49 protein-coding genes (1 of these 49 only partly in view) are annotated in these 51,047 nt (G+C 58.0%); 26 read left to right on the top strand and 23 right to left on the bottom strand.

Going from position 1 to position 51,047, the window contains the following annotated elements:
• On the top strand, positions 1-736 hold the 3' end of the coding sequence (gene recJ, locus C0039_RS14075) for a single-stranded-DNA-specific exonuclease RecJ (protein ID WP_084179906.1). The gene continues 995 nt to the left of window position 1, outside the view; only the last 736 of its 1,731 coding nucleotides appear in the window; its start codon lies off the left edge, out of view; it ends in the stop codon at positions 734-736.
• A 44-nt stretch (positions 737-780) separates the two neighbouring features.
• Here recJ and C0039_RS14080 read toward each other — a convergent pair whose 3' ends face one another.
• Positions 781-2,100 carry an aminotransferase gene (locus tag C0039_RS14080; RefSeq protein ID WP_101518413.1) on the bottom strand — a complete coding sequence of 440 codons (1,320 nt, stop codon included), beginning with the start codon at positions 2,098-2,100 and terminating at the stop codon, positions 781-783.
• A 187-nt stretch (positions 2,101-2,287) separates the two neighbouring features.
• On the opposite strand from C0039_RS14080, the gene C0039_RS14085 reads away from it, so the two are divergent.
• The 3 genes from C0039_RS14085 (at position 2,288) to C0039_RS14095 (ending at position 4,873) form a co-directional block, all read left to right on the top strand.
• On the top strand, positions 2,288-3,178 hold the full coding sequence (locus tag C0039_RS14085; protein ID WP_165787140.1) for a LysR substrate-binding domain-containing protein: 891 nt from the start codon (positions 2,288-2,290) through the stop codon (positions 3,176-3,178).
• Between the two features lie 106 nt (positions 3,179-3,284).
• Positions 3,285-3,689, top strand: coding sequence for a Cu(I)-responsive transcriptional regulator (cueR, locus tag C0039_RS14090; RefSeq protein WP_101518415.1), 405 nt, complete (start codon positions 3,285-3,287; stop codon positions 3,687-3,689).
• Positions 3,686-4,873, top strand: coding sequence for a permease (locus C0039_RS14095; protein ID WP_243391624.1), 1,188 nt, complete (start codon positions 3,686-3,688; stop codon positions 4,871-4,873). Before cueR ends, C0039_RS14095 begins: the two co-directional genes overlap by 4 nt.
• 109 nt (positions 4,874-4,982) lie before the next feature.
• On the opposite strand, the gene C0039_RS14100 is transcribed toward C0039_RS14095, so the two are convergent.
• Complete coding sequence (locus C0039_RS14100; RefSeq protein WP_243391625.1) at positions 4,983-5,699, bottom strand: pseudouridine synthase; 717 nt, start codon at positions 5,697-5,699, stop codon at positions 4,983-4,985.
• Here C0039_RS14100 and C0039_RS14105 point away from each other — a divergent pair.
• The 16 genes from C0039_RS14105 (at position 5,698) to C0039_RS14180 (ending at position 21,353) form a co-directional block, all read left to right on the top strand.
• Positions 5,698-6,369, top strand: coding sequence for a class I SAM-dependent methyltransferase (locus tag C0039_RS14105; RefSeq protein ID WP_076001598.1), 672 nt, complete (start codon positions 5,698-5,700; stop codon positions 6,367-6,369). The two genes, C0039_RS14100 and C0039_RS14105, sit on opposite strands and share 2 nt — an antisense overlap.
• A gap of 91 nt (positions 6,370-6,460) precedes the next feature.
• Positions 6,461-7,408 (top strand): acetyl-CoA carboxylase carboxyl transferase subunit alpha, encoded by a 948-nt coding sequence (gene accA / locus C0039_RS14110; protein ID WP_076001597.1) that lies wholly within the window; start codon positions 6,461-6,463, stop codon positions 7,406-7,408.
• 18 nt (positions 7,409-7,426) lie between these two features.
• Positions 7,427-8,782 carry a tRNA lysidine(34) synthetase TilS gene (gene tilS, locus C0039_RS14115; RefSeq protein WP_101518416.1) on the top strand — a complete coding sequence of 452 codons (1,356 nt, stop codon included), beginning with the start codon at positions 7,427-7,429 and terminating at the stop codon, positions 8,780-8,782.
• A 119-nt stretch (positions 8,783-8,901) separates the two neighbouring features.
• Positions 8,902-10,539 carry a CTP synthase gene (locus C0039_RS14120; RefSeq protein ID WP_076001594.1) on the top strand — a complete coding sequence of 546 codons (1,638 nt, stop codon included), beginning with the start codon at positions 8,902-8,904 and terminating at the stop codon, positions 10,537-10,539.
• A gap of 31 nt (positions 10,540-10,570) precedes the next feature.
• Positions 10,571-11,422, top strand: a complete 852-nt coding sequence (gene kdsA / locus C0039_RS14125) for a 3-deoxy-8-phosphooctulonate synthase (RefSeq protein ID WP_101518417.1) — start codon at positions 10,571-10,573, stop codon at positions 11,420-11,422.
• 19 nt (positions 11,423-11,441) lie between these two features.
• Positions 11,442-12,728, top strand: coding sequence for a phosphopyruvate hydratase (gene eno, locus C0039_RS14130; RefSeq protein ID WP_076001592.1), 1,287 nt, complete (start codon positions 11,442-11,444; stop codon positions 12,726-12,728).
• A gap of 11 nt (positions 12,729-12,739) precedes the next feature.
• A complete protein-coding gene (locus C0039_RS14135) occupies positions 12,740-13,060 on the top strand; it encodes a septum formation initiator family protein (protein ID WP_076001591.1) in 321 nt (106 codons plus the stop codon).
• Positions 13,057-13,755 (top strand): 2-C-methyl-D-erythritol 4-phosphate cytidylyltransferase, encoded by a 699-nt coding sequence (gene ispD / locus C0039_RS14140; protein WP_076001590.1) that lies wholly within the window; start codon positions 13,057-13,059, stop codon positions 13,753-13,755. Before C0039_RS14135 ends, ispD begins: the two co-directional genes overlap by 4 nt.
• A gap of 2 nt (positions 13,756-13,757) precedes the next feature.
• Positions 13,758-14,237 carry a 2-C-methyl-D-erythritol 2,4-cyclodiphosphate synthase gene (gene ispF / locus C0039_RS14145; RefSeq protein ID WP_076002445.1) on the top strand — a complete coding sequence of 160 codons (480 nt, stop codon included), beginning with the start codon at positions 13,758-13,760 and terminating at the stop codon, positions 14,235-14,237.
• Positions 14,237-15,259 (top strand): tRNA pseudouridine(13) synthase TruD, encoded by a 1,023-nt coding sequence (truD, locus tag C0039_RS14150; protein WP_076001589.1) that lies wholly within the window; start codon positions 14,237-14,239, stop codon positions 15,257-15,259. The genes ispF and truD overlap by 1 nt, the downstream gene beginning before the upstream one ends.
• Before the next feature lie 50 nt (positions 15,260-15,309).
• A complete protein-coding gene (locus tag C0039_RS14155; protein WP_076001588.1) occupies positions 15,310-15,972 on the top strand; it encodes a protein-L-isoaspartate(D-aspartate) O-methyltransferase in 663 nt (220 codons plus the stop codon).
• Between the two features lie 4 nt (positions 15,973-15,976).
• On the top strand, positions 15,977-16,912 hold the full coding sequence (locus tag C0039_RS14160) for a DUF368 domain-containing protein (RefSeq protein WP_101518418.1): 936 nt from the start codon (positions 15,977-15,979) through the stop codon (positions 16,910-16,912).
• 89 nt (positions 16,913-17,001) lie between these two features.
• On the top strand, positions 17,002-17,763 hold the full coding sequence (locus tag C0039_RS14165; RefSeq protein WP_076002444.1) for a peptidoglycan DD-metalloendopeptidase family protein: 762 nt from the start codon (positions 17,002-17,004) through the stop codon (positions 17,761-17,763).
• Between the two features lie 237 nt (positions 17,764-18,000).
• Positions 18,001-18,972, top strand: coding sequence for an RNA polymerase sigma factor RpoS (gene rpoS, locus C0039_RS14170; protein WP_076002443.1), 972 nt, complete (start codon positions 18,001-18,003; stop codon positions 18,970-18,972).
• Positions 18,973-19,259: 287 nt separating this feature from the next.
• Positions 19,260-20,462, top strand: coding sequence for a CaiB/BaiF CoA transferase family protein (locus tag C0039_RS14175; protein ID WP_101518419.1), 1,203 nt, complete (start codon positions 19,260-19,262; stop codon positions 20,460-20,462).
• Between the two features lie 132 nt (positions 20,463-20,594).
• Positions 20,595-21,353, top strand: coding sequence for a substrate-binding periplasmic protein (locus tag C0039_RS14180; RefSeq protein ID WP_101518420.1), 759 nt, complete (start codon positions 20,595-20,597; stop codon positions 21,351-21,353).
• A 365-nt stretch (positions 21,354-21,718) separates the two neighbouring features.
• On the opposite strand, the gene C0039_RS14185 is transcribed toward C0039_RS14180, so the two are convergent.
• From C0039_RS14185 to C0039_RS14195, 3 genes are read right to left on the bottom strand one after another with little or no spacing between them, the layout of a single operon-like run.
• Positions 21,719-22,492 (bottom strand): hypothetical protein, encoded by a 774-nt coding sequence (locus C0039_RS14185; RefSeq protein WP_101518421.1) that lies wholly within the window; start codon positions 22,490-22,492, stop codon positions 21,719-21,721.
• Between the two features lie 40 nt (positions 22,493-22,532).
• Positions 22,533-22,694, bottom strand: a complete 162-nt coding sequence (locus C0039_RS14190) for a YqaE/Pmp3 family membrane protein (protein ID WP_076001583.1) — start codon at positions 22,692-22,694, stop codon at positions 22,533-22,535.
• Between the two features lie 45 nt (positions 22,695-22,739).
• On the bottom strand, positions 22,740-23,771 hold the full coding sequence (locus tag C0039_RS14195) for an AraC family transcriptional regulator (RefSeq protein ID WP_076001582.1): 1,032 nt from the start codon (positions 23,769-23,771) through the stop codon (positions 22,740-22,742).
• A 124-nt stretch (positions 23,772-23,895) separates the two neighbouring features.
• Between C0039_RS14195 and C0039_RS14200 the strand changes: the two genes are divergently transcribed.
• Positions 23,896-24,216: a 2Fe-2S iron-sulfur cluster-binding protein gene (locus C0039_RS14200; protein WP_076001581.1), complete on the top strand. Its 321-nt coding sequence runs from the start codon at positions 23,896-23,898 to the stop codon at positions 24,214-24,216.
• Between the two features lie 25 nt (positions 24,217-24,241).
• Positions 24,242-25,483, top strand: coding sequence for a cytochrome P450 (locus C0039_RS14205; protein ID WP_101518422.1), 1,242 nt, complete (start codon positions 24,242-24,244; stop codon positions 25,481-25,483).
• Between the two features lie 13 nt (positions 25,484-25,496).
• On the opposite strand, the gene C0039_RS14210 is transcribed toward C0039_RS14205, so the two are convergent.
• From C0039_RS14210 to C0039_RS14295, 18 genes are all read right to left on the bottom strand, one after another.
• Positions 25,497-26,057 carry a nucleotidyltransferase family protein gene (locus C0039_RS14210; protein ID WP_165787141.1) on the bottom strand — a complete coding sequence of 187 codons (561 nt, stop codon included), beginning with the start codon at positions 26,055-26,057 and terminating at the stop codon, positions 25,497-25,499.
• Positions 26,058-26,202: 145 nt separating this feature from the next.
• A complete protein-coding gene (gene fdxA / locus C0039_RS14215; protein ID WP_076001580.1) occupies positions 26,203-26,526 on the bottom strand; it encodes a ferredoxin FdxA in 324 nt (107 codons plus the stop codon).
• 127 nt (positions 26,527-26,653) lie between these two features.
• Positions 26,654-27,400, bottom strand: coding sequence for a sulfite exporter TauE/SafE family protein (locus tag C0039_RS14220; RefSeq protein WP_232334814.1), 747 nt, complete (start codon positions 27,398-27,400; stop codon positions 26,654-26,656).
• Positions 27,397-27,588: a cbb3-type cytochrome oxidase assembly protein CcoS gene (gene ccoS, locus C0039_RS14225; protein ID WP_076001578.1), complete on the bottom strand. Its 192-nt coding sequence runs from the start codon at positions 27,586-27,588 to the stop codon at positions 27,397-27,399. Before ccoS ends, C0039_RS14220 begins: the two co-directional genes overlap by 4 nt.
• Before the next feature lie 16 nt (positions 27,589-27,604).
• Positions 27,605-30,037 carry a heavy metal translocating P-type ATPase gene (locus C0039_RS14230; protein WP_076002441.1) on the bottom strand — a complete coding sequence of 811 codons (2,433 nt, stop codon included), beginning with the start codon at positions 30,035-30,037 and terminating at the stop codon, positions 27,605-27,607.
• On the bottom strand, positions 30,030-30,527 hold the full coding sequence (locus tag C0039_RS14235; protein ID WP_101518424.1) for a FixH family protein: 498 nt from the start codon (positions 30,525-30,527) through the stop codon (positions 30,030-30,032). Before C0039_RS14235 ends, C0039_RS14230 begins: the two co-directional genes overlap by 8 nt.
• A gap of 8 nt (positions 30,528-30,535) precedes the next feature.
• Positions 30,536-31,951, bottom strand: a complete 1,416-nt coding sequence (gene ccoG / locus C0039_RS14240; protein ID WP_076001576.1) for a cytochrome c oxidase accessory protein CcoG — start codon at positions 31,949-31,951, stop codon at positions 30,536-30,538.
• Positions 31,952-32,031: 80 nt separating this feature from the next.
• Positions 32,032-32,910 carry a cytochrome-c oxidase, cbb3-type subunit III gene (ccoP, locus tag C0039_RS14245; protein WP_076001575.1) on the bottom strand — a complete coding sequence of 293 codons (879 nt, stop codon included), beginning with the start codon at positions 32,908-32,910 and terminating at the stop codon, positions 32,032-32,034.
• The gene (locus C0039_RS14250) at positions 32,903-33,082 is read right to left on the bottom strand and encodes a cbb3-type cytochrome oxidase subunit 3 (RefSeq protein ID WP_076001574.1); all 180 of its coding nucleotides are present in this window, start codon (positions 33,080-33,082) and stop codon (positions 32,903-32,905) included. The genes ccoP and C0039_RS14250 overlap by 8 nt, the downstream gene beginning before the upstream one ends.
• Before the next feature lie 6 nt (positions 33,083-33,088).
• On the bottom strand, positions 33,089-33,697 hold the full coding sequence (ccoO, locus tag C0039_RS14255; RefSeq protein ID WP_076001573.1) for a cytochrome-c oxidase, cbb3-type subunit II: 609 nt from the start codon (positions 33,695-33,697) through the stop codon (positions 33,089-33,091).
• 14 nt (positions 33,698-33,711) lie between these two features.
• Positions 33,712-35,151, bottom strand: a complete 1,440-nt coding sequence (ccoN, locus tag C0039_RS14260) for a cytochrome-c oxidase, cbb3-type subunit I (RefSeq protein WP_076001572.1) — start codon at positions 35,149-35,151, stop codon at positions 33,712-33,714.
• Positions 35,152-35,214: 63 nt separating this feature from the next.
• The gene (locus C0039_RS14265; RefSeq protein WP_076001571.1) at positions 35,215-35,814 is read right to left on the bottom strand and encodes a Yip1 family protein; all 600 of its coding nucleotides are present in this window, start codon (positions 35,812-35,814) and stop codon (positions 35,215-35,217) included.
• A gap of 113 nt (positions 35,815-35,927) precedes the next feature.
• On the bottom strand, positions 35,928-36,683 hold the full coding sequence (gene fnr, locus C0039_RS14270) for a fumarate/nitrate reduction transcriptional regulator Fnr (protein ID WP_076001570.1): 756 nt from the start codon (positions 36,681-36,683) through the stop codon (positions 35,928-35,930).
• Between the two features lie 81 nt (positions 36,684-36,764).
• Positions 36,765-38,201 (bottom strand): oxygen-independent coproporphyrinogen III oxidase, encoded by a 1,437-nt coding sequence (gene hemN, locus C0039_RS14275; protein WP_207796457.1) that lies wholly within the window; start codon positions 38,199-38,201, stop codon positions 36,765-36,767.
• 81 nt (positions 38,202-38,282) lie between these two features.
• Complete coding sequence (locus tag C0039_RS14280) at positions 38,283-39,449, bottom strand: helix-turn-helix transcriptional regulator (RefSeq protein ID WP_101518425.1); 1,167 nt, start codon at positions 39,447-39,449, stop codon at positions 38,283-38,285.
• A 7-nt stretch (positions 39,450-39,456) separates the two neighbouring features.
• Positions 39,457-43,416: a DUF1631 family protein gene (locus C0039_RS14285; protein ID WP_165787142.1), complete on the bottom strand. Its 3,960-nt coding sequence runs from the start codon at positions 43,414-43,416 to the stop codon at positions 39,457-39,459.
• A 104-nt stretch (positions 43,417-43,520) separates the two neighbouring features.
• Positions 43,521-45,758 (bottom strand): lipopolysaccharide kinase InaA family protein, encoded by a 2,238-nt coding sequence (locus C0039_RS14290; RefSeq protein ID WP_101518427.1) that lies wholly within the window; start codon positions 45,756-45,758, stop codon positions 43,521-43,523.
• Between the two features lie 68 nt (positions 45,759-45,826).
• A complete protein-coding gene (locus C0039_RS14295) occupies positions 45,827-46,627 on the bottom strand; it encodes an SDR family oxidoreductase (RefSeq protein WP_232334813.1) in 801 nt (266 codons plus the stop codon).
• Between the two features lie 208 nt (positions 46,628-46,835).
• Between C0039_RS14295 and npdG the strand changes: the two genes are divergently transcribed.
• The 4 genes from npdG to cofG all read left to right on the top strand — a co-directional run.
• A complete protein-coding gene (gene npdG, locus C0039_RS14300) occupies positions 46,836-47,516 on the top strand; it encodes an NADPH-dependent F420 reductase (protein WP_076001565.1) in 681 nt (226 codons plus the stop codon).
• 22 nt (positions 47,517-47,538) lie between these two features.
• Positions 47,539-48,306 (top strand): coenzyme F420-0:L-glutamate ligase, encoded by a 768-nt coding sequence (cofE, locus tag C0039_RS14305; protein ID WP_101518428.1) that lies wholly within the window; start codon positions 47,539-47,541, stop codon positions 48,304-48,306.
• Entirely contained in the window at positions 48,303-49,265 is a 963-nt protein-coding gene (gene cofD, locus C0039_RS14310) for a 2-phospho-L-lactate transferase (protein WP_232334812.1), read from the top strand. Before cofE ends, cofD begins: the two co-directional genes overlap by 4 nt.
• On the top strand, positions 49,265-51,047 hold a 1,783-nt coding region (gene cofG, locus C0039_RS14315; RefSeq protein WP_243391626.1), incomplete at its 3' end, for a 7,8-didemethyl-8-hydroxy-5-deazariboflavin synthase CofG. The genes cofD and cofG, both read left to right, overlap by 1 nt.

Raw genomic sequence — 51,047 nt, forward strand, 5'->3', positions numbered from 1 at the left:
GGACATGCAGCAACAGGCATTACAGCTGCTTGATCAGATCACTGTGGAGACCGAGAGTGCACCGGTTGCCATGACCCTGTACCAGCCCGACTGGCACCAGGGTGTGATCGGTATTCTGGCGTCACGTATAAAGGACAGGTTACATCGGCCGACCATTGCCTTCGCAGATGGCGACGCGGGTGAAATAAAGGGTTCAGCGCGATCCATTCCCGGAATACACATCCGCGATATCCTGGACGCCGTGGCAACGCGACATCCGGGAATGATCCTCAAGTTTGGTGGTCACGCTATGGCCGCTGGTTTGTCTATTCCACGCGACGCCTACGCAGCCTTCCATGATGCGTTTGTCGCTGAAGTTGAGTTGCATGCCGAGGAGGTGATGCTGCAGGCGGTCATTGAATCAGACGGTGAGTTGGCGCCCGACGACTTCAATCTGGAACTGGCCAGCGCATTACGTTTCGCAGGGCCATGGGGACAGCACTTTCCTGAGCCGGTTTTTGACGGCGTCTTCGATATCATCAATCAGCGCCTGGTGGGAGAGAAGCATCTCAAGCTGGTACTGTCCCACCCGGACAGCGCACAGCTACTGGATGTTATCGCGTTCAATATAGACCCACAGGAATGGCCGAACCAGACGCTTTCCCGGGTGCACCTTGCCTATCGCCTGGACGTCAACGAGTTTCGCGGCAGACGCAGTGTGCAATTGGTCGCAGAGCACCTCAGCGCCGCTGAATAACTGCGCCCCCTGGCGGCGACAGAATTCGACGCCCGCAGCAGGTGTTATGGCGACAAGGCTTGCTCCAGCGAACGGCGCAGTTTGTCCACCATCTCGTCTACCTGCTCTCGGGTAATGATCAGCGGTGGGCAGACGGCGAGTGCGTTGCCGGCCACGTTACGTACAATCAGTCCGTTTTCCTGGCAGGCCAACGTTGCTCGTTTCGCCAGGTCTACGTCCGGGGTCCTGTCATCACGGTTGCTTACCAACTCTACCGCAGCAAGCAGGCCTGCCCCGCGCACCTCACCGACAGACTCCATGTCGGCGAACTCTTGCAGGCGGCTCTGCAGGTACTCCCCCACGCTCGCTGCATTGGCGTAGAGCCCGTCGCGTTCGTATATCTCCAGGGTCTTTAATGCAGCGGCACATGCTACCGGGTGTCCTGAATAGGTAAAGCCGTGGCCGAACACGCCGACTTCGTTGCTGGCGGAGATCATGGGTTCGTAGAGGTCGCCGCGGATCACTGAAGCACTGATAGGGTAGTAAGCGGAGGATAATTGCTTCGCGAAAGTCATCATCGCCGGCTTTTGGATATTCACGGTTTCACAGCCGAACAGCTTGCCGGTGCGTCCGAACCCGGTGATAACCTCATCCGCCCAGAAAAGGATATCGTGCTTCTCCAGAATGGCCTGCACGGCCTCATAGTATCCGGCTGGCGGTACGATCACGCCGCTTGCACCGGTGATGGGCTCGGCGATAAACGCGGCAATCGTATCTGGCCCCTCGCTCAGAATGAGCTGTTCAAGGTTGGCGGTGATACGCGCCACAAAGTCTGCCTCGCTCTCCCCGGGTTTTGCACCGCGGTAGTAGTGCGGGTGGTCCGTGCGCAGAATGCCCAGGGCATCCAGGGGGGCGTCGAAGTGGGCGAGGTTGGCGGGCAGACTGGTCAGGGAACCTGCCGCCACGGTAACGCCGTGATAGGCGCGTTCGCGGGTAATGATCTTGCGTTTTTCCGGTTTGCCAATGGCGTTAAAGTAATAACGCAGCAATTTGATGTGCGTGTCATTAGCGTCGGACCCTGAGTTGCCGAAAAACACCATGGCCTTGTCGACCGGGACCATGCCGGCAAGCTTGTCAGCGAGGTCAATCACCGGTTGGTGGCTTTTGCCGCCAAATGTATGTGAAAAGGACAGGGTTGCCAGCTGTGAACTGATGGTATCGATTAGTTCGCGGTTGCCATAGCCAAGCCCGGTGCACCAGAGCCCTGCAAGACCTTCAAGGTATTGCTTGCCGCTCTGGTCATAAACGTAAATGCCTTCACCGCGCTCAAACAGCAATTGTTCGGTGGCCGAGAGGTTGGTAGTGGGATAAATAACTGCAGACATAATCTTTTCCTGTGCGATCGCGGCTCTGGTTCAGTACCCATGGCACAGGCCACGATAAAGGGGCAGCGCTGTGTCCGAAGACGAACGGCAAACTATTCGGGCGGTGAATCGCAAGTTTATGGTTTGTTTCGCTCACGACAAGCGATATATTTCTACCATAATGGTGAGAAAAGCTAACCAGAAGACAATGCAGATATCACGTCGCAATTTACCCCTGAACGCACTGCGCAGCTTCGAAGCCGCTGCACGCCACTGCCACCTGCGTCGCGCCGCAGCCGAGCTCGGGGTGACGCACGGTGCCGTCTCCCGCCAGATTCGGCAGTTGGAAGAGCAGTTGGGCGTCCGCTTATTTGATCGCAGCGGTCGCAGTCTGGTGTTGAGCGAACCCGGACGCAGGCTGTTGCAGGTGGTCACCGACGCACTGGACCGGCTCACCGAGGGTACGCTGTCGATTGACCCGGGCTCTCTCCGGGGTGCGTTGGTAATTGGCGCGCCGCCGTCCATTTCTGCTTGTTGGTTACTGGCCATGGTGGGTAAGTTCCAGCGCAGCTATCCTGAAATCGAGGTGCGCGTGGAAGATGTGCAGCCCATGCAACGCGAACTTCCCCCGGAGATCGAGGTTGCCGTGTGCTTTGGGGAGCCGGACGCGCCGCGCAGGGTGGTGCGGGAGTTATTCCGGGAGCGTTATGCGCCGGTGGCCAGTCCGGGACTGATACCGGCGGGTGGCTTCAGCGGCCGTGCTGCGGACCTTTTGCAGTTGCCATTGATTCATGATCGTCATGATCGTTGGCAGCGCTGGCTGGCCAATGAGGGGCTGGACCCACAACAGGCTGAGGTGCATCTTCATGTACGCGATTCCTACCTCGGGATCTGTGCAGCGCGGGACGGCTGCGGCGTCTTTCTCGCCGATCGCATAGAGGTCGGTGCTGATCTGCGCACCGGCAACCTGGTTGCGCTGGGGGAGCCTGGGGTGGAGGCCCGGTTCTCACATTACCTGGTTACCGAGCAGCCTGATGTTATCGGCGTACGAGCCCGCCTGTTCGCCGAATACCTGGTTCGAGAGCTGGCCGTCGGCTGATCTTTCTGGAGTAGCACGGGGAGATTTTCAGCATGTTTTCCGCAATACTTGACCTTCCAGTGACAGGAAGGTTTAGATTGTTGCATATCAACCAGTGGAGGTGCCTATGAATATATCGGAAGCGGCGCGCCGCAGCGGACTCAGCAGCAAGACCATTCGCTACTATGAAGAGATTGGACTGATCGAGACCGCGCGCCGCAGCGACAACGGTTATCGCCAGTATGAGGCGAAGGAGGTCGCGCAACTGCAGTTTCTCGCCCGCGCCCGGGAGGTGGGTTTTGACATAGAAGAGTGTCGACAACTGCTGCACCTGCAGCATGACAGCGGACGCCAGAGTCGACATGCCCGCACCCTGGTACTGGAAAAAAGCGCGCAACTGCAGGCGCGCATCGAATCCCTGCAGGCCATGCAGGAAGTGCTGCAGGACATGGCCAGCCGCTGTCACGGTGACGAGGGACCCGAGTGCGCGATTCTGGATGATCTCGCGGGCGGCAAGGAAGCCCGGGAATGAGTGAGGTTACCGGCAAGTTTTCTGACTGTTGCCACCACCCTGCTGGAGACGCTGCTGAGGAGCATCGTGGTTCTGTGCAGGATGCGATGGAGGGTGGACACGATGCGACCGGTGGTGGCAAGCAGTCTGCGGACAGCTGTCACAGTGAGCCCGGCAATGGCGACAGCTGCTGCGAAACACCAGCCAGAAAAGATTATTTTTTCTGGACCTGTCTGATCCTCGTGAGCATCGCCTATCCTATGGGCGCTTTCCTGCCTCATCAGCACGACAGTGCGTTGAGTGTATTTACCGGTGGCGTATTCGAGCTCTTCAATCTCATGTGGTGGGGTATCGCCCTGGGTATCATTTTTGTGGGCCTGCTAAGTCGCATTCCCCGCGAGCTGGTAATGGGTGTGCTCGGTCGTGACGGCGGTATTCACGGCCTTTTTCGCGCCACGCTTGCGGGCGTGTTTCTGGACTTGTGTAGCCATGGCATTCTCGCTGTCGGCATGAAACTGTATGAACGCGGTGCCAGCGTTGGCCAGGTCATGGCCCTTCTGCTGGCAAGTCCATGGAATTCGTTTTCCCTGACGCTCATTCTGTTCGGCCTGATCGGTGTCAGCTGGACCCTGCTGTTCATCCTGCTGTCGCTGGTAATCGGTATTGTCAGTGGCCTGATTTTTGACGCGCTGACCGCGCGAGGTACTTTGCCGCGCAACCCGTGGCAGGATGAGTTGGGTGAGGAGCGTCCGCTGGGGGAAATGTGGCGGGAGATGCGTCAGTCAATGCGCTTTTCCCTGTCCGGCACAGGGGGCATACTCCGCGAGGGTTTCGTCGGCTCACGGGTAGTGATTCGCTGGTCCCTTTTCGGATTGATCCTCGCTGGCCTGATCCGCGCGCTGGTGCCGGAAGAGGCCTTTGCAACGTGGTTCGGCGCTACCTTTGCGGGCCTTTGGCTGACACTGCTGGCCACTACCATCATTGAAGTCTGCTCAGAGGGCTCCACACCCATAGCAGCGGACCTGATGAACCGTGCCAACGCCCCGGGTAATGCCTTTACCTTCCTGATGGCGGGCGTGGCCACGGATTACACGGAAGTAATGTCCATTCGCGACACCACCCGGTCGTGGAAAATTGCGTTGTTCCTGCCGTTGATTACGGTGCCGCAGGTGATGGTGATCGGTTTTATCCTGAACCAGTTCTGAATAGCGGGACGCTCAGAATACGACGCCTGGGTCAGCCCGGGTAGCGGTATCCTGGTGCAGCGCTGCGGACCTGGCAATCTGTTGCGAGCCGACGAAAGCCTGCTGCCAATCAGAAATCTGCCGGGCAGTCTCCACTCAACCACTCCCCGGTGGCCGGATGCTCAAACGCCAGATAGCTAGCGTGCAGCAGCAGGCGGTCAGCCATGGCCAACGCCGTGGGGTGTGCGTACATATCGCAGCCGAGAATGGGATGTCCCAGCTCACGCATGTGGATGCGCAACTGGTGTGATCGGCCCGTAACCGGCTTCAGCAACATGCGGGTGCGGTCTGCCATGCGCTCCATCACTTCGAAGCGGGTCAGCGCATGTTTACCCTGTTCGTGGTCGATCATTTGCAAGGGCCGCCGTTCCCAGTCGCAGCGTATGGGGAGTTCCACCTGGCCGGTGTCCTCTTCCACCACGCCGTAGACGATAGCGTCGTATCGCTTTTCGACTTTACGCTCCTGGAATTGCCGGCTGATATGCGCGTGGGTGGGCTTATCGAGGGGGATAACCATGATACCTGAGGTGTCCAGGTCCAGGCGGTGAACGATGGTGGCCGTAGGGTATTGCTGCTGCAGGCGGGTAATCAGGCAGTCCTTGTTGAGAGGATGGCGCCCGGGTATTGACAGCAGCAGGTCGGGTTTACGCACCAGCAGCAGGTTCTCATCCTGATAAAGAATGCGAATCTCCTCCTGGCTGTGGGGGACGATGTAGGGCGGCAAGTCGGTCATGGCCGGTAGTGTAAAGTCCGCCGCCCAGATAACAAGCGTATAATCTGCAGCCATGCCTACCGACCGCCAAACACTGGACGCCAGCCTGGCCGCAATCCTGCCTGGCGCACAGCTTGCCGAGACAGCCCTTCCAGAGGTGCCGCAACTTCGATTGTTGCTGCTTGCTGCCGATTATCCGCAGGGCGAGCTCAGTCCAGAGGCGATGCAGCGGGTGATGGATAACCCGCTCTACTGGGTGTTTTGTTGGGCCTCAGGACAGGTTCTGGCCCGTTATCTCCTGGATAATCCAGACCTCGTGCAGGGCAAACGGGTGCTGGACTTTGGCAGCGGCTCCGGCGTGGTCGCCGTGGCAGCGGCTATGGCGGGTGCAGCGCAGGTTGTCGCCTGCGATATCGATCCGCTGGCATTGGCGGCAACCCGCGTCAATGCCGGTCTCAACGGCGTATCGCTCGACCTGGTGGAGAACTATTTCGATGTGCAGGGTGAGATCGATATCATCATTGTTGCCGACGTGCTCTATGACCGTGAAAATTTCCCCTGGCTGGGGCGTTTTGTGGAGCGTGCGCAGCAGGTGTTGATTGCGGACTCAAGGGTGAAGCACTTTGATTTTCCACCTTATCGGCAAATAGCACAGCGCCAGAGCTGTACTCTGCCTGACCTGGATGAGTCGGCCGAGTTTCGCGATGTGCGGCTCTATGCGGCGCAGAGCAGTCCTGCGGAGTGAACAGCGGCCCAGCTGAGGCTGCCGGGAATGGTGAGGGCGTCATTTATTGGTTACACTTGGCATCATCACTAACAGCATGGCCTGAGAACTAATGAATCCCAATTACCTGGACTTCGAACAACCCATTGCCGAACTCGAGGTGAAGATCGAGGAGCTGCAGCTGGTCGGTACTGACAACGACCTCAATATCAGCGAAGAAATAGAGACGCTCAAGCAAAAAAGCACCAAGCTTACCGAAAAGATCTATTCGGGACTGAGTTCATGGGACATCGTAAAAGTCGCTCGTCACCCCAAGCGCCCCTACACCATGGACTATATTCCGCGCATCTTCAGCGAATTTGACGAACTGCATGGTGACCGCCATTTTGGCGACGACAATGCCATCGTCGGTGGCGTCGCTCGCCTGGATGGCCAGCCGGTAATGGTGATTGGCCAGGAGAAGGGCCGGGCAGTGAAGGACAAGGTCCTGCGCAATTTTGGCATGCCCAAGCCTGAGGGGTATCGCAAGGCGCTGCGCCTGATGGAGATGGCTGAGCGCTACAAGCTCCCGGTCATCACCCTGATTGATACGCCCGGGGCATACCCGGGCATCGATTCTGAAGAGCGCGGTATCAGCGAATCCATCGCCCAGAACCTGGCCGTTATGTCTCGTCTGGCCACACCTATCGTCTGCGTGGTCATAGGGGAGGGCAGCTCCGGCGGGGCGTTGGGTATAGGCGTGGGCGACCACCTGGCCATGCTGCAGTATTCTACTTATTTCGTGATCTCTCCCGAGGGCTGCGCCAACATCATCTGGAAAGACTCGGCGAGAGCGCCTGATGCCGCCGAGGCGATGGGCGTGACGTCCTCCGTCCTGCAGGACCTGGGTATTGTAGATGCGACTATTGAGGAACCTCTTGGGGGCGCCCACCGCGATGTGGAACTGATGTCAGAGCGCATCCAGGCGCACGTTATCCATGAGCTGGACGTGCTGCGACAGCTCTCCCTTGAGGATTTGCTGGCCAAGCGCTACCAGCGTCTAATGTCCTACGGTAACTGATTCCCGGCACCCGGGGCCATGTCCAAGGCGATCAGTTCGAAAACCCTGGCGCCGTCCCTGGCGGCGCACAGTGACGCATCGCGCTGGCTGATTGCATTCAGCGGCGGCGTCGATTCAACTGCGCTGTTGCACCTGGTAAGCACCTGGAGCAAAGGGAGTAGCGATTCTCCCCCGATCACGGCTTTACACATTAACCATGGGCTGCATGCGCAAAGTGCCGAGTGGGAAAACCACTGCGCCTGGATCTGCCGCTTTCTGGATATCCCGTTTCGTGCGCTGCAAGCAGTAGTGGAGCCGGATGGCGCCGGGCTGGAAGCCGCTGCGCGATCTGCCCGTTACGCTTTATTTGCGTCACAAATGGAAGCGGGTGATGTGCTGTTTTTAGGTCATCATCAGGATGATCAGGTAGAAACGTTTTTCCTCCGCCTGCTGCGTGGGGCGGGTGTTGATGGCCTTGGCGCCATGCCCAGGCAGCGTCCGTTGGGTAAGGGCGTGCTGTATCGGCCGTTGCTTGAACTCAGTCGTGTCCAGCTGGAAGCCTATGTAGCGGCGCAGGGCCTGCGCTGTATCGATGATCCTTCCAATCAGGACCGCTCACTGGACCGCAATTTCCTGCGTGGTGAAGTCCTACCGCTGGTAGAGCAGCGCTGGCCCGGTTACAGGAAAACGGTGACGCGAGCGAGTGAGCACCTGACCCGGGCAGCGGGGGTACTGGAACAGGCAGTTGAGGTTCCCGAAACCTGTTTCAGTGCGCTTGGGGACCCCGGTTTGCCGCTGGGCTTCCTGGCGGAAACCGACGACGCAGGGGCGGTGCAGGTAATCAGGGGTTGGCTCAGGCTATGCTCATTGCAGGCACCGGATCAGTCCGTAGTGGAGGAGTTTTTACGCCAGCTGCGTAAAGCAGGGCGCAGTGCGAGGCCCATGCTGAATACAGGCTCTTTTCGCCTGCAGCGCTATCGAGACGCGATTTATTTGCTTCCCCCGGCCGCGGGGAACCTGGACCAGACGATGACGCTTGCGCCAGGCGAAGTCGTCGATATCGAGGGCGTGGGGCGACTGGCGCTGCGGCGCTGTGACCCTCCGGGAATTTGGCTGGCCGCTGATGAAGAGCTGGAACTGCGATGGCGTGGCGGCGGCGAGCGCGCGCGACCCGCAGGCCGCCGACGCAATGCGGACCTGAAAAAGTGGCAGCAGGAGGAAGTGATACCGCCATGGTGGCGGGACCGTATGCCGCTACTGTACCTGGAGAATCAGCTTCTGGCCGTGGGCGGGTTGTGGCCCTGCCAGAGCAGTCGCTGGGGGGAAGCAGGCGAGGAAGCGGAGGCACCATGGGAAGTGGTCTGGGAGCCAGCTGTGGGTGGTGGATTCGATTGAGCTGGCAGAGTCTTTCTGATAGTCTGGCTTCCCATCTTTTTGCAGCATTTCCACGGTCGTCCAGTGCAAGCGCGTGGACGGCTGTATTTCCAGTAATACGGCTTAATTAAAGGCTTTTCATGACGCGTTACGTCTTCGTCACCGGTGGTGTGGTTTCCTCATTGGGTAAGGGCATCGCCGCGGCGTCCCTTGCGGCTGTGCTTGAGTCAAGGGGGCTCAAGGTCACCTTGCTCAAGTTGGATCCCTACATCAACGTGGATCCCGGTACCATGAGCCCGTTCCAGCACGGTGAAGTGTTCGTTACCGAAGATGGTGCGGAGACAGACCTGGATCTGGGTCACTACGAGCGCTTCACCCACACCACCATGAAGCGGACCAACAACTTCACCACCGGGCGCGTGTACAACACGGTACTGCGCAAGGAGCGCCGCGGTGACTATCTCGGCGGTACCGTCCAGGTGATCCCGCACATTACCGATGAGATAAAGCGCCGGGTTATCCTCGGTGCCGGTGATGCGGACGTGGCAGTGATCGAGATCGGCGGCACTGTCGGGGATATAGAGGGGCTGCCCTTTCTCGAAGCCGCCCGTCAGTTGAAAGTAGAGATGGGACCCAGCAGGGCGCTGCTAATGCACCTGACCCTGGTGCCGTATATCGCCACCGCCGGAGAGATCAAAACCAAGCCCACCCAGCACTCGGTTAAGGAATTGCGGGCCCTGGGTCTGCAGCCGGATATCCTGCTTTGCCGATGCACCGTGGACATTGAAGACAGCGCGCGCAAGAAAATCTCGCTGTTTACCAATGTCGAAGAACGTGCGGTGATCCCACTCATTGATGCCGATTCAATCTATCGTATCCCGGGTATGCTGCGCGGGTTCGGACTGGATGATTTTGTGGTTGAGCGCTTTGGGCTGGAGTGCCCTGCGGCGGATCTGTCCGAATGGGACGAAGTGGTTGAGCGCGAGTTTTGTAAAACGGCCGGTGAAGTCCGGGTGGCCATGGTGGGTAAGTACATGGACCTGCTGGACGCCTACAAATCGCTCAATGAAGCCCTGGCTCATGCCGGATTACAGACGCTGACCAATGTGCGTATCGACCATATCGACGCGGAGGATATTGAGCGCGACGGCACCGGCCTGCTGGAATCCGCTGATGCAATACTGGTACCCGGTGGCTTTGGCGACAGGGGTATAGAGGGCAAGATCACCGCGGTGCAATTTGCCCGTGAAAACAATATTCCCTTCCTCGGAATCTGTCTGGGCATGCACGTGGCCCTGGTGGAGTACGCACGTCACGTCTGCGGCCTTGAGGGGGCACATTCCACCGAGATGGACAGCCATACTCCCCATCCCATTGTTGGCCTGATCACCGAGTGGCAGAACGCCGACGGTAGCACCGAACAGCGGAATGAGTCCTCAGACAAAGGCGGCACCATGCGCCTGGGTGCACAGCCATGCCACCTGGAGAAAGGAAGCATGATACGAGGCATCTATGGTGAAGACACCATTGAGGAGCGCCATCGTCATCGTTACGAGGTGAATAATAATTATCTGGATCAACTCTGCGGCGCGGGTATGAAAGTAGCCGGCTGGTCAGCTGACCGCTCCCTGGTTGAAATGATTGAGCTTCCGGATCACCCGTGGTTTGTAGCCTGCCAGTTTCATCCCGAATTTACCTCTCGACCCCGCGGCGGCCACCCATTGTTTACCAGCTATATTCAGGCAGCGATCAAGCGTCGTGCGGGCAAAGTCGCCTGAGTGCTTGCCCCTGCAAACATGAGGACAAGCCGTGACTGACCAGACTATCACTCTCGGAGATATTCGTTTTGACAACAGCGCGCCCTTCGTGCTGTTAGGCGGAGTGAATGTGCTTGAGAGCCGCGATTTCGCCCTTTCCGTCGCTGAGCAGTATGTGACGGTGTGCGCGGAATTGGGTATTCCCTACGTATTCAAGGCCTCCTATGACAAGGCCAATCGGTCTTCAATTCATTCGTTTCGTGGTCCCGGATTGGAAGAAGGCTTGTCTATCCTCGCGGAAGTTAAGTCGACATTTGACGTGCCGGTGATAACCGACGTGCACAGCCCTGAGGAGGCGGGTCCCGCCGCAGAGGTCGCGGACATTATCCAGTTGCCGGCGTTCCTGGCCCGGCAGACCGACCTGGTGGCAGCGATGGCGGCCACGGGTGCCGTGATCAATATAAAGAAACCCCAGTTCCTCAGCCCCTCACAATTAGCCAACGTTGTTGAAAAATTTGCCGAGTGCGGTAACTCCCGGGTGATGATCTGTGAGCGCGGCAGCAATTTTGGTTATGACAATCTTGTTGTAGACATGCTGGGTTTTGGTGTTATGAAGCAGGCGTGTAATGACGTGCCATTGATTTTTGACGTCACCCACGCACTGCAGTGCAGGGACCCCGGCGGCGCTGCTTCCGGCGGTCGCCGTGCCCAGGTCGCCGAACTGGCGCGTTCGGGAATGGCGGTGGGGCTTGCCGGCCTGTTCCTGGAGGCGCACCCGGAGCCGGAAAACGCGCTATGCGATGGCCCCAGTGCATTGCCTCTGGCCTTGCTGGAGCCTTTTCTGGCGCAGGTTAAAGCGGTGGACGACCTGGTGAAGTCCCTGCCTCCCTTACTCATCGATTAGAAAATACGGAGTGACCCCTATGAGCAATATCGCCAATATTCAGGCTTTTGAAGTTATGGATTCCAGAGGCAACCCCACCGTCATGGCAGAGGTGACACTGGAGTCTGGCGCGGTGGGCAGTGCCTGTGCGCCCTCGGGCGCCTCTACCGGCTCACGCGAAGCGCTGGAGCTGCGTGACGGTGATGCCTCACGCTATCTCGGCAAGGGCGTGTTGAATGCGGTGGCCAACATCAATGGCCCGATCAGGGATTTATTGCTGGGTCGTGATGCTGTCGCCCAGAGGGACCTGGACCAGGCGATGATCGATGCCGACGGCACGGATAACAAGGCAAACTTTGGCGCCAATGCCATACTCGCTGTTTCTCTGGCAACCGCCAAGGCTGCTGCCCAGTCCAAGAACGTACCTCTCTACCAGCACATCGCTGACATTAACGGTACCAGCGACTTCAGCATGCCGGTACCGATGATGAACATACTCAACGGGGGAGAGCATGCGGATAACAACGTCGATATCCAGGAGTTTATGGTGCAGCCGGTTGCCGCGCCCAGCTTTGCCGAGGCGCTGCGTGCCGGGGCTGAGATATTTCATCAGTTGAAGAAAGTGCTTTCCTCTCGGGGGCTCAATACTGCGGTGGGTGACGAGGGTGGATTTGCTCCCAACCTGCCCTCCAATGAAGCGGCACTGGAAGCGATCGCCGAAGCGGTCGACAAGGCAGGTTATAAGCTTGGTACCGACATCACCCTCGCCCTGGACTGCGCTGCATCGGAGTTTTACCGGGATGGCGTCTACGACCTGGCCGGAGAAGGCAAACAGTTTTCATCTGAGGCTTTCACCGACTATCTCGCTGACCTGGCAGGCAGTCATCCCATAATATCTATCGAGGATGGACTGGATGAGTCTGATTGGGATGGGTGGAAAATGCTCACGGACAAAATCGGTGACCGCGTTCAACTGGTGGGAGATGACCTGTTCGTGACCAACACCAAAATCCTGCGTGAAGGTATCGACAGGAACGTTGCCAACTCAATTCTGATCAAGTTCAACCAGATTGGCAGTCTCTCTGAAACGCTGGATGCGATTGCCATGGCCAAAGCTGCAGGCTACACCGCTGTGATTTCTCACCGCTCCGGTGAAACCGAAGATACTACCATTGCCGATCTCGCGGTCGCGACGTCTGCGGGCCAGATCAAGACGGGCTCGCTGTGTCGGTCGGACCGGGTCGCCAAGTATAACCGCCTGCTGCGCATCGAGGCGGAACTGGGCAATCGCGCGCCCTACCGCGGCATTGCGGAATTCAAGCGGTAAGCGGTGTTCAATTGCGCTGGCTGCTGGGTGTATTGCTGATCCTGCTGGTGTTACTGCAATATCGCCTGTGGATTGCCGATGGCAGCATTGCCGAGCAGCATCGCCTGCGACAGCAGGTAAAGGAGTTCAATCAGGTAAACGAGCAACTTCGCGCGCGCAACGCCGTGCTGGAACGGGAAGTGCTGGAACTACAGACTGGAAACGCCGGCGTGGAACAACGAGCGCGCGAGCAACTTAACCTGGTCAGGGAAGGGGAGACCTTCTACCAGGTTGAAGGAGCCGAGCTGGATTCGTCGTCCGGCGCAGGACAGGCAGTCGAGGATTCCCGGTGAGTGTCGGCCTGCATGGTGTGATACCGGCCGCCGGTATTGGCTCGCGCATGGGTGGGTCCACGCCCAAGCAATATCTCAACCTGAACGGAGAGACATTACTGGAGCACAGCTTGAGGGCATTGCTGGCGGTGCCCGGCATGCAGTCGGTAACCGTGGCGCTACACCAGGCAGACCGTTTTGCAGGCAGCCTGGCCCTTTTATCTGATGACAGAGTGAACACTGTAATCGGCGGTGCCGAGCGCGCTGATTCCGTGCTGGCAGCGCTACATGCGGTGCCTGGCGGCGCCGGGGACTGGGTGCTGGTGCACGACGCGGCGCGGCCCTGCCTGCAGCAGGCTGATGTACTGCGGTTGGTGGAGCATGCGGTGTCACGGGGGGAGGGTGGTATCCTCGCTGAGCGGGTGTGCGATACTGTGAAACTGGCGGATTCATCTGGCCACGTGGAGAAGACCCTTGATCGGAGCCGCCTGTGGCGGGCACAAACGCCCCAGATGTTCCGCCTCGGTGAATTGACGCAGGCTCTTGAGGCCGTGATTGCCCGGAATTTGCCCGTGACCGACGAGGCCTCGGCAATGGAGTGTATGGGTTACGCGGTAAACCTGGTTCCTGGCTCTGCCAGCAATTTAAAAGTGACGTTGCCGGACGACCTGGACCTGGCGGCCTGGTATCTGTCACGAGCGGAAGGACTCGAGTGAATATACGTATTGGCCATGGCTACGATGTCCATCGTTTTGGCGAGGGCAATGCAATAACCCTGGGCGGGGTAACCATAGCGCATCATATGGCGCTGTTGGCGCATTCGGATGGTGATGTGCTGATTCACGCTATCTGTGATGCCCTGCTGGGTGCTATCGCCGCCGGCGATATAGGTGGACACTTTCCGGACAATGACCCGGACAATGCGGGTATCGACAGCCGCGTGTTGTTGCGCAGGGTGATGGGGCAGGTGCAGGAGCAGGGCTATGCACTGGGGAACCTGGATGCAACCCTGGTGGCCCAGGCGCCGCGGATGGCTCCGCACATCGCCTCCATGCGTGCCAATCTTGCCAGCGACATGTCGGCGCAACTATCCCAGGTCAGTATCAAGGCGACGACTACCGAAAAGCTGGGTTTCGCCGGCAGGGAGGAGGGTATTGCCGCCCACGCGGTGGTACTGCTGCAAGTCGTAGACAATTGATGCGCGAGTGGCCCACTGCTGCTGGCGCTACAGTTGCCAGTGCAGTGCTGCGCAGTCAGCCGGAAGACTTCCGGGTTGACGAAGAGCTGGGATTCGAACCTGAGGGTGAGGGCGAACACGTCTTTCTCCGCCTGCAAAAACGCTGCCTTAATACAGCTGAGCTGGCGCAACGCCTGTCGTCGCTCAGTGGCATTCATCCTCGGGATATCGCCTTCTCCGGCATGAAAGACCGGAACGCGGTAACCCGGCAGTGGTTCAGCGTGCGCATGGCGGGGCGCCCGGAGCCCGATTGGCAGCAGCTGGAGTCCGCAGGTGACGTGCAGGTGCTGGCGGCACGGCGCCACCGTCGTAAACTGAAACGCGGCGTCCACCGCAGTAATCGTTTTACCCTGGTGCTGCGAGAGCTGCAGGGCGATCGTGAGGATCTGGAGCAGCGGCTACGGCTGCTACGCAGTGTGGGGGCTCCCAATTACTTCGGGCCCCAGCGTTTCGGTCGCGACGGGGGCAATCTTGCTCAGGCGACCCGTTTACTACAGACAGGTACCCGGCGCCTGTCGCGACAGAAGCGCAGCCTGTTGTTGTCCGTACTAAGGGCCCAACTGTTCAACTCACTGCTGGCGGACAGGGTAATCCGTGGCGATTGGAACCATGTCCTCGCCGGCGATACCTGTATCTTGCAGGGCACCCGCAGTCAATTTCTCTGCGAGCTGCCTGATGCGGAAATCGCCCAGCGTTGCCGCAGTGGTGATCTGCACCCCGCACTGCCCCTCTGGGGTAGAGGGCTGGAGAACCGGCACGATGCTTCAACCCATCGCTGGCGTGAGGTACTGGCCGATCAGCTGGCTATTGGTGAGTTCCTGTCGCAGCAGGAACTGGATCTCGGATGGCGTCCCGCGCGACTCATCCCTGATGACTTTTGCTGGCACTTTTGTGATGATGACAGCCTGCAACTAGAGTTTTGCCTGGGCGCCGGCTGTTACGCTACAGCGCTGCTGGCAGAGTTCGTTCGCTACACCGAGTAGCGAGCATAATTATAGAGAATGAACGGGACGTGTTTGGAGTGGTAACAGCAGTGAACAGGGCAGACCTGAATGGCATCGGGATGACATCGCGGCGGACTCGCGAACGTCTGATACAGCGTCTGGTCGACCAGGGGATAGATAACCAACAGGTGCTCGACACGATCCGGATCACACCGCGTCACCTGTTTCTGGATGAGGCGATGGCGCACCGGGCCTACGAGGATGTCGCCCTGCCCATAGGCTTTCAGCAAACGCTTTCGCAGCCCTATATCGTCGCGCGGATGACGGAACTTCTGTTGGAGGGCGGCGCGCCGGAAAGGGTGCTTGAAATCGGTACCGGCTCTGGCTACCAGACCGCGATTCTGGCCCAGCTGGTGACTGAAGTGTTCAGCGTAGAGCGCATCAAGCCACTGCAACAGAAGGCGCGCCAGCGCATGCGCCAGCTGAAGCTGCGCAACGTACAGATGAACCATGCTGACGGCGGCCTGGGTTGGCCCGAACGGGGACCATTTGACGGGATACTTGCCGCCGCCGCACCGGAGCGCATCCCCGAGGAGCTACTGCAGCAGTTGGCTCCGGGTGGGCGCCTGGTAATTCCAGTAGGGGGAGAAACCCAGCATCTACACGTTGTGGATCGCACCCACGAAGGGTTCGAAACCACAGTGGTGGAAGCGGTACGGTTTGTGCCACTTCGTCCCGGCACGGTGCGTTAGTTCGATGAGCGCCATGGGCGTGTTTGTGCGCGGTTTGCTGATGGGTGCCGCAGATATAGTACCCGGCGTGTCTGGCGGCACTGTGGCATTTATCACCGGTATTTACGACACCTTGTTGAGCAGCATCCGTGCGGTGGACCTGCATTTTGCGCGATTGCTGTTGCAGGGTGATATTCGTAATGCCTGGGAGCATGTCAACGGTGCCTTCCTGCTGGCGTTGCTGGCCGGTATCGGCACCAGCATTTTTTCACTCGCCCGCATTATCTCCTGGCTACTGGAGAATCATCCGGTACCCCTCTGGGCGTTTTTTTTCGGCCTTATACTGGCGTCAGCGCTGGTACTGCTGCGACAGGTGGAAACCTGGACGGCGCCTCGTAGTCTCTCCCTGGTGGTCGGCATGGCAATTGCCGTGACCATCGCCCTGGCACCGGTGGTCAATCTGGACTTTGGTCTGCCGGGTGTATTTCTCTCGGGCTTTCTGGCCATTTGCGCGATGATTCTGCCCGGTATCTCGGGGAGCTTTATCCTGGTCCTGCTGGGCATGTACGGCACCGTACTGGCCGCACTGAAGTCACTGGATCTCGGTTTTATCCTGGTCTTTGGCGTGGGTGCGGCTGCGGGTCTGATGTGTTTTTCCCGCCTGCTGCACTACCTTCTCCACCGCTTCCATGAGGGGACTATGGCCTTGCTCACTGGCTTTCTGTTTGGCTCATTGCTTGTGGTCTGGCCATGGAAGCGCGTACTGGTCTGGGTCGAGGGGAGTCACGGTCAACTCAAGCCCGCACAACAGCTGCCGGTGTCGCCAATTGACTTTACGGTGGCCACTGGTCACGACGCTCAAATTGCACTCTGCGTTGGGCTGATGCTGGCTGGTTTTATGCTGGTCTGGTTTATTGATACACGCTGGGGCAGGGCAGAGCGAGCCCGACAGCCCGCCTGATCATGGGGCCCTCGTCGGCTCGGGACCAGGATGCCCGGAAAGCGGCAGGTACATTTAAACTTCTCCTATTTGCTGTTTTAGCTCTGCTGATGGTGGCTTGCGCAGGCAGCCCACCTGCGCCTGTGGAGGATCGGCAGTATGGCGGCGCCAGCCCGGGGGCCGGCTACAGGGTGCAGCAAGGCGATACCTTGTACTCTATTGCATTCCGGTATGGACTGGACTATCGGCGCCTGGGCGCAGCAAACGGGATATCTGCTCCCTATACAATCTATCCCGGGCAGCGGTTGCGACTGAGCCAGGCTGATATTCCGAAAACCGCCAGCAGTAGTGCGACGCGCAAAGAGAGTGCCACTGCGGTCCCGCCGTCCCCGGGTGTTGCTCCTGCTTCCCCTGTTCTCAAGCCTCCACCCCAGACGCCTAAAAAAGCCCCTGCATCGAAACACACGCAAACTGCAGTCGTCTCCAGGCCCGTGGCCAATGCGCCGGTGAAAGCGTGGCGGTGGCCAAGCAGTGGCCCCGTGGTGCGGCGTTACTCCGCGACGGTGCACAAGGGTATAGACATTGGCGGCAAGCGGGGTGACCCGGTGCAGGCGGTAGCAGCGGGGCAGGTTGTGTACGCCGGTAACGGCATCGTCGGCCTCGGTGAGTTGATTATCGTCAAGCACAATGAGTTGTACTTGAGCGCCTATGGGCATAACGATCGCCTGCTGGTCGCCGAGGGTGCGGTGGTGCAGGCAGGTCAACGTATCGCTGAAAAAGGCAGCAGTGGTACTGATTCGGTGAGGCTGCACTTCGAGATACGCAAAGAGGGGAAACCCATCGACCCCCTGCGATTGCTGCCCAGGCGCTAGCATCTGCAGTGGCGTGAAACGCCTCCACAGACCACGGGCAGGGCACTATGATAGCCAATGCAAGTTTTTGCATAGCAGCTTGTAATTGGTCTTGCGGTTGGGTTAGTCTAATCGGCCGTTCAGGAAATACTCTCAGAAGAATCACAAAAATGATGAGATATCTCCGCGGGACTGGATCGTGCGCAAAGCCCGAAAAGGACCGTTAAACCGGCTCGGGCAGAAGGGGCGGCTATGACAATGAAAAGAGTAAGTCCCGGGGACAGCGGTAGGGAAACCCCGGTTATCAAGCAAACAGGTAACAGCGAATCGCCGGAAAGTCTCAATGACACGAAGCGTTTCGACGAGGCCAAGGCGCGAACCGCGCGCAAGGTTGCCAAATCGCTGGACGTTACCCAGCTCTACCTCAATGAGATTGGCTACTCCCCGCTACTCAGTGCGGATGAGGAGAAACACTATGCTCGTCTCGCCCGATCGGGGGATGATGCCGGTCGCAAGAGAATGATCGAGAGCAACCTGCGCCTGGTAGTGAAAATCTCCAGACGCTACATCAATCGCGGCCTCACCCTGCTGGACCTGATCGAAGAGGGCAACCTCGGCCTGATTCGCGCAGTCGAAAAATTTGACCCCGAGCGCGGGTTCCGCTTTTCCACCTACGCGACCTGGTGGATCAGGCAAACCATCGAACGGGCTATCATGAACCAGACCCGCACCATCCGTCTGCCCATACACGTGGTGAAGGAACTCAATGTATACCTGCGGGCGGCCCGGGAGCTGACGCAGAAGCTGGATCATGAGCCCACTGCGGAAGAGATTGGCGACATGTTGGACAAGCCTGCCGCTGACGTTAAGCGCCTGCTTGGTCTCAATGAGCGGGTAACCTCTGTGGATACACCGGTGGGTCCCGATTCAGACCGGTCGGTGGTCGACACCATCGCTGATACCCACGAAAGTGATCCCTCGCAGTTGCTCCAGGATTCGGATATCCGCGAGAGCATTTCGGCCTGGCTTGATGAACTCAGTGAGAAACAGCGCGAGGTCGTTTCCCGCCGTTTTGGTCTGCGTGGATATGAAAGCAGTACGCTGGAGGAAGTGGGTCGTGAGATTGGCCTGACCCGGGAGCGGGTGCGCCAGATCCAGGTCGAGGCGCTCAAACGCCTGCGCAGTATCATGGAAACCCAGGGACTCAGCGGCGAGTCGCTCTTCAGCTGATTAGCCCTCCTGCAAGCCGGTAACCGGGCTCCCTGCTTCGGTTGCCCGGTTGTCCTCACCCCCGTCTCGCCATCGCTTTCTTCCCAGGTTAACCTGCGCGATGCCTGCCCTTCAGCACCGGTAATCGCCCCCGGGCGCCCATATAATCACTTTTGCTGTTTTTTGCCGTCAGCCACTCTGGTGACTGTGTCCGTGTCGTCATCCTGCTGGCCCCGGCGCGTGCGGCCCGCTATGCTGAACCGCTGTATGAGTGCTAGTTCGCTGCAGACGTAAACGGGGAGAGTAAAATGGGTGACGCGCAAAGGCCGCTGGAAGGGATCAGGGTCATTGAGATGGGGCAATTGCTGGCGGGCCCTTTCACCGGCACGATACTGGCCTATTTTGGTGCTGAGGTGATTAAGGTAGAGCCCCCAGGCGGCGACCCCATCCGCGGCTGGCGCCTGGTTAAAAACGGTACTTCACTGTGGTACCGCAGCCTGGGTAGGAACAAGAAGAGCGTGACGCTGGACCTTAAAGCAGCGCGCGGACAACAGTTGGCCAAAGAACTGATCAACACCGCGGATGTGGTGGTGGAGAATTTCCGCCCCGGTTTGATGGAAGAGTGGGGTATGGGCCCCGGGGACCTGAAAATGGATAACCCAGGTCTCATCTACGCCCGTATTTCCGGTTACGGCCAGGATGGTCCTTATGCAGAAAAGCCCGGCTATGCGTCGGTTACGGAAGGCTTCGGCGGTTTTCGTTATATAAATGGTCAGCCAGGCGAACCGCCCATACGCACTAACATCAGCATGGGAGATACGCTGTCGGCGATTCACGCGGCACTGGGCATTGCGTTGGCGATTATCCAGCGCAGCAAGCCGGGGGGTGAAGGACAGGTGATTGATGTTGCTCTTTATGAGTCCATCTTTAACCTGATGGAAGGTATCGTCCCCGAATACGATGGCGGAGGAGTGATTCGCGAGCCCTCTGGTACCACGGTAACCGGTATTGTCCCTACCAACACCTACCGCTGCGACGATGGAAAGTATGTGGTCATTGGAGGCAATGGCGATTCCATCTTCAAGAGACTGATGACCGTAGCGGGGCGTTCAGACATGGCAGAAAACCCGGAGCTTGCGGACAATGCTGGGCGGGTTGTCCATGAGGCGCAGATTGATCGCGTAATCGCCGATTGGTGCGCCGTGCACTCTTCCACGCACATCATCGATGTATTGGAAGAAGCACGTGTGCCGGTGGGCCCGATCTATAACGTGGAGGATATGATAAACGACGAACACTATAAGGCTCGTGGCATGTTCGAAACCGTTGAAGTAGACGGTGAGCCGCTGAAAATCCCCGCCATTTTACCGAAGATGCGCGGTACGCCAGGTCGCACTCTCTGGCCTGGAGGTGATATTGGCAGCCACAACGAGGAAGTGTTGCAGGGTATTCTGCAACTCGATGACAAGGCGCTGGCGCAGCTGCGACAGGAGGGCGTTATCAGTGATTGATCGATCAGTTGGCCTCCAGGTTCTATTCTCCGGGCAGTCCTCGTTGTCGCGATGGATTGCCGTGGTATTTCCCGCTGTCGCGGTTTATTCTGCGTGACGAACTTTTCTGCTCCAGATTACTGAGGTATTTTCATGTTTCGATTTGTACTGTTGCTGCTTTCGGCGATAACACTAAGCAGCACCGCAGCGTCGGCTCAGCAGCCACTGCGCCTGATGGCCAATACATCCCCTCCGTATGCAGATGAGAAGCTACCCGCACGTGGGCTGGCTCTTGAATTGGTAGAGCATGTGTTTGCCTCAACCGACATCACCGCGCAGATAACGATCGAAAATTGGTCGCGCGCTCTTGAGGGTGCGCGCATTGGTGTTTATGACGGCCTTGCCACTGCCTGGTACGCAAAAGAGAGGGAGCAGGATTTGTTATACAGCAAACCTTATCTGCAGAGCCGATTGATCGTTCTCCAGGCCCGTGCCAACCCAGGTCGTTACACCGCCCTGAGTGACCTGTCTGGCGCCCGGCTCGGTGTACGTGCAGATTATGCTTATGGCGTTGACCTGGCTGCGGTGCCCGGTCTGGTACTGGTAGAGGAGAATCACCTTGTCCAGAACTTGTTGAACTTACTCAACGGTCGGGTTGACTTTGTGATCGGCGATCAGCGCACCATCAATCAGCAACTGCACGAATATCTTAACGACAAGGTCAGCCAATTCACCGTCAGTGCAATTGAGTTGCCTGCGGTGGCCAGGCATGTGGCGGTAAGCCGTGAGCTGGAGGGTCACGAGAGTGTTATCTCCGCATTCAATTCTGCACTCGAGGCTGCTGAAAAAGATGGCAGTCACCAGGCCATAGTCAGTAAGTGGGATGAACGTTACGGCGGTAGTGGCCGGTAGGGGCTGTAGTCTGCGCTTGCCACAGGATCGAATCACAGTTGCAGTGATGCACGCGCCGTAGCACAGCCGCTGCGTTGTTCAGCCTTCGAAAATAAAAAGAAGGGCGCCGAAGCGCCCTGAGGGGAGGGGACCTGTGTTGCAATTGATACGCCCCCAGGCCCAGTGCGGTTCACTGTTGGCGAGTACAAATTTCCTGTTCGTTGAAATTCAGTCGATCGTGCGCTGAGGGCGGCCGCGCTGTGGCGGTTGACGGACTGTAGTTTGATCAGCCTGTGGTTGTACCACGCGACCCGGCAGACGGTCGCGCTCCAGGGGCCCCTGCCGCTAACCTGCTTGACCTGTACGCCAGGTGCAGAACGCGACGCCTACTGGTTTCCTTTTTCCTGACCGCGCCCTGTGGCGACGCTGGGAAAGCCCATCATCGAGTCGATTTGCTCGTTGCCGCTGACGTGTTCGATGATGCGGTAGAGAATACCCGCTGCTGAACCATTGACCAGTGCATCGGCGATGATTTCGTCCGTGTCTACCGCCTCGGCATTGCGCAGAAGTTTAGCGAATGCGCGAGTGTAGTTGTTAGCGTGGCGGGTCCTGATCGCTGTTCCAAAGAAAATTTCGCGCAGTGCCTCAGGGTCGTCGCGGCGATTAACGGCCAGCGCGATCATTTTACGGATGAACCAGGAAGGGTCTCCGTTTGCAGACTGATTGCGCTGATCTGCGAACTCCTCTCCACTTATTTCTCCACTCCCCGTAGGCCCACAAACCGACATGTAGTGAAAGCCCGCGATGCCCCCCAACTGCGCTTGTACCAAATCATGGAGTTTGAAATAGGAGTCACGTTGAGAATGTACTTCCAGCCTGCGCGCGCTGCGTTCCTGGATTGAGATCGCCCTCGTATTCGCGGTGATTTCCTTTTGCTGCATGAAGTGACCGATCACCAGCCAGAGGAATGCGAGGGGAGCGAAGGCGCCCTCGAGAAAACTGCCGATGTCTGCGGTGGCAAGATGAACGAAATTGTTCCAGCCTACCACCCGCAAGAGGTAGATGAGCCCGGTAGTGATCCAGGTCAGGGTGACGGCAAGCCCAAAGGCGATACGCCAGTCCATATTCAGCAGGCCGGATGGTTTGCTTTCATCTTCCATAGCCTGTCTCTCCCCTTGCTGGATAGTGCCTCGAATTGCGCTAAAGAACTGTTAGCCAAATCGCATGCAGTATGCCGGGAAGCCACATAAGGAGGCAGAGCAGCACGTTGATAACCAGGTCTTTGCCGGCTCCATTTTTGAGATAGACGGCTAGCGGTGGCAGGAGAATTGATACAATTAACGCTACGATTTTATTATCCATTTTGCTCCCAGATGCGGTGGCTTTTTCGAACTATTAATATACCGGTCAGCGCAGCCCTGCGCCATGTCGAAAATCGCTGGGCGAGCAACCGTGCCAGCGTCTAAACGCCCGGCGAAAATTGGCGCTGTCATGATAACCCAGAAGTGCGGCGATGGATTCGACGCTAAAGCGTTCGTCGCGCAGGTGTCTGGCAGCCATTTCTGCGAGGATATCGTCACGTATGCGCCTATAGCCACTCCCTTCTCGCTGCAAGCGCCGGGCCAGCGTGCGTTTCGATACGAAAAGTGAGCGCGCGACCTGCTCCTCGCTGACGCTGTTTATTGGCTGTGCGAGGAGGAAGCGTTTAACCCGGTCAGTCATCGACAGTGCATTGGCCGGTGTTTGCGCCAGTAGACTGGCACACATCTCCCGCGCCGCAGCATAGGAATCGGCATCACCCGAAGGGTTCAACTCCTCCAGTAGCGATGCCGGAATTAGCAGTTGGCTGCTTGGGCAATCAAAATCGATGCTGGCGTCAATGTAGTCGGGATACAGCGCGTGGTAGTGTGGTCTGGGAAACTCAAAGCGCGCCCGTGCGTCGGTCAGCTTTCTGCCCAGGAATGAGGCCACCAGTGCCTGTATCACCAACACAAAAGACTCCAGCAGCATCTTTCGTTCTTCCTGGCTGGCTTCCAGCAAGATCTCCAGAGAACATATCAGCCGGTCCTCCCTCTCCTGCAGTTCCAATTGCACGAATGGAATTCGCAGCGGCAAGAAGTCGCGCAATGATTGCAGGGCGGTGCGCAAGTCCGGACTGGAGAGTGCGAGATAACCAAGCGGGCCGTGCGCGGAGGGTTGCAGTTGCTGTCCAAGTCGCAGCCCGAAGTGGGCTGAGTGATCCATTGCCTTGGCGTTGGCCAGTACCTGCAACTGCTGACGGCCGGTCAACCGGCTTTCGTCGCCTGCCAGCAGTATGTCAGACGGCAGACCCGTGCCCCGCAGCAAGCGGGGCAGGTCCCGTTCCTGGAGGCCCAACACGCGGGCAACAATTCGTGAGTAACTGCTGGGGATAAAAAAGCAGTCGCCATCTTCTTTCATCGAAATTTACCGGATCACGTCATCAGCTCTATTGTCTTTTAATGACTCCCCGGTGTCAAAAAATGACCTCCTTCAGTAGCCGTTAGTGGGTAGACTGTCCCTACTTAACATGAGGAATAGATTAATGCCGCGTATAACCCTGATTGAATTCAATGGCACAGATCACACCATCGAAGCGGAGGTTGGCAAATCCCTGATGCTCAACGCCATTGATAACCAGGTACCCGGCATCGATGCGGATTGCGGGGGCGCCTGCGCCTGCGGCACTTGTCACGTTTTCGTTGAACCGGCGTGGCAGGAGGCGGCAGGGGAGTCAAATCCGCTGGAAGGCGCCATGCTGTCAATGCGGCCGGACCAGTCTGATGTTTCTCGCTTGAGTTGCCAGATCGAAGTCACTGAAGCCATGGACGGTATGGTTGTGCGCCTGCCTGAGTACCAGATGTAATCGAATAGACCCGGGAGAAAATAGTATGAATCACATCGCCACGCCAACGTCGGCTTCCGCTCCTCTTGACCAGATTGACTTCAGTGACCCCTGCCTGCTGCGCGACGACACCTGGCACGATTATTTCGCCCGCTTGCGGGATGAGTCGCCTGTTCACTATCAGGCGGAGAGCCCCTTCGGGCCGTTCTGGTCTATTACCCGCTTTGAAGACATCGTTGCCGTGGACAGCAACTTCAAGGACTTTTCCTCTGAACCAACAATTCTGATTGGTGACATTTCCGATGATCTGCCGGCTGAGATGTTTATTGCCATGGATCCCCCCAAGCACGACGTCCAGCGCAAGGCAGTGCAGAGCGTGGTGGCGCCTAAGAACCTCGCGGAGATGGAGGTGCTGATTCGCACTCGAGTCTGCGACATACTGGACGGATTGCCTGTTGGTGAAACGTTCGATTGGGTGAGCGATGTCTCCATTAATCTCACCACTCAGATGTTGGCCACTTTATTCGACTTTCCTTTCGAGGAGAGGCATAAGCTGACGTATTGGTCTGACATTGCCGCCGGAACAGCGGAGATGACCGGGGGTGATGTGGATCCTGAGGAGCGACTTCAGGGGTTGATGGATTGCCTGGAGACCTTTACCCGCCTCTGGCATGAACGCAAGGCGAACCCCGGCGACAGTTTTGACCTGATTAGCCTGCTGCAACGCGACCCGAATACCGCGGATATGGTGGATCGGCCGATGGAATATCTTGGGAACCTGATGCTGTTGATTGTGGGTGGTAATGACACCACGCGCAATTCAGCGACTGGTGGAGTGCTGGCGCTTAACCTCTTTCCTGAGCAATATGACAAACTGCGAGCGGATCAAAGCCTTATTCCCTCCATGGTGTCAGAAATAATTCGCTGGCAGACACCTTTGGCGCACATGCGACGCAGGGCTACCCGCGACCTGGAATTCGGCGGGCAGCAAATCAAGAAAGACGATAAAGTGGTGATGTGGTACATGTCTGGGAATCGCGACGAGCGTGCCATTGCCAACCCGGATGAGTTCATCATCGACCGCGAGAATCCACGGCACCACATTTCCTTTGGCTTCGGTGTGCACCGCTGCATGGGCAACAGGCTCGCAGAGATGCAACTGCGCATTCTCTGGGAGGAGATCATGCGGCGCTTCAAATTCGTCGAGGTGATGGGCGACCCCGTGCGCGTCAATTCCAATTTCGTCAAAGGCTATGAGAGTCTTCCTGTTCGCGTGCACCCTCTTTAAAACAGCCCTTGTCTTAAGTTATATCGGCTGGACTGTCTATATCTGTGAAGATGCCGGTATCTGTTAGTGCAACCCGGACAATAGCATTTTCGTTCCGGCCAATGACTTGCCGCGCGCCACGATCTCCTGTCAGTGCAGCCAGTTCGGTAAAGAACTCGCGGCTGAAGCCAACGGGATGACCTGTAGAGCCGTTACATTGCGGCAGCGTGATTGTGCCCGGGCAGAGTGCTTCTGCGACAGCGCGGTAGCTGGCAGGTTGAATGTGCGGCATGTCGCCCAGTGCAATCAGCACACCATCCTCCTGCTTAACCCGCTCCAATCCCTGGGCCAGTGTGTGTCCCATGCCGCGGTAGGCGAGCGAGCAAAGCAGGGTTTGGGCGCCCAGGCTTTGAAGTGCACCGGCCAGTTCCTCGTCCGAAGGCCGTAAACAGACCATTACTGGCAAACCACTGGCCAGGGCCTGTGCAGTGGTGCGTTCCAGGATCGTAGTTCCATCGGGAAGCAGGGCCCGTCGCTTGTCCCTGCCAAAACGTCTGGAAGTGCCTGCGGCGAGCAGCAGAATGGTGACGTTCAAGATGCGTTCATCCGGGGGCTGCTGTGCGGGCGATTGCGCGACCCCGCGTTCCCGTGGTCCAGGGGGGCTGCGCTGGCTACTGTGCAACGATTCAGGGGCATAAAAAAGCCCCGACAGAGCGGGGCTTTTGCTGGAAGCGCGTGGCTCAACGCTGCAGTAACTCCAGCTTGTTAGGCTTGCCTTTCCACTCCTCGGCATCGGGCAGCGCGTCCTTCATCTCGGTGATGCAGGGCCACACCTCAGCAAGCTCGGCGTTTAACTCCAGGAATACCTGCTGATCCTCCGGTAATTCGTCCTCGGAAAAAATTGCGTCGATGGGGCACTCGGGTTCGCACAGCGCACAGTCTATGCACTCATCGGGGTGGATAACGAGAAAGTTGGGCCCCTCATAGAAACAGTCTACCGGACAGACTTCCACACAATCTGTGTGCTTACAATTGATACAATCTTCGCCTACAACAAATGTCATGCTTTACCTGCCTCTTGGATGATGCCGCTCATATGCGGCGCTAAGTTTACCCGCAAGGCCAGCCGATTTGAAGGGGTCGTGAAGGGGTAACTGGCCCGTGGAACGTATGCTTCTGCCGCTATATTCATCAGTTGTGTGACATCTTCGAATGGTCCTTTGGGGAGTGATCCATTATGGAACCGTTCTCTGTTGGCGCCATCCCCGGGGCTTTGTGCCTGAGGTGTTCGCCATGTGCGGTGACCAGGTAAATTGTCCAGATACCGGAAAGAACCAGCATCGCCGCAATAAACAGTTTCAGACCTCTGCGGCGCAGAAAGCCCTGCAATTTATCGGCTCCCAGACTGACGGCCAGCATGGCCGGCAAGGTGCCCAGCCCGAAGCAGAACATCAGGCTGGCGGAGCCCAGTGCACTCTGTGCCGTAGCCGACCAGGCCAGGGCAGAATAAATCAGCCCGCAGGGCATCAGCCCCCAACACAGGCCCAGTGCCAACCCCTGCATTGGGTTGCGTATTGGCAGGAAACGCGCGGAAAAACGCTGCACCGGTTGCCAGAGTTTACTGCCAGCACGTTCAAGGATTTTTATACCCTGCCACCAATTGGCAACCGACAGTCCCATGCCAATCAGCAGAATCCCTGCCAGGTAGCGCAGGGCAATAGTCCAGGACACCAGGTCAATGCTGCCCGCGATCAGGCCCAGCAAACCACCCAGCAAGGTGTAACTGAATATGCGACCACTGTGATAGGAGAGAGTCAGCGGCAGCGAGCGGTGTTGCCCCAGATTCAGCGCCGCTGCAATACCGCCACACATGCCCAGGCAGTGGCCGCTGCCGGCCAGGCCCAGGGCGAACGCAGTCAGTAATACCGGTTCGTTCACGATTCGTCTTTGCTCCTGTCGGGGTTTTCTTCGGCCTTGATATGCTCGTCCTGCTCCGGGGCCAGGATGCGCCAGGCCTCCTTATCGAGGTCGTCGTATTGGCCGTCATCAATGGCCCAGAGCAGTAACTTGATGCCAGCGGCCACGAACACCAGGGCGACGGGAATAAGTAGGTAGAGACTGTCCACAGCGATATTGGCCCTCTCAGCGTGGCTTTCGATTCAACCGCAGCGAATTTGCAACCACCAGCAGTGAACTCAAAGACATGCCGATTGCCGCAGCCCATGGCGGTATATAACCCATAGCCGCCAGCGGTATGGCGCTGAGATTGTAACCCAATGCCCAGGCGAAATTTTGCACGATTATGCGCCGACAGGCCCTGGCCTGGCGCCAGGTGCTGGTGACCGCCGTGAGGTCGCCGCCGACGACGACGAAATCTGCCTGGGTGCGGGCGAGGTCTGTGGCACCGGCAACCGCGAAGGAGGCATCGGCCAGGCTCAGTACAGGCGCATCGTTGAGTCCGTCACCCACCATGCTGACTACATAACCGGCCTCCTGCAGGGCCTGCACATGCGCCATCTTCTGTTGTGGTTCCAGCCCAATGTTTACCGTGTCCATACCAAGTGTCTTCGCCAGCAGGGTCCCCTGAAGAGAATTGTCTCCGGTAAGCAGGCCAACGAGCAGGCCGTTGTGTCGTGCCTCATCGATAACAGCGGCGGCTTCGGGACGCACACTGTCGGTGAGTCCAATCCAGGCCAGAGGTCGGTGTTCGTCACATAGCGCGACCCAGTAGAGCGGTGCAGATGGGGCGGGAGGTAGCTGTGGGCAGAGTACGCGACAAAACCCCTCGCTCCCCATTCTGTAGCGAAGGCCCTGTTGTTCTCCACTTAGTCCCTGGCCCACGTGATACTTCACGTTATCGATGTCCGCTGTACCGGAAATATCGTTGAAAGCCTGACTGATGGGGTGGTTTGACCAGCGCTGCAGGCTACTGGCAATGGCGAGCACCTGTGCCTCCGTCTGGTCCACCAACAGTTCTACGCGGGACAGGGTCAGTTTGCCTGCGGTCAATGTTCCGGTTTTATCAAAAAACAGGTGAGTCGTTCGCGCAAGCGCCTCCAGGGCATTTTCGCCCCGTACGATGACGCCCCGGCCACGCAGGGCGCTGGCGGCTGAGGTCAATGCGGCGGGTGTGGCCAGTGCCAGGGCGCAGGGACAACTGATCACCAGTACCGACAGTGCGACCCACAGAGCGCGGGAGGGGTCAATTTGCATCCATATCAGAGCGGTGGCTGAGGTGACCAGCAGAACCCCGGCGACAAACCAGGAAGCGACCCGGTCTGCCAGGCGGGCCAGCCTTGGTTTTTCAGTCTGCGCGACTTCCACTGACTGTTGTAAAGCCGCAAGGCGACTCTCCAGGTATGTGCACAATACCCGTGCTTCCAGGGCTGCCTCGACATTGACGGTACCGGCAAATACAGTGTTTCCCGCAACAACTGCCCGGGGCAGATGTTCGCCGTTGAAGGTGTCCTCGCGCACGGCACTGGCGCCATCAGTAATTTCGGCGTCCACTGGAATCGTCTCACCGGGACGCAACAAGACGATGTCACCGGCCGCAACCTGGGTCCTGGGCACGGTTACCCACTGGTCTTTACGCCGGCAGCTGACAGCATCGGGTAGCGCGCTCTCAGCATCGAACCAGGTCATGCTGTGCCTCTGCCGTACCCTGGATTCCATAAAGCGACCCAGCAGCAGAAAGAAAGTAAACATGACCACTGAGTCGAAATAGACCTGTCCGGTGCCTGTGATTGTTGCCCAGGCACTGGCGAGCCAGGCCAGGCCGATAGCGAGGGCAACAGGCAAGTCCATTACCAGTACGCCCTGTTGCAGGTGTCGCCAGGCGGTACTGAAAAAGATGCCGGCTGAGTAATACACCACAAAGCTTGAGACCAGCAGGCTGAATCCGCGCAGCAACCCCTGATATTGCTCCTCAATACCCTGTATGTCACCGGCATGCAGGGCGACGGCAAACATGCCAACCTGCATCATACCGAATCCGGCTACGCCAAGACGCCTCAGGTCGCGTCGATAATCTGACGCGTTCTGCTCGCGTTGGGTGCTGGCCTGGAAAGGGCGGGGACGGTAGCCCAGCGATTCGACGCGGGAAAAGATCTCACTGAGTTTTATCTTTTCCGGGTCAAAACGGACATCCAGTCGATTTTGCTGCAGGTTTACCAGTGCGCTATGCACACCGGTTATTGGCTCCAGCGACTGTTCGATAAGCCAGGTACAGGCGGCGCAAGTGATGCCACCGAGCAACAGGCGCGCGGTCACTGAACCGTCTGCCTCTTGCTGAGAGAAACGCTGCGCCATTTCTGCGTCGTCATAAATCAGGTACTGGTCGTTGAGTTGGAACTCAGCGTCGACTGGGCGCTCGCTATAAGCAGTGCGTTGTTGGTAAAAATTCTCCAGGCCGTTGGCCGCAATCAGGCCGGCTACCGCGCGGCAACCCGGGCAGCACATTGCCCGGGACTCGCCGCCAATCTCTATCTCAAAACGGGCGCCGTGAGGAACGGTCTCGCCGCAGTGATAGCAGGGGCAGGGGCCATCATCGGCGGCCGCGCGCGGTTCAGCCACCGCCTGGTGCGCTGAAAGCATCGGAGGTGATGGACCCGTCCAGGCGCCAGGTCTGTGCGCCCTCATCAAACAGGGCCCAGTGCCAGCGTTCGGCAACGGAGGCGCTCAGGCGACCGCGGTATTCACCGGGAACGCTTTTGACCAGTACAATCTGGAAGTCCTGGTTGGACTCCAGTGGATGCGATAGTAAGAGCGTCAGTCGTTCCGCGGTAACCGGACCATCGGTACGTACGATGACCTCGTCGCCGGTGATGGCAAGGTTAGCGACGATACCCAGGTCGGTGGCCCGCTGCTTCTTCTCCAGCCTGCGATTAATTGCCAGGCCTTCCTTGTAGTATTCGTCGACAACCAGATCGTCAGCACCTTCGTGGGCGATGAATACCATGTTGATACCGGCCACTACAACAAAAGCAGGCAGCGCGATCAGGAACCATGGCCAGAACTGCTTGTACCATGGCTGTGTGTCCTCACGCGGGAGGTGCTTGCTCATAAACGGTCCTACAGCGGCTTGATAAAGCGGGATTCATGAATAATCTGCAGGGACTCTCTGTCCGTTGCCTGGGCGCGGAAATCAAACTCGGTACTGGGCTTTTGCAAGTCCTCTGGTGCTACCCTGACCCTGAGGTTGATGGAGCGAACTTCGCCGCCGTTCAACTCGTGCCGGGTTTCACCGATCACCTCGCCCTGGTCCAGCCCCTCGATACTAATGTCGAAAACGTGGCTTTGCGGGTCCATGTTGACTAACTGCAGGGTGTAGATGTTATCAATCGCGCCTGTGTCTGTCGTTACATAGAGCTGGTTTCTGTCGCGGATGATAGTCAGCTCCAGAGGAATTCGCGAGAACATGTTATAGGAAAAAACACCCACCATGACAGCGAGGACTACAACATAGCCAATGATGCGTGGGCGCAGCCAGTGGGTGGTACCGCCGGCGAGCTCATTCTCACTGGTATAGCGCACCAGGCCGGGATCGTAGCCCATCTTGTCCATCACCGAGTTGCAGGCATCCACGCACAGTGCGCAACCGATGCATTCATACTGCAATCCGTCGCGTATATCGATGCCGGTAGGGCAAACCTGCACACACAGTTCGCAATCGATACAGTCGCCCAGACCCAGTTGCCCGGGGTCAGCCGTCTTTTTCCGACTGCCACGGGGATCACCCCGGAGTTTGTCGTAGGAGACGATCAGCGTGTCCTGATCGAACATGACCGACTGGAAGCGGGCATAGGGGCACATGTACTTGCACACCTGCTCACGCATATAACCGGCGTTGATATAGGTCGTCACGGTAAAGAACAGGGTCCAGAATAGCCCCCAACCGGCGATCTGCAGTGTGGCGATGTCTCTAACCAGGTCCTGCATGCCATAAAAGTACCCGACAAAGCTCAGCCCGGTCATAAAGGCGATGAACAGCCAGCCAGCGTGCTTCATGAACTTGCGCGTGAATTTGGCCGTGGACATGGGCGCTTTGTCCAACTTGATACGCTGGTTGCGGCTCCCCTCCGTTTTCTGCTCCACCCACATGAACATAGTGGTCCAAACGGTCTGGGGGCAGGTATAGCCGCACCAGATGCGCCCGGCGAACGTGGTGATGGCAAACAGCGAATAGGCCGCTATGATCAACAGGAACGCCAGCATGGGGAAGTCCTGGGGCCAGAAGGTGAGTCCCAGAATGTGAAACTTGCGTGCCGGAAGGTCGAAGAGCACGACCTGTTGCCCATTCCAGCTTAGCCAGGGGAGCAAAAAATAGCCCAGCAACAGCGGCCAACCGGTGTATAGCCGGACTTTCTGGAAAAAACCTTCTACCTTGCGCGTGTAGATACGCTCGCGTTTCTGGTACAGGTCTACTTCAGCAACCTCGGCGGGCGCGACTTCCTGAAGATCGATCAGATCCTTATTCGTCTCAGACATAGTATTTGCACACCTGGAGTGTTTGAAAAAGGGGCCCCGGGCGAGGCCCCGTTACAGCTAGGGGAAAACCAGTAATCTTTTTACTGGGTCAGGCCATACACGTACGCAGTTAGAATGTGGATCTTGTCCTCGCTGAGCGTGTCGTTGAATGCTGGCATCACACCGTTACGGCCTGCACGCAGGGTATGACTGATCTGCTCTGTACTGCCACCATACAGCCAGATGCCGTTGGCCAGGTTCGGGGCGCCCAGCGCATGGTTTCCCTTGCCGTCGGCCCCGTGACAGGCAGCACAATAAGTCTGATAGTGCTTTTCACCTGCTTTCGCCATCCCATCGTCAACATCGCGCCCGCTCAGGGACTGCACATAGGCGGTGGTTTCGGTGATGCCCTGATCGCCCAAAATGCTGCCCCAGGCTGGCATTGCCGCCATGCGGCCGTTGATGAGCGTGGCTTTGATCGCCTCGGGTGTGCCGCCATAGAGCCAATCGTCATCGGTGAGGTTGGGGAAACCATAGGCGCCCTTGGCGTCACTGCCATGACACTGCGCGCAGTTGTTGGAAAACATCCGCATACCCATCTTGCGCACGGCCGGGTCTGTTGCGATTTCTTCTACTGGCAGAGCCAGATAGCGGTCGCGCATATCACGGAATTTCGCATCAGCGGCGGCGACTTCCCGGTCGTGCTGGTCTATCTGGGTCCAACCCAGCACGCCGGGGTAGTTGCCCATACCCGGGTACACGATCAGATAGCCAATCGCGAAAATAATGGTGATCACGAACATCATGAACCACCAGGCGGGAAGAGGGTTGTTATATTCTTCGATGCCATCGTAGACATGGCCGGTGGTATTGCCTTCTGTATTCTGGTCCTGGGTGCGGTTCGCGAACAATACCCATGTCACCAGAATAATGGTGATCGCAGTGAGGACGATTACCCACATACTCCAGAAACTAGTCATTCCTATCTTCCTCCTGCATGGTGCGACGATTCAGCTCTTCATCTGCAAATGGCAGGTTGGCGGCTTCATCAAATGATTTTTTACGTTTGCTGTTGTAGGCCCAGAAACACATCCCGATGAATGTCACCAACAGGAAGACGGTGCTGAAACCTCTGAGGTCATTGATATCCATAAGGTATTAGCGCCTCGTTTGCAGTAGGGTGCCCAACTGCTGTAAATAGGCAATCATGGCATCGATTTCTTTCTTGCCTTCCACCGCAGCCTTGGCACCGGCGATGTCTTCGTCAGTGTAGGGGACGCCTACTGCGCGCAGGGCGGCCATTTTCTTGCCAGTTAATTCGCCTGACAGTTCTTTATCAAACAACCAGGGGAAGGCGGGCATGTTTGATTCGGGCACTACATCGCGCGGGTTATACATATGTGCGCGGTGCCAGTCGTCGCTATAGCGCTTGCCGACGCGGGCGAGGTCCGGGCCGGTGCGCTTTGAGCCCCAGAGGAAGGGGTGGTCGTAGACGAATTCCCCCGCAACTGAATAGTGGCCATAGCGTTCGGTTTCGGCTCGCAGGGGGCGAATCATCTGCGAATGACAGGTATTACAACCCTCGCGAATATAGATGTCGCGGCCCTCCAGCTCAAGCGCCGGCAGCGGCATGAGTCCAGCGATAGGTTCGTTGGTCTCCTTGGCAAACATCAGGGGTACCAGCTCTACCAGAGTGCCAAAGCTCAGGGCAATGACAATGCCGATCATCATCAGGCCGACATTGGTTTCGATTGCTTCGTGTTTCATTTTTCTGTTGCTCCTCAGGCTGCGCTGGCTGCGGCAGGTGCCGGTTGGGCTTCAACGTCTTTACGGGCGGTCATGTAAACGTTGTAGGCCATCACCAGCATGCCGGCGAAGAAGATTGTGCCACCCAGTACCCGCACCACATAACCCGGATAGGAGGCCGCTACGGATTCTACAAAGTTGTAGGTGAGCGTTCCGTCCTGGTTGTAGGCGCGCCACATCAGGCCCTGCATAATGCCGTTGACCCACAAGGCAGCGATGTACAGTACGGTGCCGATGGTGGACATCCAAAAATGTACGTTGATCAGGTCGGTGCTGTACATGCGCTCTCTGCCGAACAGGATGGGGAAGAGGTGGTAGAGGGAGCCGATGGAAATCATCGCGACCCAGCCCAGCGCGCCAGAGTGTACGTGACCAATGGTCCAGTCGGTATAGTGCGACAGGGCGTTCACGGTCTTGATAGACATCATCGGACCTTCGAAAGTGGACATACCATAGAAGGAAAGGCTGACCACCAGGAAGCGCAGGATGGGGTCGGTGCGCAGCTTATGCCAGGCGCCGGACAAGGTCATCATGCCGTTGATCATGCCACCCCAGGAAGGCGCCAGCAGGATCAGGGACATCACCATGCCCAGGCTTTGTGCCCAGTCGGGCAGGGCGGTGTAGTGCAGGTGGTGTGGACCGGCCCAGATGTAGACGGCCACCAGCGCCCAGAAGTGCACAATAGACAGACGATACGAGTAAACCGGACGCTCGGCCTGCTTGGGTACAAAGTAGTACATCATGCCCAGGAAGCCTGCAGTCAGGAAGAAACCCACCGCGTTATGCCCGTACCACCACTGCACCATGGCGTCGACAGTGCCCGCATAGACGGAGTAGGACTTGAATGCACTAACCGGTATGGCGGCGCTGTTGAGCAGGTGCAGAATCGCGACGGCGATGATGAACGAACCCAGGAACCAGTTGGCCACATAGATGTGCTTGACCTTACGCTTCACCAGTGTGCCGAAGAAAACGACCGCGTACGACACCCAGACGATGGTAATCAGGATGTCAATCGGCCACTCCAGCTCTGCATATTCCTTGCTTGAGGTTAGCCCAAGAGGCAGGGTGATCGCAGCACTGACGATGACTGCCTGCCAACCCCAGAAGGTGAAGGCTGCCAGTTTGTCTGATATCAGGCGAGCCTGGGTTGTGCGTTGCACGATGTAGTAAGACGTTGCGAATAGCGCACAACCGCCGAAGGCAAAGATCACTGCATTGGTATGCAGCGGCCGCAGTCGGCCGAAGTGCAGCCATTCCAGGCCAGGGTTCAGCTGGGGCCAGGCCAGCTGGGCGGCGATTATCACGCCCACCAACATGCCCACGATGCCCCAAACAACGGTCATGATTGCAAACTGGCGTACCACCTTGTAATTGTAGGTGGGATGTTCCAGTGCTGAGTTAAGCTCGCTCATGGTTTCATTCCAAAGTCAGATTTCAAAAAACAACAAAATCGCTCAGGCCGTGAGGCCTTGCCATTAATCGGTGAAGGATGGTGCTGCACCAAAGTCCCAGAGGATGACCGCACCCACCATCAGGCAAATGAGGATTACCATGGCAACGCCCATCACCGCGCTGGAAAACAGGAAACCCCGCTCTTCGGGGATGTTCATCACTATGGGGATGCCCAGGTACATCAGGTAGACAGCCCAGCAAACGGCGACAATCCCGATTAGCAGGTCCAGCCAGAGAATAGGGTAGAAGCCAACCGCCCCGAACAGGAACAGCGGTGTAGCTGCCAGCGAAGCGATGATGATGCCCTTGGCGATAGTGGATTCAGCACCATAGGTGTCAGACATCCAGTGGATGAAATAGCCGATGGCTGCCAGGCAGACCACCTGCGTCAGGTAAAACAGAACGCATATGGTCATCGCGCTGTCTTTGGTCAATTTGATATGCTCGCCGTCACCGACGGCCCAGCCTACATGCGTAGTGCCCCAGTACCAGGCAACCGCAGGGATGATCGCCAGAATCCACGGGTAGATTAACAGCGTCTTGAAGGAACTGTCAGACAGCTCGCTAACGGTCTTCCACTGGGAACTGGGCTTCACTAACAAGCCGAAGGTGTGCTGAATCATTAGAAGATGATCTCCCCAAAAGTTACTCTAATTGTTGTGCGCTCGCATTCTAGATCGTTCAGACCTGACCGCCTTGATGTGCATCAAGTTAGCAGGGTGCTCGACAGGGCAGCCTAGCTTCCCAGGTTCGCCATGCTGCGTAGGCCCGCTGGATCCAGAATCTCTATTTCTTTGTTGTCGACGCGCAGTACCGCCATTTTTTGCATGCGACTGAAAACCCGCGAAACGGTTTCTACGGTGAGCCCTAGGTAGTTGCCGATGTCCACTCGTGACATTGGCAGGCGGAACTGGGTGGCACTGAGTTTGCGCCGGGCGTTACGGCCGGAGATGCTGAGCATAAGTGCGGCAACGCGTTCATCCGCTGAATTTTTGCTCAGCAGAGTGATCAGTTGTTGGTCTTCAGTAATCTCGCGGCTCATTAGCTGGAAGAAATGACGCTGCAGGTTGGGCATCAGGGCGCTGAGCCGCTCCAGGGAGACAAAGGGAATTTCGCATATCGCTGCCGTTTCCAGCGCCTTTGCAGACGACGCGTGGGCGTTATTGCTGATACCATCCATGCCGAGGATTTCCCCGGGAAAGTAGAAGCCGGTTACCTGCTCGCGGCCATCATCGGTGGTTTTGTAGGCCTTGAGTGTGCCTGATCGAACCGCAAAAACGGACTGGAAATGATCGCCTTCGCGATACAGGTGCTGATTCTTTTGCAGGGGTTTGCTGCGTTGGATAATGTCATCCAGTTGCTGGATGTCGTCGCTTTCCAGTGCCAGCGGTAGACAGATGCCGTTGAGGCGACAGTTGCCGCAGTTGACCTGGTAATCGTGGTTGCACGGTTTTACCGCAGCGTCTCCTTGCTGGGCGATATGGATGGTCATACTGCTTCCCCTGAATCAATGCTCAGGCAATTATAGTCGAAAATCCTAATGTGCTGTACATGTGTTTTTTGTGGTTGAAAATTATACAGTTGCTGAGAACTTGGGCGGGGGTTCATCTCCCTGGTGTGAAGCCAGATAGGCGTCGAATGGCATGCAGATGTTACGCAGGAAGGGTCTTCCGCGTTTGCTGATTTCTATACCTGACGCGGATATGGAGAGCAGGCCGTCCTCGACCATGGGCGTCAGTGCCTTCAGTTCCTTCGCGAACATTAGACTAAAGTCGATACCAAACTCCCGATTGCATTCGCTAATGTCCAGTTTAAGCTCTGAGATCAGGGTCATAATGATATGCCGACGCAGTTTGTCGTCGGCGCTGACCTTGCAACCACGTGTAATCGGCAGGTCGCCGGCATCAAGCATACCGTAGTAATCCTGCAGGTCGCGCTCGTTTTGCAGGTAAAAGTCCCCGATCTGGCTAATCGCGGACACGCCGAGGCCGAGCAGGTCGTCCGCCATCTTCAGGGAGTATCCCTGGAAGTTCCGCTGTAAGCGACCCTCCCGCTGGGCGAGGGCTAACTCATCATCCGGTAGCACATAGTGATCCATGCCAATGTGGAGGTAACCGGCATCCTGCAGTGTGTGGCTAATGATTTCATGCAACAGCAATTTTTCATTGGGTTCAGGCAAGGTGAGCCTATCGATGGCGCGCTGGCTGGAGAAACGCTCGGGAAGGTGAGCGTAGTTATAGCAGGCAATACGGTCAGGACGAAGCTCAATAACCTTACGCAGCGTTTCCGCCATGCTTTCACGGTCCTGGTGGGGAAGTCCGTAGATCAGGTCAAAGCTCAGGGAGCGGAAGTCGTGGGACCGGATGCAGTCTACCAATGCTGCCACCTGGCTAAACGGCTGTATTCGGTTGACTGACTTCTGCACCAGGGGGTCAAAGTCCTGAATTCCGAGACTTATGCGGTTGAAGCCTACCCCCTTGAGCAACGCCATGGTGCTGGTTTCTACCGTGCGCGGGTCAATTTCGACGGAGTATTCACGATATCCTTTGTCGAGCAACTGGAAGTGGCTTGCCAGCATGTGCATTAATTCGGTGATCTGGGCATGATCCAGATAGGTCGGCGTGCCACCGCCCCAGTGCATCTGGGTAATCGGGCGCTTGTCACCAACCAGCTCGGACTGCATGACAATCTCGTGCTGCAAGCGATTCAGGTATTTTTGCGCCACGCCTTTTTCCCGGGTGACGATCTTGTTACAGGCGCAGTAGTAGCAAATATCGTTGCAGAACGGTACGTGTACGTACAGTGACAGGGGGGCGCGCTTGTGGTCTCCTTCCGTGCCCTGCCAGCTGCGATACTCCGCCATGGGAAAGTCCTGGCGAAATTGCGGGGCTGTGGGGTAGGAGGTATAGCGAGGACCCTGGCTGGCGTATTTCCGGGCGAGTTTCATGTCAGCCTGAAGGTCTTCAGGAATGGCAGAAGAGGCTATCAGATTGTCAGGCATGATGGTCATGGGGTACAGCTTCCGGATGTAATGTTGCGGACAATATCAGGAAGCAATGAACCATGCGTTGATCCACGTCAAGCGCCAGTTTCAGCCCAGTGAAGCGACGCTTTTGATGACCAGGCGCACCAGCTCAGCTTGGCGTGATACCCCGGTCTTGGCGAAGATCGACTTCAGCTGCGCGCGAGCAGTGTGCTGGGAGATACTCTGCGTCTCGGAGACTTCTGCCAGACTGAGGCCGCGAGCAAGTAGAATTGCCAGGTTGGATTCAGCCGGGGTAAGTTCGAACAGCTCGCCCAGCGTTTGCCGGTCGGCCGGTTCGTGAAGGTCGGGATCGGAAACAAAAATCGCTGCACAGGGGCTGGACTGCCCTTCACTCCACTGCGACATGGGCACCGGGCGCACCAGTAGTCCGAGGTGTGAACGTCCCGCGGACCTGGGTACCCGCAGGGCACGCACGACGCTGGCCTCGCCGCGCTGTTGCGCCTGAATGATATCCGAGACCGCCTGCTGCAGTTCCCGGTTAATGTTGCGCCCCTCTATATGCAGGTGCTGGCCTTTTAGCAGGAGACCGTCTGCCTGATCAAGCAGCGCCTGCGCGACAGGGTTAGCGCTCAGCACCCGTGCCTGCTCATCAAGAATGATACTGGCCATCGCCAACTGCGAAACAGCGCCGGCATAGACGTCCCGTTCAGACGTGGTGCGATTGAGCGTCGCGTATATCTGGATAGCGCGGCGCAGGTGCGGAGTAATTGTAGTGAGCAGGTCGCGCTCAGCGTCACCAAAAGCAGGTTCCTCCCGGCGTCGAGAGAAGCGCAGGCGAGCGAGCATGCCACCGGGTTCAGCCGTGTCCACGCCCAGAATATGAAACAACTCTACTGGCTCAAGATAGTGGTGGTAGTAGTCAGAGTTAACCAGCTCATCGTCTGTGAGCATGTCTGCGAGTGATACCACCTCATCCGTGGGCAGGTTCACGAACGGGTCGAGTATAAAAAATTCTTTCTGGTACGCTGCAGATTGCCAGGCATCCGGATCCGCCAGGCCGTCACTACGGTCTCCTGCTGCGGGGCGTACGCAATTGAGAATGGCGCCGCGGTCCTGTTCTGAGGGTGGGCGCAGTACCAGCGAGGCGACCTGTGCATCGAGCAGTTCACGTAGCAAAGGCAATGCACTTTGCCACGGGCGCTGTTCCAGAGGCCCCTCGTAGATCAGGCCCACCAGTTCATCGTAGCGGGGGTGCGGGAGCTGTTTCTTCACTGCTTTTTTACTTATCGATGCTGGAAAGTTCAGCCGTGATCTCAGACAGAGGCTTGGGCATTCCTACCCCCCAACCCTGCAAGTAGTCCACACCGATCTCCTTGAGCTTCTCCACTATCTCCTCATTTTCAACGGACTCGGCAATGGTTTTCTGCCCCAGGAAATGGGCCAGGTCATTGATCGACTGGGCCATCGCATAGTCTGAGCGATTCTTGTGGATGCCGGTCACGAATGTGCCGTCGATCTTTACATAATCTACCGGTAGTTCGCGCAGGTAGTTGTGGCTGGCAAGACCGGTACCAAAGTCATCAATGGAAAACTTGCAGCCGATATTGCGGAAAGCACGCACAAAGTCGGCCGCCTTGACCAGGTTGGAAATCGTGCCTGTCTCGGTGATTTCAAAGCAGATTCGGCTGGTGCCCACACCGAACTCCGAGATCTGCTCCAGCAGGTACTCGAGAAAATCATCGTCCGTAATGCTGTTGCCGGAAAGATTGATCGCCAGGTGGGGTACCTCTTTTTCGTTATCCATCAGGTGGCTGACCCAGGCGAAGGCCTCGCGCACCACCCAGCGGTCAACGAGGTTCATAAATCCATAACGTTCTGCGCTCTGTATAAAGTCGCTGGGTGAGGATAATGAGCCATCGGGATTGGCCAGCCCCAGCAATAGTTCAAAGTGCTTGTTGGATGGTTGGTTGCCGTCTACTGCAACCTGCACTATGGGCTGGGCGCGGAGCACGAAGCGGTCGGTGGCGATCGCCTGTTCAAGGTTCTCTCGGGTAATTGTCCTTTCATTGCGGAAACTGGCGGCCAACTCCCGGTCTTCCTCGTAGACCTGAACCCGGTTACGGCCCTGCTCCTTGGCATAGGCCATCGCCGAGCGTGCCGACTCCAGCACCTGGTCGACGGAGGGGCTGTATTCGACGATAGGCGCCACGCCAATGGATACCGTGAAAGTTACATTCTCACCCTCGAGTTCCATGCTGCCGGACTCGATGTCCTCGCGTATTTTTCGCGCCACTGCCTCGGCCTGCTCCGATGTGCGATCCAGCAGGAGTACGGCGAATTGATCTCCTTCAATGCGCGCCGAAGATGACTTTTTGCCATGGAGCTGGGCCAGCAAGCTGCTGAATTCCAGCAGCACGGCGTCCCCGGTGACCTCGTCATAGATTTCGTTGACCAGGTTGAACTGGTCGATGTCCAGGTAGAGCACGGCGTGTTGCGAGTTTCTGAGTTGCGCGTGGCGCAGTGCACGTCCCATCTGGTCGAGAAAGGTCTCACGGTTGATCAGCCTGGTCAGGCTGTCATGATTCCGGGCAAAACTCAGGGTCTTCTGGACGTGTTCAAGTGTCTGATACAGGCTCTGGTCAAGAACGGACAATTCATCTGCCGGTGCCGGCGGCTGGATGCCGCTGCTAAGCTTGCGTGCCAGCTGGACCGCGGTCAGGTCAGCGACTTTCTGCCCGCGCTCATTGACGAAAATATACCGGTCCTTGTTGGGGCTGACCCATGCCAGCTGCATGCGTCGTTTTTGGCCGGTTTTATTGCGGTAGGTGAGCCAGGAGTCTTTTTCCAGTTGCTCAACCCGCCTTACCCAGCGACGCAGCCGGGGCAAGTCTTCGACCTTGGCGCGAATTTTCTCCGGAGACTCGGCGTCGTTTTCTTCAGGGATCTGTGCGGAATCCACCTCGCGATTGCCAGCGAGGATGTCGCGCAGTTCTGCCAGCACCTTTTCGTGACTGATGTTGGTGGGCAGGGCCGCTGCAATCTGCTGCTCTACCATATCGATCAGCGTTTCGGCCTCGAGGCCGCGCTGCATCATCATGTCCTCGTCGAGGTCACCGGAGCGCTTGTCTTCCAGCCACTGGGTCAGCTGGTCCAGGGTGTTGATCTGATCGGCCCAGGCGGTGCTGTCCGGTCCCTCCTTGACGTGAGTCAGGACCAGCAGGTCCCGCCAGCCACACTCCACAAGGTCATACAAGACCCGGGGCGCTGCCGGCGGTCGGATGCGCTGGTTAATTACATCATTGACAGCGCGGCGGGCGTGCTGCAGCTTCTCCTGGCCTTCCTGGATGCGTACTACCCGTTCGATGTTGCGGGAGAGGGCACGTTCCTGCTGCTTGCTGAGTTTGTCGATCTTGTCGCGCGCGCGATCGAATACAGCGCTGTCGTCTTCGTAATCCTCGACTATCTCGTCGACAATTTTGTTAATGCGTCCTTCCAGTGCCGGGTTGGGAAAGTTGGCGCTACTGGCCAGTGCGGACAGTTGATCCACTACCGATCGAGCCGAGTGGTCCTTGTCGAGGAAGAAGTGCGGGTCAAGCAGGGCCAGTCGGGCCAGGGGGATTTGCAGGTTCGCCAGAGTGGGTTGCAACTCCGGGGTGACGTCCATCTGCGAGTTTATCGTGCCGAACAGGTTGTCGACCAGGTCAAGCTGGTTAAGGCTGTCGGCAGTCAGGCCGCTGCTCTCCCTGAGACTGCCCAGCTGCTCACGATTCTGCGCCAGATACTCGCGAAGCGAGTGTGTATCCTGAACGCCGGCACGCACCTCACTGTTGCGCTGCAGGTCGCGCAGCGCATTGGCGATAGTCCTGGCGTCGGCCAGTGACTGCTGGTCCACGTCAGCACTGGGTACTGTGCCGCCTTCCCAGGTGCCACTAAGCGGGGTACCCGGGGCAACCGCACCCCCGTCAGCCAGGCCCTCTGCCTCGCGGCGAAAATTCAGAGCGTCAACCACGGATTGATAGACCCCGTGTGAGGGCAGGTCGCGCAGGGCCGCGGCAGCTTCGGACAGATAGGGGCCATCCTCCCCGCCCGGTTTGGCGGCGGTGTTGCTGGCATCGGCGAGTGCAACCTGTGGTTGGCCGTCAGGCAGCGCTGGTTCCCGGTCTGTAATGCTGGCCGCATCCTGCCCGGTGGTCGAGGTCGACTGGGGCGATGTCGGCGGGCCCGGTTTTTGTAGCAGTGTGCCCTTGGCGATGATCTGCTCTTCAATCTCCGGGCTGATACCGTTGTCGCCCAGGTATTGATTGAGCGACTGGTAGAAACTGTCCAGGGGGCGTATCAGGTGTTCGCAGAAGTATTCGAGCACCACCGGGCTGGTGTCAGGGGAAATGCCGTTGGTGTCTATGGCCTGCTGGAACGCTTTACACAACTGGCGCGTGTGCACTGGAAGGCGAACCCGCAGTGGTTGCTCCTCCAGCAGTGTAGCCACGCGAATAAGTAGCGCTTCCAGGGCGACCTTGTGCATTTCCTCGGCCACGCCTGCCCAGCGATTGAGCGCCAGGTTGCCTTCAAACTCGTCAAGGTCCAGAAGTCCGAGATTTTCCGGGTCGGCCTTTCCGTGGTCGCCGTCCGCCGGGGTCATTTCTTCAAACAGGCTCTCTATTTTATCAAGGACAGCAAAGCCGATATCGTCCTTGCGCAGGCGCAAGGTGACTGCGGTCTCATACAGTCGGTTTCTCCCCTTGGAGTCGGCCCGGGAGCGAGTGGATAGTTCCAGCAGGTCCAGGTGTATGCTTTCCAGGGCAGCGGGTAACCTGCTTACCAGCTCGTTAAGCGCGTCCTGGTGGAACGTTCTTAGCAGTTGCGTGTAATGCGCTGAGGAACTGCTCAGTCGGGAGGGTTTTCTCTCAGGCATCACCGTCTGCCCGGAGACCGTTTTCAGGAAACGCGTCCCCAGCGGAGAGTCAGGCTGCATCAATACGAGAGAGAGCGCAGCCTTGGCGACGCCACTGATACGCACGTCGACGGGGCCGCTCCAGGGTTTCCCAGGCAGGGAGAGTGCGGCCTGCATGCCCTTGTGCAAGCTGATTTTACCGCCGCTGGTTGTTCCCGGCTTTAATTTGAACTGGGTTAACTGCAGGGTATTGTCATCCAGGCACACAATTTCGCCGGCCAGCAGAGCGCCGCCGGCGAGTTGGAGACTGGCAGGTTGAGTGACATCCTTTTGCTGAGAACTGGACATGTTGCTCCTGCAAATGTCGCCATTAAGACAACGGTCCATCGCTAATCCGACAAGTATACCCCCAATACAAGGGCCCTAAAACCGCCCCGCATGGGTCAGTTCATTCAGCGCCGGCGTCGCCGTTTGCCCTTGAGAGCCTTCTTGAGGCGCTGTTTGCTGTCGTAATAGAAGAAGGGCACCCGCCACAATGGCGACAGCGACCTGCCCAGGTGACCCTCGTAGCGTTCGATGAACGCCCGGCGATCACTCCAGTCGAGCTTGTAAGCGATGCGAATCAGGTCCAGCATGCGGTCGCGGTGCCTGACCCGCGAGCCAGGTCCGGACCAGATACGTGCCCGGCCTATATCGATCACCATCGGTGTGATGTTGCCGTCGGCACTCTGGGCGAGCAAGAGATTACCCGACGAAAGATCGCGGTGGATTACCTGCATGTCGTGCATGTGACAGACAAAGCCACTGATCAGGTCCAGCCAGGCCGCTTTGTCGAGGCCTCGGAAGGTGCTCTCTCCACGCCTGATGGCGGCATAGACATCACGGCTGGAGAAAGCATCGGGGATGAACCTGCAGAGGTACCAGGAGTCGCGAACACCGGATTGCTCGGGCGATTCAAAGAATGCCAGGGGAAGGGGGGTCGCCACGCCCCTGCGGAGCATCTCGCAGGCATTATTCCAGTGACGGCGCCCCTTGCTCGGGTAAAAGCGGTAGGTGAAGCGCTTGATACCCTTAACGCGATTGAGTTTAACTGTGATCTGTGCATCCGGCTCTCGTGGATCGACCACGTTCCACAGGCGGTTTCGGGCATCGCGTAATACCCTTGTGGTGGGCATTGAGGGAATGTGCCTGGGGTGAATGGCTTCGCTGGACGCGAAGTCGTCGCTGAGTCGGTTTGCTCGCAACATACAAGCGCCGCGCCATGCCGGGTCATCGGTGTCTACAGACTGCCATTCCGGGCTGGAAAGGTGCACTGTCCGTCTGATCTGCCTGCCCTGCAAGTTCTTGCATTGCGCCAAATCAATAGCTTCAGCCAGCGTGATGAAGACAGGGTGCTCGTTGATGACCAGCGGGTTCTCTATTTCTTCTCCCGTCGCGCTATGGAAACCGGCAGCCCCAATTGCGGCCTCGGGCAATACCGAAGTCAACGTTATGGCCTGGCCGTCGCGGGTCCAGGCAAGTAGAAAGGGCCGATTGTCCGCGCCGGTATACTGGAACAGGCTGAGCCCGCCCGGGTCATGCGCATTGCCCAGGGCGCGAGCGCCACCGAGTCGGCGTGCGGTATACGCCAGGGCGTGATAGGCCGGTGTTGGGCTGAATTGGCTTGCCTCACCACGAATGCGCTCGTAGAAGCTGACCTGGTCCACGGCAGGGTAGTCGTCGGCGCCATCGTCAATAAGCCCATCGCGAGAGCAAATCAGCGGCCCCCAGTACACGCGATCCAGGGCCTGGCTGGATGCTGCGAGCGCGAGATAACGTACCAGGTAGTCGACGCGTTTGATTTCGGGCCAGGCTGAGCGGCGGCGTAGCCGTTTGATCGTCCAGCAGGTGTAGGTGCAGAAAAATCCCTCGGTGCCGGTCTCGCGGCCCATTCGGTTGAGGATACGCGCCTTCTTGACAAGGTTGAGCTTCAGCGGTTTCCGTGCAAGCCAGCCTAGCACCCGGTGATCATAGGCCTCAGGCTCGACTACGCGTTCAACGAAAAGGTTGTCGCTATGAATAGCTGGCGTCGCATCCAGGCGACGTAACAGACGAAGGTAGGTGGCGTTGTACAAGGGTTCGAAGTCGGACACATTGGGCCCAACCAGCTTCAGGCCCAGGCCTGACTCCCGCGAAACCCGGTGGGCAATGGCCGTCGCCATGATAAAACCGCGTGATGAAAACCCCGACCACTTGCCTCGGTTGGGAGTGTTGCCAATTTCGAAATAGGCAACGCGGCCGGCCTGACTGCGAAATACTGCAGTGAGAAATCGCTGCCACTGCTGCTGTGCGTCCGGATCCTCGGCGAGAATCTGGGCCTGTGACTGGGGTGGCAGCAAGTCCAGGGTGACTTGCAGGCCCTCGCCCAGCAGGTGTTCCAAAAGACGCTCCGCATCGCCGCCTGGGCTGGCGTAACTGTAATCCATGCGCACGTGGCGGATTCCCAGCTCGTGCAGGCGCTCTACCAGGTATTCGTCTACGTGCTTATTCTTCCCGGGGGCGATATTCACGCCGAAATAATCTGCGGTGATCAGGCCATTCTGGCCTGGCTGGTGGTCGGTGCCGAGCAGGCGGATGTTCTGGCCAATAGCGCAGAGGAAGTCCCAGGCCGCCAGCGGGTAGCCATAGAGAGGGTGTAGCAGTTTGTTCAAATCAGCGAATTCCTGTCAGCGCCGGTGAGGTTCTCCGCGCGAGTATAGCAGGCCGGACAGGGACGGGCTCAGTTGTCGGCGGTAGCTGCGTCAAGAAAGGCTGGCTTTTCACCGCCGCCGTGCACTGCAATACTGGTGCCACTGACGTAGGAGGCCATCGGGGAAGCCAGGAACAGGCAGGCGTTGCCGATGTCGGCCGGTACGGCCATCCGCCCCAGCGGAATCGTCTGGCCAACCGCCGCAATACCGGCTTCGTCTCCATAATGCAGATGGGACTGCTCTGTGCGGGTGAGACCGACGACGATTGCGTTTACTCTCACTTTGGGCGCCCACTCTACTGCCAACGAGCCTCCAAGGTTGACCAGGCCGGCCTTGGCTGCGCCGTATGCCGCCGTCCCCGGTGAGGGGCGGATGGTGCTCACGCTGGCTATATTGATGATGGCTCCGCCGTCTTCCTGCTGCTGCATCACGCGGTTTGCTGCCTGACTGAAATTCAACGGGGCGATCAGGTTGAGGTGAATAATGGACTCTGAAAAACGCGGTGAAACGGTGGCCGCATCTGCATGTGGTGCGCCGCCTGCGTTGTTGACCAGTGCGTCCAGTCTGCCGAATTGCTCCACGGCAAAATTTACACATGCCTCGATTTGCTCAAAGTCGCGTACGTCACACGGCGTGAAAAGTGCGCGGCGCCCGGCCGCTTCAGGCAGTGATTCGGGTGCCGAGCGGCCACAAATCACCACATCCGCACCAGCTGCCAGGAAAGATTCGCTAATGCCACGCCCGATTCCTTTCCCACCTCCGGTTACGATGACAACTTTTCCGGTGAAGTCCATCGGGTTTACAGGGGCATTATCTGCGCTATTGTCCATATAGTTTTACTCACTGAGTCCAGAAACGCCCCACGCTTGTGGTGGAAGGGCGATTTGCCTAGTATGCGGGTCGCACGGTTAATGCTAACTGAACGCACGCCGCGGAGGAAACCGCGTATGGCACAGTATGGCCGGGCTTAACTGACAAAAGGGGGTTGGTAATAATTACTGTACTCCTGCTTATGAAAACTTCATCAGGAAGCAAATCATGACAACAGACACATTGCCCGTGCTGGCTATTCTGGGCGGTACCGGGGACCTTGGAACAGGGCTTGCGAGGCGCTGGGCCCAGGCTGGCTACCAGGTCATTATCGGTTCTCGGACGCTGGAGAAAGCTGAAGCAGCTGTGTCTGATCTGCGCGAGGTGATGGCCGACCGTGGAGTGGGCGATGTAACTGTGCAGCCGATGGAAAACCTGGCAGCTGCGGAGGCGGCAGATGTAGTGGCCGTAACCGTTCCCTTCAGTCATCATGCGAGCACGCTGACTCTGGTCAAAGACGCCCTGCAGGGGAAGATACTTATCGATGTGACCGTGCCCCTGGTGCCACCCAAGGTCGGTAGGGTTCAATTACCGGAAGGCGGCAGCGCTGGCCAGATCGCCCAGGAATTGTTGGGCGAAGGGGTGGCCGTGGTATCGGCTTTCCAGAACGTAGCGGCGGCCCACCTGCAAGAGGGCAGTGGTGTTGAGTGTGATGTGTTGGTTTGCGGCAACAAGAAGGCTGCGCGAGAGGAGGTTATCAAGCTGGTGGAGGCGGCGGGAATGCGCGGTTTCCATGCGGGCATGATCAATAACGCCGCTGCGGCAGAGGCACTGACCTCGGTATTGATCGTGATCAATAAACAATACAGCTGCCACGCTGGTATTCGCATTACCGGATTGAGCGACTGAAGCCCTTAGCGCACTCGCTTGCATGGCGGACCCTCTGCAACTGATTCCCCTGAACGATTTCCCTCGGGTTGAACCGGGGGACGATCTGGGTGCCCTTATCCATGCTTCTTTGGAACACAACGGCCTCACGCTGGTGGCCGGTGATGTGTTGGTGCTGGCGCAGAAGATCGTGTCCAAGGCAGAGAACTGTTACGTGCGACTTGCCGAGGTGCAACCATCTGCCGAAGCGGAGGACCTGGCGCGGCGAGCACTGAAAGACCCCCGACAGGCTGAATTAATTCTCAGGGAGTCCCGTGAGGTAGTGAGAGTGCGTCCGGGGGTGGTCATTGTCGAACACCGTAATGGCTACGTGCACGCCAACGCAGGGATCGACAAATCCAATATCAGTAGCGACCCGGACGATCCGCGCGTACTGCTGCTGCCTGAAAACCCGGATCACTCTGCACAGTCACTGCGCAATGACCTGGCCAGGCGTACCGGCGTGACGCCCCAGATTATTATTAACGACAGCGCTGGTCGGGCCTGGCGCAATGGTACGGTGGGTATCGCCATTGGTACGGCCGGGCTGCAGCCTCTGTTTAACCAGATCGGCGAAAAAGACATGTTTGGTAACGTGTTGGAAGTTACGGAATCAGCCGTGGCGGACGAGCTTGCTGCCGCCGCCTCGGTGGTTATGGGCCAGGCAGCGGAGGCCTGCCCGGTGGTATTGGTCAGGGGCGCACGACTACGCCAGGCGGAATGTGGCTCCGGCGCGCTGTTGCGCGATCGCAGCCTGGATATGTTTCGTTGAAAGGCGGGGCGGTCAAGCAGGTGCTCGCGCTGTCCGGCGGAGTAGGCGGCGCCAAGCTGTCATTGGGCCTGGAGCGTGTGTTGCCAGCAGGGGCGTTGCATGTGCTCGTCAACACCGGCGACGACTTCACACATCTGGGGCTGCACATCAGCCCGGACATCGATACGGTTCTGTATACACTGGCAGGACGCGCCAACCAGGCGCAGGGCTGGGGGCTGGAGGGCGAGAGCTGGAACACCATGGAGGCGATGGCGTTGCTGGATGGTGAGACGTGGTTTCGTCTCGGCGACCGCGACATCGCCACGCACCTTTGGCGTCGCAGCCAGCTGGACGCTGGCCAGGACCTCGCTGCAGTGACACAGGATCTGGCCCGCCGCATGGGTGTTAAAAGTCATATTTACCCTATGTGCCGAGAGACGGTGCGCACTGTGGTGCATACCGATGAGGGCGACCTGCCTTTTCAGCACTACTTCGTGCGCCGTCAATGTGAGCCCAGGGTGCGAAGTTTTGAATTCGAGGGGTTAGCGGCAGCGCGCCCGGACCCTGATGTACTGGCCTTGCTTGCCAGTGATGATCTGGGACATATCGTGGTGTGCCCGTCCAACCCGTTTGTCAGTATCGATCCTGTTTTGCAGGTACCCGGAATGTGGCAGGCTCTACGTGATCATGCGGCGCCGGTTATACTGGTCTCGCCTATTGTTGATGGCATGGCTATCAAGGGGCCCGCGGCCAAGATGATGGCGGAGCTGCGGGTGCCGGTCACCGCAGCGGGCGTGGCCAGACATTACGCGGAGCGCTATCCCGACCTGGTGGATCACTTTCTGATCGATGACAGTGACGCTAAACTGACAGACGAAATCAATCGTCTGGGCCTCAATGCGGTGTGCACGGCTACGGTTATGACGACTTTGGAAGACAAAATGCGCCTGGCAAGAACCTGCCTGTCGCTGGAGATGTGATGAGCCGCATGCATGCCCTGGTGCCACTGAAAAGCCTTGACGCCGCAAAGAGCCGGCTAGCAGAGATACTTACGCCCGCAGAGCGCTCAGCGCTGGTCGAGGCGATGGTGCGCGACGTGCTAGCGGTGCTGGTCGAGCACGCGGGTATTGAGTCCGTCACCCTGGTCTCAAGCGATCTGGCGGCACATACCCTGGCTGCCGAGTGCGGCGCCAGCTTTATCGACGAAGACAAGCTGCAGGGAACCGGTCTTAACGCTGTAGTCTCGGAGTCAGTGGAGCTACTGGCTGCCGGAGGCGCGGATTCGATCCTTATCGTGCACGGCGATGTCCCGGCGCTACAAGCGACCGATGTCACTGCTGCACTGCAAATTCATGCGGAGTCGGGTGGACTGGTGATTGGCACCGACATTGATAGTCGTGGCTCCAACCTTTTGTTATTTACTGTCAAAGACATACCGGAATTTCATTATGGCGAGGATAGCTGTGAACGGCATGCTCGCTGGGCGCAAGATCTCGGCAGGCAGGTGAGTGTGTTGCGGCATTCGGGGCTGGCTCTGGATATAGATCGACCGAATGACCTGCAACAGCTGATAGGCGATGCGAACCCGGGACAGCATACGCGTGAGTACCTGTTGCAATCAGGGCTGGCATCGAGACTGCTTCCTCCTTCAGCCGACCAGTGGCAGCAGATCGCCCACGCGCTGGAGGAGGGTGAGTTGCTCAGCGACGCGCAGGCACTGTCCCTTGCCGCGGTTGCGGATACCGCGGCGTTGGTCGAACTGGCCGGCACAGTGCGCGACCGGGGTCACGGGAACGTGATTACCTATTCCCGTAAGGTGTTCATTCCACTGTCCCACTTGTGCCGTGACGTCTGCCACTACTGTACTTTCGCCCAGACTCCGAGGAAAATCGAACAGGCTTTCATGCCCGTGGAGGATGTGCTTGAGCTCTGTCGCCAGGGCGCCGCAATGGGCTGCCAGGAAGCGCTGTTCACGCTGGGCGAAAGGCCGGAGTTGCGCTACAAGGCTGCGCGCGAGGCGCTGGCTGAACTGGGTTTTGACAGCACACTGGAATACGTTCGATATGTTGCCGAGCGTGTACTGAAAGAAACCGGTCTGCTTCCACATATCAATGCTGGCTGTATGACAGCAGTCGAAATCGCCGAATTGCGTCAGGTCAGCGCCTCCATGGGCATCATGCTGGAGTCTGCCTCAGAGCGCCTTTGCCAAAAAGGAATGCCGCACTACGGCTCTCCTGATAAAGATCCAGCACTGCGGCTGCAAACCCTGGAACTGGCCGGTCAGGCGGAGGTTCCGTTTACCTCAGGCATACTGATTGGCATCGGCGAAACCCGCCGCGAGCGGATCGAATCCCTGCTGGCCCTGCGTGCGGTGCACCGCCGTCACGGTCACTTGCAGGAAGTGATCGTGCAGAATTTCCGGGCCAAGCCCGGCACGTTAATGGCCGCCGCCCCGGAACCTGACCTTGAAGATCTGTTGTGGACAATCGCAGCCGCGAGATTGATCTTCGGCGGACAGATGAACATACAGGCCCCACCGAATCTCAGCCCCGGCGTGCTGCCGCAGCTGGTGGCGGCTGGTATAAACGACTGGGGCGGTGTGTCACCACTCACGCCGGATCACGTTAACCCGGAAGCACCCTGGCCGCACCTGGATAGCCTCGCCAGGGAAACGGCGGCGGCTGGAAAGTTCCTCGATCAGCGTCTTACAATTTATCCTGCCTACGCGACCGAGCCGGGCCGCTGGCTGGATAGAGCGCTGC

Origin of the sequence: Pseudohalioglobus lutimaris (assembly GCF_002866825.1) — a bacterium.
In the GTDB taxonomy this organism is placed as follows: domain Bacteria; phylum Pseudomonadota; class Gammaproteobacteria; order Pseudomonadales; family Halieaceae; genus Halioglobus; species Halioglobus lutimaris.

What these genes read in the sequence shown, in the direction of transcription:
- truD (WP_076001589.1), top strand. Translation starts at nt 14,237, where the DNA reads ATGCGCGAGTGGCCCACTGCTGCTGGCGCTACAGTTGCCAGTGCAGTG.
- fnr (WP_076001570.1), bottom strand. Translation starts at nt 36,683, where the DNA reads ATGACCATCCATATCGCCCAGCAAGGAGACGCTGCGGTAAAACCGTGC.
- C0039_RS14080 (WP_101518413.1), bottom strand. Translation starts at nt 2,100, where the DNA reads ATGTCTGCAGTTATTTATCCCACTACCAACCTCTCGGCCACCGAACAA.
- C0039_RS14100 (WP_243391625.1), bottom strand. Translation starts at nt 5,699, where the DNA reads ATGGCTGCAGATTATACGCTTGTTATCTGGGCGGCGGACTTTACACTA.
- C0039_RS14085 (WP_165787140.1), top strand. Translation starts at nt 2,288, where the DNA reads ATGCAGATATCACGTCGCAATTTACCCCTGAACGCACTGCGCAGCTTC.
- C0039_RS14265 (WP_076001571.1), bottom strand. Translation starts at nt 35,814, where the DNA reads ATGATTCAGCACACCTTCGGCTTGTTAGTGAAGCCCAGTTCCCAGTGG.
- accA (WP_076001597.1), top strand. Translation starts at nt 6,461, where the DNA reads ATGAATCCCAATTACCTGGACTTCGAACAACCCATTGCCGAACTCGAG.
- cofE (WP_101518428.1), top strand. Translation starts at nt 47,539, where the DNA reads ATGGCGGACCCTCTGCAACTGATTCCCCTGAACGATTTCCCTCGGGTT.
- C0039_RS14235 (WP_101518424.1), bottom strand. Translation starts at nt 30,527, where the DNA reads ATGAGCAAGCACCTCCCGCGTGAGGACACACAGCCATGGTACAAGCAG.
- C0039_RS14295 (WP_232334813.1), bottom strand. Translation starts at nt 46,627, where the DNA reads ATGGACAATAGCGCAGATAATGCCCCTGTAAACCCGATGGACTTCACC.
- C0039_RS14175 (WP_101518419.1), top strand. Translation starts at nt 19,260, where the DNA reads ATGGGTGACGCGCAAAGGCCGCTGGAAGGGATCAGGGTCATTGAGATG.
- ccoO (WP_076001573.1), bottom strand. Translation starts at nt 33,697, where the DNA reads ATGAAACACGAAGCAATCGAAACCAATGTCGGCCTGATGATGATCGGC.
- cueR (WP_101518415.1), top strand. Translation starts at nt 3,285, where the DNA reads ATGAATATATCGGAAGCGGCGCGCCGCAGCGGACTCAGCAGCAAGACC.
- rpoS (WP_076002443.1), top strand. Translation starts at nt 18,001, where the DNA reads ATGAAAAGAGTAAGTCCCGGGGACAGCGGTAGGGAAACCCCGGTTATC.
- ccoN (WP_076001572.1), bottom strand. Translation starts at nt 35,151, where the DNA reads ATGAGCGAGCTTAACTCAGCACTGGAACATCCCACCTACAATTACAAG.
- C0039_RS14195 (WP_076001582.1), bottom strand. Translation starts at nt 23,771, where the DNA reads ATGAAAGAAGATGGCGACTGCTTTTTTATCCCCAGCAGTTACTCACGA.
- tilS (WP_101518416.1), top strand. Translation starts at nt 7,427, where the DNA reads ATGTCCAAGGCGATCAGTTCGAAAACCCTGGCGCCGTCCCTGGCGGCG.
- ccoP (WP_076001575.1), bottom strand. Translation starts at nt 32,910, where the DNA reads ATGACTAGTTTCTGGAGTATGTGGGTAATCGTCCTCACTGCGATCACC.
- eno (WP_076001592.1), top strand. Translation starts at nt 11,442, where the DNA reads ATGAGCAATATCGCCAATATTCAGGCTTTTGAAGTTATGGATTCCAGA.
- C0039_RS14095 (WP_243391624.1), top strand. Translation starts at nt 3,686, where the DNA reads ATGAGTGAGGTTACCGGCAAGTTTTCTGACTGTTGCCACCACCCTGCT.
- C0039_RS14285 (WP_165787142.1), bottom strand. Translation starts at nt 43,416, where the DNA reads ATGTCCAGTTCTCAGCAAAAGGATGTCACTCAACCTGCCAGTCTCCAA.
- C0039_RS14160 (WP_101518418.1), top strand. Translation starts at nt 15,977, where the DNA reads ATGAGCGCCATGGGCGTGTTTGTGCGCGGTTTGCTGATGGGTGCCGCA.
- C0039_RS14250 (WP_076001574.1), bottom strand. Translation starts at nt 33,082, where the DNA reads ATGGATATCAATGACCTCAGAGGTTTCAGCACCGTCTTCCTGTTGGTG.
- C0039_RS14120 (WP_076001594.1), top strand. Translation starts at nt 8,902, where the DNA reads ATGACGCGTTACGTCTTCGTCACCGGTGGTGTGGTTTCCTCATTGGGT.
- fdxA (WP_076001580.1), bottom strand. Translation starts at nt 26,526, where the DNA reads ATGACATTTGTTGTAGGCGAAGATTGTATCAATTGTAAGCACACAGAT.
- C0039_RS14105 (WP_076001598.1), top strand. Translation starts at nt 5,698, where the DNA reads ATGCCTACCGACCGCCAAACACTGGACGCCAGCCTGGCCGCAATCCTG.
- ccoG (WP_076001576.1), bottom strand. Translation starts at nt 31,951, where the DNA reads ATGTCTGAGACGAATAAGGATCTGATCGATCTTCAGGAAGTCGCGCCC.
- npdG (WP_076001565.1), top strand. Translation starts at nt 46,836, where the DNA reads ATGACAACAGACACATTGCCCGTGCTGGCTATTCTGGGCGGTACCGGG.
- C0039_RS14190 (WP_076001583.1), bottom strand. Translation starts at nt 22,694, where the DNA reads ATGGATAATAAAATCGTAGCGTTAATTGTATCAATTCTCCTGCCACCG.
- C0039_RS14200 (WP_076001581.1), top strand. Translation starts at nt 23,896, where the DNA reads ATGCCGCGTATAACCCTGATTGAATTCAATGGCACAGATCACACCATC.
- hemN (WP_207796457.1), bottom strand. Translation starts at nt 38,201, where the DNA reads ATGACCATCATGCCTGACAATCTGATAGCCTCTTCTGCCATTCCTGAA.
- C0039_RS14165 (WP_076002444.1), top strand. Translation starts at nt 17,002, where the DNA reads ATGGTGGCTTGCGCAGGCAGCCCACCTGCGCCTGTGGAGGATCGGCAG.
- C0039_RS14180 (WP_101518420.1), top strand. Translation starts at nt 20,595, where the DNA reads ATGTTTCGATTTGTACTGTTGCTGCTTTCGGCGATAACACTAAGCAGC.
- C0039_RS14205 (WP_101518422.1), top strand. Translation starts at nt 24,242, where the DNA reads ATGAATCACATCGCCACGCCAACGTCGGCTTCCGCTCCTCTTGACCAG.
- C0039_RS14185 (WP_101518421.1), bottom strand. Translation starts at nt 22,492, where the DNA reads ATGGAAGATGAAAGCAAACCATCCGGCCTGCTGAATATGGACTGGCGT.